The sequence below is a fragment of the Dapis brunnea BLCC-M229 genome (genome assembly GCF_050015995.1).
GTDB lineage: Bacteria > Cyanobacteriota > Cyanobacteriia > Cyanobacteriales > Microcoleaceae > Trichodesmium.
In genome coordinates, this window is the sequence record NZ_JBNHEP010000200.1 from 1 (window position 1) to 44371 (window position 44371).

The 44371-nt window shown below is 36.4% G+C and carries 34 protein-coding genes and 4 pseudogenes; 19 read left to right on the forward strand and 19 right to left on the reverse strand.

Going from position 1 to position 44371, the window contains the following annotated elements; translation table 11 throughout:
- The first annotated feature begins 611 nt into the window (after positions 1-611).
- The gene (locus tag ACP6PM_RS22185; RefSeq protein WP_426588454.1) at positions 612-1049 is read left to right on the forward strand and encodes a hypothetical protein; all 438 of its coding nucleotides are present in this window, start codon (positions 612-614) and stop codon (positions 1047-1049) included.
- 799 nt (positions 1050-1848) lie between these two features.
- Here the strand turns inward: ACP6PM_RS22185 and miaB are convergent.
- The gene (miaB, locus tag ACP6PM_RS22190) at positions 1849-3204 is read right to left on the reverse strand and encodes a tRNA (N6-isopentenyl adenosine(37)-C2)-methylthiotransferase MiaB (protein WP_426588456.1); all 1356 of its coding nucleotides are present in this window, start codon (positions 3202-3204) and stop codon (positions 1849-1851) included.
- Between the two features lie 1001 nt (positions 3205-4205).
- On the opposite strand from miaB, the gene ACP6PM_RS22195 reads away from it, so the two are divergent.
- From ACP6PM_RS22195 to ACP6PM_RS22210, 4 genes and pseudogenes are all read left to right on the forward strand, one after another.
- Positions 4206-5636, forward strand: a complete 1431-nt coding sequence (locus tag ACP6PM_RS22195; RefSeq protein WP_426588458.1) for a form I ribulose bisphosphate carboxylase large subunit — start codon at positions 4206-4208, stop codon at positions 5634-5636.
- 138 nt (positions 5637-5774) lie between these two features.
- Complete coding sequence (gene rcbX, locus ACP6PM_RS22200; RefSeq protein WP_426588460.1) at positions 5775-6155, forward strand: RuBisCO chaperone RbcX; 381 nt, start codon at positions 5775-5777, stop codon at positions 6153-6155.
- A 114-nt stretch (positions 6156-6269) separates the two neighbouring features.
- A complete protein-coding gene (locus tag ACP6PM_RS22205; protein ID WP_426588462.1) occupies positions 6270-6605 on the forward strand; it encodes a ribulose bisphosphate carboxylase small subunit in 336 nt (111 codons plus the stop codon).
- Positions 6606-6766: 161 nt separating this feature from the next.
- A pseudogene (locus ACP6PM_RS22210) lies at positions 6767-6965 on the forward strand (IS1 family transposase); the annotation flags it as partial.
- A 764-nt stretch (positions 6966-7729) separates the two neighbouring features.
- Here the strand turns inward: ACP6PM_RS22210 and ACP6PM_RS22215 are convergent.
- A complete protein-coding gene (locus ACP6PM_RS22215; protein ID WP_426588464.1) occupies positions 7730-8863 on the reverse strand; it encodes a histidinol-phosphate transaminase in 1134 nt (377 codons plus the stop codon).
- 736 nt (positions 8864-9599) lie between these two features.
- On the opposite strand from ACP6PM_RS22215, the gene ACP6PM_RS22220 reads away from it, so the two are divergent.
- Positions 9600-9812, forward strand: a complete 213-nt coding sequence (locus tag ACP6PM_RS22220) for a hypothetical protein (RefSeq protein WP_426588466.1) — start codon at positions 9600-9602, stop codon at positions 9810-9812.
- Positions 9813-10126: 314 nt separating this feature from the next.
- On the opposite strand, the gene ACP6PM_RS22225 is transcribed toward ACP6PM_RS22220, so the two are convergent.
- From ACP6PM_RS22225 to fraC, 5 genes are all read right to left on the reverse strand, one after another.
- Complete coding sequence (locus tag ACP6PM_RS22225) at positions 10127-10321, reverse strand: hypothetical protein (protein ID WP_426588468.1); 195 nt, start codon at positions 10319-10321, stop codon at positions 10127-10129.
- A gap of 439 nt (positions 10322-10760) precedes the next feature.
- Positions 10761-11588: an ATP-dependent sacrificial sulfur transferase LarE gene (larE, locus tag ACP6PM_RS22230; RefSeq protein ID WP_426588470.1), complete on the reverse strand. Its 828-nt coding sequence runs from the start codon at positions 11586-11588 to the stop codon at positions 10761-10763.
- Between the two features lie 746 nt (positions 11589-12334).
- Positions 12335-13108, reverse strand: a complete 774-nt coding sequence (locus ACP6PM_RS22235; RefSeq protein ID WP_426588472.1) for an ABC transporter permease — start codon at positions 13106-13108, stop codon at positions 12335-12337.
- Between the two features lie 197 nt (positions 13109-13305).
- Positions 13306-14346, reverse strand: a complete 1041-nt coding sequence (locus ACP6PM_RS22240; RefSeq protein WP_426588473.1) for a DUF5357 family protein — start codon at positions 14344-14346, stop codon at positions 13306-13308.
- Entirely contained in the window at positions 14343-14846 is a 504-nt protein-coding gene (gene fraC, locus ACP6PM_RS22245) for a filament integrity protein FraC (protein WP_426588475.1), read from the reverse strand. The genes ACP6PM_RS22240 and fraC overlap by 4 nt, the downstream gene beginning before the upstream one ends.
- A gap of 669 nt (positions 14847-15515) precedes the next feature.
- Here fraC and ACP6PM_RS22250 point away from each other — a divergent pair.
- On the forward strand, positions 15516-16649 hold the full coding sequence (locus ACP6PM_RS22250) for a cob(I)yrinic acid a,c-diamide adenosyltransferase (protein WP_426588476.1): 1134 nt from the start codon (positions 15516-15518) through the stop codon (positions 16647-16649).
- Between the two features lie 359 nt (positions 16650-17008).
- Here ACP6PM_RS22250 and ACP6PM_RS22255 read toward each other — a convergent pair whose 3' ends face one another.
- A complete protein-coding gene (locus tag ACP6PM_RS22255) occupies positions 17009-17437 on the reverse strand; it encodes a hypothetical protein (protein WP_426588478.1) in 429 nt (142 codons plus the stop codon).
- A 1430-nt stretch (positions 17438-18867) separates the two neighbouring features.
- Here ACP6PM_RS22255 and ACP6PM_RS22260 point away from each other — a divergent pair.
- Together ACP6PM_RS22260 and ACP6PM_RS22265 are read left to right on the forward strand one after the other, a co-directional pair.
- The gene (locus tag ACP6PM_RS22260) at positions 18868-19599 is read left to right on the forward strand and encodes a 4'-phosphopantetheinyl transferase family protein (RefSeq protein WP_426588480.1); all 732 of its coding nucleotides are present in this window, start codon (positions 18868-18870) and stop codon (positions 19597-19599) included.
- Positions 19600-19753: 154 nt separating this feature from the next.
- On the forward strand, positions 19754-20473 hold the full coding sequence (locus ACP6PM_RS22265; protein ID WP_426588482.1) for a glutathione S-transferase family protein: 720 nt from the start codon (positions 19754-19756) through the stop codon (positions 20471-20473).
- A gap of 535 nt (positions 20474-21008) precedes the next feature.
- On the opposite strand, the gene ACP6PM_RS22270 is transcribed toward ACP6PM_RS22265, so the two are convergent.
- Positions 21009-21515 carry a hypothetical protein gene (locus ACP6PM_RS22270; protein WP_426588484.1) on the reverse strand — a complete coding sequence of 169 codons (507 nt, stop codon included), beginning with the start codon at positions 21513-21515 and terminating at the stop codon, positions 21009-21011.
- A gap of 395 nt (positions 21516-21910) precedes the next feature.
- Between ACP6PM_RS22270 and ACP6PM_RS22275 the strand changes: the two genes are divergently transcribed.
- Positions 21911-22741 (forward strand): hypothetical protein, encoded by an 831-nt coding sequence (locus ACP6PM_RS22275; RefSeq protein WP_426588486.1) that lies wholly within the window; start codon positions 21911-21913, stop codon positions 22739-22741.
- 447 nt (positions 22742-23188) lie between these two features.
- Here ACP6PM_RS22275 and ACP6PM_RS22280 read toward each other — a convergent pair whose 3' ends face one another.
- The 4 genes from ACP6PM_RS22280 to rimI all read right to left on the reverse strand — a co-directional run bounded on the left by ACP6PM_RS22280 (position 23189) and on the right by rimI (position 28230).
- The gene (locus tag ACP6PM_RS22280; RefSeq protein ID WP_426588488.1) at positions 23189-25657 is read right to left on the reverse strand and encodes an ATP-dependent Clp protease ATP-binding subunit; all 2469 of its coding nucleotides are present in this window, start codon (positions 25655-25657) and stop codon (positions 23189-23191) included.
- A 631-nt stretch (positions 25658-26288) separates the two neighbouring features.
- On the reverse strand, positions 26289-27131 hold the full coding sequence (locus ACP6PM_RS22285) for a hypothetical protein (protein ID WP_426588490.1): 843 nt from the start codon (positions 27129-27131) through the stop codon (positions 26289-26291).
- 66 nt (positions 27132-27197) lie between these two features.
- Positions 27198-27557: a hypothetical protein gene (locus ACP6PM_RS22290; RefSeq protein WP_426588492.1), complete on the reverse strand. Its 360-nt coding sequence runs from the start codon at positions 27555-27557 to the stop codon at positions 27198-27200.
- A gap of 85 nt (positions 27558-27642) precedes the next feature.
- Complete coding sequence (gene rimI, locus ACP6PM_RS22295; RefSeq protein WP_426588494.1) at positions 27643-28230, reverse strand: ribosomal protein S18-alanine N-acetyltransferase; 588 nt, start codon at positions 28228-28230, stop codon at positions 27643-27645.
- Positions 28231-28933: 703 nt separating this feature from the next.
- On the opposite strand from rimI, the gene lysA reads away from it, so the two are divergent.
- The 3 genes from lysA (at position 28934) to uppS (ending at position 32117) form a co-directional block, all read left to right on the forward strand.
- Entirely contained in the window at positions 28934-30361 is a 1428-nt protein-coding gene (lysA, locus tag ACP6PM_RS22300; protein WP_426588496.1) for a diaminopimelate decarboxylase, read from the forward strand.
- 95 nt (positions 30362-30456) lie between these two features.
- Positions 30457-31374 carry a diadenylate cyclase CdaA gene (gene cdaA / locus ACP6PM_RS22305; protein WP_426588498.1) on the forward strand — a complete coding sequence of 306 codons (918 nt, stop codon included), beginning with the start codon at positions 30457-30459 and terminating at the stop codon, positions 31372-31374.
- The gene (gene uppS, locus ACP6PM_RS22310) at positions 31371-32117 is read left to right on the forward strand and encodes a polyprenyl diphosphate synthase (protein WP_426588500.1); all 747 of its coding nucleotides are present in this window, start codon (positions 31371-31373) and stop codon (positions 32115-32117) included. Before cdaA ends, uppS begins: the two co-directional genes overlap by 4 nt.
- Positions 32118-32132: 15 nt before the next feature.
- Here uppS and ACP6PM_RS22315 read toward each other — a convergent pair whose 3' ends face one another.
- The 3 genes from ACP6PM_RS22315 to ACP6PM_RS22325 form a co-directional block, all read right to left on the reverse strand.
- Positions 32133-32405 (reverse strand): DUF3143 domain-containing protein, encoded by a 273-nt coding sequence (locus ACP6PM_RS22315; RefSeq protein ID WP_426588502.1) that lies wholly within the window; start codon positions 32403-32405, stop codon positions 32133-32135.
- 843 nt (positions 32406-33248) lie between these two features.
- The gene (locus tag ACP6PM_RS22320; protein WP_426588504.1) at positions 33249-33716 is read right to left on the reverse strand and encodes a J domain-containing protein; all 468 of its coding nucleotides are present in this window, start codon (positions 33714-33716) and stop codon (positions 33249-33251) included.
- Positions 33717-34169: 453 nt separating this feature from the next.
- Positions 34170-34397: a hypothetical protein gene (locus ACP6PM_RS22325; protein WP_426588506.1), complete on the reverse strand. Its 228-nt coding sequence runs from the start codon at positions 34395-34397 to the stop codon at positions 34170-34172.
- 336 nt (positions 34398-34733) lie between these two features.
- Here ACP6PM_RS22325 and lepA point away from each other — a divergent pair, with 336 nt between their 5' ends.
- From lepA to ACP6PM_RS22350, 5 genes and pseudogenes are all read left to right on the forward strand, one after another.
- Complete coding sequence (gene lepA, locus ACP6PM_RS22330; protein ID WP_426588508.1) at positions 34734-36539, forward strand: translation elongation factor 4; 1806 nt, start codon at positions 34734-34736, stop codon at positions 36537-36539.
- 154 nt (positions 36540-36693) lie between these two features.
- A pseudogene (locus ACP6PM_RS22335) lies at positions 36694-37212 on the forward strand (GDP-mannose 4,6-dehydratase); the annotation flags it as partial.
- A pseudogene (locus ACP6PM_RS22340) lies at positions 37213-38475 on the forward strand (GDP-mannose 4,6-dehydratase); the annotation flags it as partial. It lies immediately after the preceding pseudogene.
- A 3-nt stretch (positions 38476-38478) separates the two neighbouring features.
- Positions 38479-38910: pseudogene (locus ACP6PM_RS22345) on the forward strand (GDP-mannose 4,6-dehydratase); the annotation flags it as partial.
- Positions 38911-39005: 95 nt separating this feature from the next.
- The gene (locus ACP6PM_RS22350; protein ID WP_426588510.1) at positions 39006-40373 is read left to right on the forward strand and encodes a UDP-glucose dehydrogenase family protein; all 1368 of its coding nucleotides are present in this window, start codon (positions 39006-39008) and stop codon (positions 40371-40373) included.
- 347 nt (positions 40374-40720) lie between these two features.
- On the opposite strand, the gene ACP6PM_RS22355 is transcribed toward ACP6PM_RS22350, so the two are convergent.
- Positions 40721-40894 (reverse strand): hypothetical protein, encoded by a 174-nt coding sequence (locus tag ACP6PM_RS22355; RefSeq protein WP_426588512.1) that lies wholly within the window; start codon positions 40892-40894, stop codon positions 40721-40723.
- 309 nt (positions 40895-41203) lie between these two features.
- Here ACP6PM_RS22355 and ACP6PM_RS22360 point away from each other — a divergent pair, with 309 nt between their 5' ends.
- Positions 41204-41383, forward strand: coding sequence for a hypothetical protein (locus ACP6PM_RS22360; RefSeq protein ID WP_426588514.1), 180 nt, complete (start codon positions 41204-41206; stop codon positions 41381-41383).
- A 222-nt stretch (positions 41384-41605) separates the two neighbouring features.
- Here ACP6PM_RS22360 and ACP6PM_RS22365 read toward each other — a convergent pair whose 3' ends face one another.
- Both ACP6PM_RS22365 and ACP6PM_RS22370 read right to left on the reverse strand, forming a co-directional pair.
- Positions 41606-42901: a TIGR03118 family protein gene (locus ACP6PM_RS22365; protein WP_426588515.1), complete on the reverse strand. Its 1296-nt coding sequence runs from the start codon at positions 42899-42901 to the stop codon at positions 41606-41608.
- A gap of 421 nt (positions 42902-43322) precedes the next feature.
- On the reverse strand, positions 43323-44051 hold the full coding sequence (locus ACP6PM_RS22370) for a histidine phosphatase family protein (protein WP_426588517.1): 729 nt from the start codon (positions 44049-44051) through the stop codon (positions 43323-43325).
- Positions 44052-44371: the final 320 nt, after the last annotated feature.

Here is a 44371-nt window from a genome sequence, read left to right on the forward strand (position 1 = left end):
TCAGAATTGACTTATATATTTGAATAAATATTTGCTACATATTCTTGTTCCATATTTTTGATTTATTATGATTTATGAATAAAGAATATGTAACATGATTTTATCAATCTAGTATGACAGACTAAATTTTCCTGGTAGTGGTAAACAAGTAATGATAAGTAGTAGAGGATAGCTGAAAAACAGCTCTCGGATCATAACTTCAGCAATAAGAAATAGAGAATACTGGAGTCACTGAATAATTCTGATATTTGTACTATTTCCTGAATAACTGTAACTGCCAAGCAAAAATAGCAAAATTCCGTAATTTCTCGGTAATTTATTAGTAGGTATTGCTGAAGGATATCTAGAATTTTAAACGCTATATTCCCTACCAACAGTAGAGTACAGCTAATTTGAGCTAGTCACTTTATAGGCAATTTGTCTTCAAAAAATTATCTATAAAAGTTCAGTATTTTCTGGGTAGATATTTGATTAGTTTTAGCTGATAATAAGATGAGAAAGTTAAAAAGCAATGAAAAAAACTAATTTTATTCATTGTTACTAATTGTTATAAAACAATAATTTTATTTGTTAAGAACAAGCTGATTTTACGTCTTATTAAGGAGTTTGCTGTGAATTTATCTAAGGTCAATCAAAAACTTTTAAAACTGGGAGCATTTACACTTAGTACATTTGTATTATTAACTTCTTCAGCTAAAGTTTTAGCATCTACTCCTGGAGAAACTAATAACAAATCTATGTTACTTACTCAAGCATCTCGTCAGGAGTGGCGTATTTGTGAGCAAAAAGGAGAAAATTGGTCTGAGGTAAAATACTTTGAATCTAAAAATTATTTTGCCAATATTTGTCGTAATAGTAATGGTCAATTAACTTTAGTAGCTGGCGCGAAATCGAATCCTAATCAACTTTTAGAATTACCTGTCACTGGTGAACAAGGATATTTAGCTATTGATGGAAGTAAAACTTTTATGATTGATAATACTCATTTTAGTATGGCTATAAACGGAATGGTAGTCAGGAAAGAACAAGTAACTTACAGAGGACAGTAGATTTACTAATACTGTTTTTAGAAAAATTTTTACAATTAGCACTTGATTTGATGGCTTTATTTGTAATTTATTAAGACTTAATTTGATAGTTAGATGCTATTGTGCATCAAAAAATTTATTGTTGAATTAAACAAACTGTTTCTGTATCTAAAAAAATTAGCAAATTATCTGGGTGCAACTTATATCATATTTGTCATTGACCAAAAAAATACTAAAAATTACAGCGCTTTTCAATATTGATAAACCATATCGTCACAACCAAAACCCTGTAGAGGCGTTTTGCTCCCTAACATGTTTGCGCAGCATTCCATAGGAAAAAGCGGACCTTTGCGTCAGCAAATGGCCATTCACCCCTACTGTGGTCTTCCGATCCGAAATGAAAACCGCTGTAATAATAAAGAAGATATTGGATAAAATATTAAACATCTGCTTCATAAAACTGATACAAAGCGTCACGTAGCGTGACAAATTGATGTTTACTTCCTGCTTCTTGTGAGGCCGTCGGCGGTTACTCATCCACAGGCATTGACGGTTAAGCCAACCGCATATCTAAAACTCTATACCTAAATTTAAGTCTTTGTCAATAGACATTATTATTCATTTGGTTCTCTTGCCTCTGACTCCTCTGAGTGAGGGTAACGAGCGGGATTTTTGGAGAGGTCTAATAGATAAACACCCCAGAAATGTTTAAGCAGCGATTAGTCCAGAATATACAAATTTCACCCTCGTTACTAATGCGTGAAGATAACTACCGTATTATATCGCTAAATTGCGTAAATTGTTAACTAAGTCAAAACTCCTAGACTTCCACAAATTGCCTGACTTCTCCTGTCAAACTAAACGGACGTACTTCAGTAATTTTCACCTTTACTAACTTGCCTTTCAACTGATTAATATCTCCCTCAAAAAATGTTAGACGGTTGCCACGAGTACGACCCATAACTTGAGTAGCATTTTTAGGGTTTGTGTCTTCAACCAAAATTTCTTCAATACGACCCATATAACGTTGTGATCGCTCTGCTGCTTTAACCCCCACCAAATGATTTAACCGTTGCAGTCTATCTGCTTTAGCTTCCTCACTCACTTGATTTTCCCATAAAGCTGCTGGAGTTCCCGGTCTAGGAGAATAAGCAGCAGTATTCAACTGATCGAACCCAATATCCTCCACCAACTTCAGGGTATTCTCAAATTGTGCCTCAGTTTCTCCAGGAAAACCTACTATTGCGTCAGCACTAATAGAAGCATCTGGCATCAGTTCGCGAATTTTATCAATAATTCGGCGATATTTATCATGGGTGTAACCTCTTGCCATCGCCTTCAATAATTCATTATCTCCAGACTGAAACGGAATATGAAAATGTTCGCAAACCTTGGGCAACTCAGCACAAGCTTTAATTAAACGTTCTGTGAAATAGCGGGGGTGACTGGTGGCAAAGCGAATACGTTCTACACCTGGTACATCATGCACATAGTAAAGTAAATCTGTGAATGTATGTTTCTTGCGCCCTTCTGCTGTCACTCCTGGTAAGTCGCGTCCATAAGCATCAATATTTTGCCCTAACAATGTTATTTCTGGATAACCTTGTCGCCCCAACTCTTCCATTTCAGCACGAATAGCTTCGGGATAACGAGACTGTTCTCTACCTCTGACACTAGGGACAACACAATAGGTGCAATGTTCGTTACAACCATAAATTATATTTACCCAAGCAGTAATTTTACTATCCCGTCTGGGTTTAGTAATATCTTCCACAATGTGAATGGGTTCAGTAGCGACTACTTGGTTACCATTGAATACCTGTTCTAGTAAGTCTTGTAAACGGTTAGCGTGTTGAGGTCCCATAACTAAGTCTAGTTCTGGTACCCGTCGCAGTAGTGCTTCTCCTTCTTGTTGAGCAACACATCCAGCAACAATAAGAGTGAGGTCTGGTTGTTTGTGTTTACGTTTTGCTTGTCTACCCAGATAGGAGTAGACTTTTTGTTCGGCATTGTCGCGAATAGTGCAGGTGTTGTATAGAATGATATTGGCTTCGTTCGGGTCTTCTGAAGAGATGAGGCCCATATTATCTAGGATACCTGCCATGCGTTCGGAGTCAGCTTTGTTCATTTGACAGCCGAAAGTGGTAATGTGATAGCGACGGGGAGTTGTATTCATAATAAACTATTGGAATAAAATGATAGTATACAAGGGTTTAATATTATATCATAATTTGTCTCATTTTTTTGTTTTGGCGATCGCATTAAGCTTTTCCAATAGATAGAGAGATTTCCATTCTACTGAACTTACCCTTTTTTTCAGATACTCTTTAGATAGAAAGAAACTATTTTGACATCCTCCCGACGCTGTTCTACGAGACAGCGCGCGATTTCCTAGCATCACTGGTAGGGGCTTTGTGTTTAATACTACTACTGTCCATCTAATTTGCTTAGTGCAAGTCAAATTAAGGAAATATTTATATAGCAATCCTATTTTATTCCTGTCAAAAATCTTACTGCTTTTTAGGGAACAGGGAACACTTAACTCTTAACTGGTAAGAGTTTCAGTTTTTTTATTTACTTTTTGATTACCCGCAACCTATGCGCGGATTGCTATAGTCAAGAATAATCAGTTTTGCTTATTTTTATTTTTGTTATGAAAAAATGCAGATTAAATGTATACTAACTTAGTATTTTCACAGGATAGTTATTAATAGATAAATCCTAAATAATTAGCCCGCTATGAAAATTAATTTACCGATTTTTTGCTGTATTGGCTGGTAATTTTTTCTAGGAAAAAACGACTATTTTCTTGTAACCATTAGCCATACTTACTACAAAATATCAGAGTATAATTGCTTATACTACTTAATTATTAGAGTCTTGAGTTTTCCCAAGTCTGTAATTTTTTTTTGATCCCCTATAGCTTACTCAATCTGTAATCCTCTTATCAGAAGTTAATTTTTCGTTGCATATCTATGACTTTTTGTCAATGAGCAATTATGCACTTGATTTATTTCCAACTATTACTACGATAAAATTAATAAATGTAACAAAAGGATTAAAAAAAGTTATTAATAAATAAATAATCTTTTAAGTATAAAAGTTCTAATTATTGATATTATCTAAAATAGTCTGTGAAATATACAGAAGAGTAAAGAGATTCTTAGGAAATAAGATATGAGTTACGCTAAAACACAAACTCAGTCTAAGTCTGGGTATCAGGCTGGAGTAAAAGACTATAAACTGACTTATTACACCCCTGATTACATACCAAAAGATACAGATGTTCTAGCAGCCTTCCGTATGACTCCTCAGCCTGGAGTTCCTCCAGAAGAAGCTGGTGCTGCGGTAGCTGCTGAATCTTCTACTGGTACTTGGACAACAGTATGGACTGACTTGCTGACCGACCTCGATCGCTACAAAGGTCGTTGTTATGATATTGAATCTGTTCCCGGTGAAGATAATCAATATATTTGCTATGTAGCTTATCCTCTAGATTTGTTTGAGGAAGGTTCTGTAACTAATATGTTAACCTCCATTGTAGGTAACGTATTTGGTTTTAAAGCACTGCGCGCGCTACGTCTGGAAGATATGCGGATACCAGTTGCTTACCTAAAGACTTTCCAAGGTCCTCCTCACGGTATCACTGTTGAGCGTGACAAATTAAACAAATATGGTCGTCCTTTATTAGGTTGTACTATTAAGCCTAAGTTAGGTCTATCTGCTAAGAACTACGGTAGAGCAGTTTATGAGTGCTTGCGTGGAGGCTTAGACTTTACCAAGGATGACGAAAATATTAACTCTCAACCTTTCATGCGTTGGCGCGATCGCTTCCTGTTCGTTCAAGAAGCTATTGAAAAGGCCCAAGCTGAAACTGGTGAAATTAAAGGCCACTACCTCAATGTAACTGCCCCCACAGTTGAACAAATGATGGAGCGTGCTGAGTTTGCCAAGGAAATTGGCACTCCAATCATCATGCACGACTACCTAACAGGTGGTTTTACTGCCAACACAACTTTGGCAAGATGGTGTCGTAGCAATGGTCTTCTGTTGCACATCCACCGGGCAATGCACGCTGTTATTGACCGTCAGAAAGCTCACGGTATTCACTTCCGCGTTTTGGCTAAGTGCTTGAGAATGTCTGGTGGTGACCACCTCCACTCTGGTACTGTGGTTGGTAAGCTCGAAGGTGAAAAAGGTATTACAATGGGTTTTGTGGACCTAATGCGTGAAGACCACATCGAGCAAGACCGCGATCGTGGTATCTACTTTACTCAAGATTGGGCATCTATGCCTGGTGTAATGCCAGTCGCTTCTGGTGGTATTCACGTTTGGCACATGCCAGCTTTGGTTGAAATCTTTGGTGATGATTCTTGTTTACAATTCGGTGGTGGTACTTTAGGCCACCCTTGGGGTAATGCTCCTGGTGCAACAGCTAACCGTGTAGCTCTAGAAGCTTGTATCCAAGCTCGTAACGAAGGTCGTAACCTCTTCAAGGAAGGTGGCGATGTGATTCGTGAAGCTGCTAAGTGGTCTCCTGACTTGGCCGTTGCTTGCGAACTATGGAAAGAAATCAAGTTCGAATTCGAGGCAATGGATACCCTCTAAGTCTATCTTTAGATATGTGGGATTTTAGATTTTAGATGGCAAGAGATGAATAGATATGTCAAACTTGACTGCTAAGGATTTAATCAATCCTTAATCTAAAATCTAAAGTCTAACCATAGATTCAGGCTAGGGTCAAAAATGGATATAAAAAAAGTTGCTAAAGATACTGCAAAGGTACTGACGAGTTACCTAACCTATCAAGCTGTGCGGACTGTAACAAATCAGTTACGAGAGACGAACCCTCCCTTAGCGATTTGGTTAAGTGGTTTTTCCTCAACAGGCAAAATTCAAGATGGAGAAGCTTACCTACAAGAGCTACTTCAGGAAAATAAAGAATTAGCGTTTAGAGTGATGACCGTTCGAGAGCATTTAGCAGAGGAAGTAGCTGAGTATTTACCAGAGATGCTTCGCAGTGGTATTCAGAAAGATAATATGGAACATCGCCGTCGGTATCTAGAAAAGATAACGCAACTGGAAATAGCAGACCCTAGTCTAGATCCTGAGAAACAAACTGATTAGCCACGAAAATTTCCAATACATTTTTCCCCATGGGTAAATCCGGGGGTTATTGTCCAAAGTCTTTTTGGTTAAAGCTTTGGATAACTTGTACATTGATTAAACAGTAAAAAAAAGATGAGAACATTACCAAAAGAGCGTCGTTATGAAACCCTTTCCTATTTGCCTCCTCTGACTGAGCTCCAAACTCGTAAACAACTTGGGTATATTCTGGAGCAAGGTTTCATTGCTGGTGTAGAATTTAGCGAGTCTTCTGCACCAGAAATGCACTACTGGACTTTGTGGAAGTTACCTCTGTTTCATGCCAAAACAGTTGAAGAAGTTTTAGTAGAAATTGATGCTTGCCGTACCGAAAATCCTGATTGCTTTATTCGCGTGATGGGTTTTGATAATGTGAAGCAATGTCAGGTATTGAGCTTCATCGTACACAAGCCTAGTCAGAGAAGATACTAATAAGACTTACGCACTCCAACCAAGAAACCGGGTTTATGACCCTAATTTAGGGTTTGATATTACAAATTTTAGTTCATAAACCCAGTCTTTGTAAGTCCTGACTAATTTACAATATAGAAAACACTGGGATAGACAATGGTCTATCCCAGTGTTTTTTTGTATTTATTCCTGAGCAAGACCAAATTATCAGTAAGACCTACATGACGAGGGTAGAAGGAGAAAATACTCGTTTACGACACTACTTAGCTCGACTGCACCGCAAAACATTGTGCTATTCCTTGCTCTGTAGAGATGCTGAAGCATTCCATCAGACTTTTAATTCATTATCTCAAGTTTGGAGATGTACCCGTTGCTGCCTGATTCATCTTTGAATTTACCAACGCCTATTTTTTAGTGCGTAAGTCCTGATTATAATTTTGCAGCAGAAAGGATATGTCAACCAAAAACGCTAGCTATTGGATTCAAAAGCTTGGACTTGAAAAACATCCAGAAGGAGGTTGAAGTATTTCAAACTGTAGCTTGGTTTTGCGCGACGGTGAATGATCCACAATCCTATCTTAATCCATAATTTATCAATTATATCATGTCCGGTAGCATCGGAGCGTGCATAGAATTACAGCAGTTTCGGAGTTAGTGAGGTACAAAGTTTTATTGTCCTAGGGAACACTTAACTGGGAACGGGGAACAGAGAATATAAAAGTAGTCTTCTGACTGTACCTCAGCATCCTCAAAAGTGCTGTAAGTGACAATTACAAGAAAACCTTCTGCCTTCTGCCTTCCTTACACCAAAGTATAAGTATTCAAGCGGACATGATATTACTTATCCCTATTGCCCATTGCCTATTCCCTATTCCCTCTTTTCTGGAGATGTTGATTTGGCAAAAGTTAACTGCAAGATTACAAAGGCAATGGACAAACAAACCTTGAAACACATTTACTGTAGACGTGCTAGTGGCTTGAAGAATAGCTTGAAAAGCCTTTCTTAGAGCTATGTCTTTTCGTTCCCTTAAGCAGTGGGAGCATCTTGCTCCCGCGCCAGGTATTGCTTTTTCCCACCTGAACTTCTGCAAGAATTTGGAAACCAAACCCCTACGGACTACTATTCTTGAATATCTACTTTTCCCCTATTTAAAAATACCCTTAATTCTCTCAATTGTGCGCTCATTTTCTTCAGGAGTTCCTACTGTAATTCTTAAGCCTCCACCAGTATTACGAATCAAAGTTCCTTGATTTTTAAGTTGCTGCATTAAACTATTTAAACCTTCATCTTGGGAATTTTTTCCGATTAACTTTAATCCTTCATCCGTCAGTCTGACATAGAAAAAATTAGCAGCACTTTCCCAAACCTTCAAAGCAGGAATTTCTGCAAAAGTAGTAAATAATTTACTTCTTTCTTTCAAAATTTCCGGGATAAAAGATAGTACATCTTGGCTATGATTAAGCACTAACTGAGCAGCAGCTTGAGAAAAACTTGGTAAGTTGTAAGGAAGGCGAACTTTTTCCAAATTAATAATAACTTCTGGGTGAGCTATAGCATACCCTACCCGCAGTGAAGCTAACCTAAAAGCTTTAGAAAAAGTTCTTAAAATTACCCAATTTGGATGTTGATTTAATTCTTCAGCCACAGAAATTTTACTAAACTCAAAATAAGCCTCATCAATTACCACTAAAATATCATCTGGCAGACTTTTTAACCATGCCAATTCTTGAGAAGTTAAAGCATTAGCAGTTGGAGAATTTGGATTAACAACAAATACTACTCTAACAGCAGGATTTTTTGTTTGATTAATAGCATCCTGAGCCGCAGCAATATCTATTTCAAAATTCGATTCCTTTCTCCCCACATTTATTACAGAAACTCCAAGAGTTTTAGCCAGAATAGAATACATAGAAAAAGTAGGAGTTGCCGTCAAAATAGAACCCCCACCCCCTACACAAGTAGCAATTAATAGAGAGCGAATTAATTCATCAGAACCGTTTCCAACAGAAATATTAATAGCAGAAATATTAGCCGAGGGAGTAGCTTCATTTACATATTGAGCTATTGCTTCCTTAAGTTGAAAATGACTCCCATCAGGATAACGGTTTGTTTCAATTAACTCTTGATAATTCTCAGCTAATTTTTGCTTTAAATTATCTGGCAAATCATAAGGACATTCATTAGTATCTAATCTATCCAAAGGAATTTCTGAACTACCACCAGGATGAGGAGTATAAGCTTTCAGGTTATTAAGGTCTGAACGAATAAAAGAGAGCATAACTTAATTGAATAATTTTTGCTAGTTAATTATAGAGTATCATTGATTATAGACTTCACGAGATTATTCAGAAAATTAAACTACAATAAATAATATCAAACTCAGTTGTTATAAGCTGATTATGCAGTGAGTTCAATAATGAATAATTAATAATTACCTCTTCTGTAATAGAAGGATTGGCTAAAAGGAATTTTTTTCTTCTTTCCTTCTATTACTGCCATCTTCGATAATAATGGAACGAAAACCTACGCTAAGGCTGTCGGTTATATATAATGTTTTAGAGTATTGTATTTAAAGTTTTGATATGACAGATTTACAACTTGTATAGCAGAAAATAATAGACAAATTAGAATCAGTGTCTAGAAAGGCATTATTTCAACACTGTGCAAAATTGATCGATTTAGATTTTGACAAAAAGAGAGCAATTATTTTTGTTTAAAAGCCTTTATTATAAGGGTTTGAAAGTCGGTATAGCGAATCATTAAAACAAGCTGTTTCTGAAGCATTAGGAGAAGATTTTAAACCAATTTTAACAGACAATCAAAGCCTACCTTATAAAAATCCTTATGATGAAGATTTAGATTCAGATTCATCTGATTCAGCAAGTTTAACAGTTGAGGATTTTCAACAAAGAAAATTTAAAATTCTACCCCAAATTGAACTTTCAAATAATACTACAAATTTAGAACCATTAAATAACTGTAGATTTAAATATGATCCTATTAAATGGAAAAATTTGAGTTTTCGTTCTCAAGCAGAAGTAAAAATAGCAGAAGAACTTGACAAAAGAAGTATATGTTTTTTCCCAAATAATGCCCTTAGATTGACAACCAAAAAAGGTCGTGAAAATAAAGAACCAGATTTTTTTGTACTATATAATAAAAAATATGCAATACTTGAAGTAGATGGGATATCTCATACACCTAAAAGACGAGTAGAAGAACAATAAAGAGAAAGAGATTTCGAAAGAAATGGCATGAGAATTTTCCGTTTTGATTCAAATAAATCCTATAACAATCCCAGTTTAGTTGTTGATGAATTTTTATAACTTCTGAATAATATTTAAAGTTAAGCTCAACATTATAGCAATCCGCGCATAGGTTGCGGGTAATCAAAAAGTAAATAAAAAAACTTAAACTCTTACCTGTTCTCTATTCCCAGTTAAGTGTTTCCTAAAAAGCAGTAATATTTTTGACACGAATAAAATATGATTGCTATACTTATTCAAGTTTATAAAGCAAATCTAAATACTCAGAATTGGTATTAATAGCTAATAGCTGATGGCTGAATGCTTATCATCTGATTACCTCCTTTTTGAAATTCATAATTTACTTGTCGGATTTCTACTTTATATCCTTTAGTTGATAATTGTTCAATGATTGGCATTACTAATGGAGATATTTCTCCAGAAAGTTTCAGCAGAGGAAAAATTCTTACTTCTTTAGCAACTCGACACATTTGTGAACTGTCCCGACCCTGACGTAAGCGTACAGCGCAGGCTTCCTAGGCTGAAGTTAGGTCAAACATAGAAATATATTCGTCAATATTTCGACCCCAAGGAACTACTTTTTATAGTTTAATTGTCATAGTTGGATGAGAGTGATCGCTATTTTTTAGAAAGAATAAGAAAAAAGATAAATAATATCTACGATTGGAGAAGAGTTGATTCTTAAGTTATGTAATTATGTAATTACCATTGAATCAATATATGTAATTGGCATTGAATCAATATTTTGGAAGAGTAAATGTATTTAATTAGAGGCTTTTCCGTAATTTTGCTTCCTTACTTCCCTACTCCCCATCTCCCTTACTCACCATCTCCCCATCTCCCCATCTCTGCATCTTCTAAATTTTGTATCCACTCAATATGATGGGGTAGGCTCATATTGAGTGGATACTAAATTTTCCCACCCAATACCTCTGGCGACAAAACCTGATTTAACTTCCCACTCCGATATCCTTCTAAATCTAAAGTCACATAAATAAAGCCAAACTCTTTAAACTTTTCCACCAACTTAGGCAAATCTATTGTCAATACAAACTCCTGAATTTTTTCTGGCAAAACTTCAATTCGAGCAGTATCTTTTTCCGAACGTACCCGTAAACTTTTTAATCCCAAATCTCGCAAATATCTTTCCCCACGTCCGACTCTTTGTAACTTTTCTAAAGTAATTTCCTCCCCATAAGGAAACCGCGAACTTAAACAAGGTTGAGCAGGTTTATCCCACCAAGGTAAATCTAAATCTTTGGCAAGTTGTCTAACTTCAAACTTACTAATTCCTACTTCTGCTAAAGGCGACCTTGCACCTCTTTCTTTTGCTGCTTGAATACCCGGACGATAATCTCGTAGATCGTCAGCATTTACTCCATCTACTACATAAGAATAACCTCTTTTTAAAGCCAAAGGTTTGAGAGTATCATGCAATTCACTTTTACAAAAATAGCAGCGGTTTATTGGATTAGAAGTATAATTTTTATTCTCCATTTCATTAGTATTTACCTCCTCATGGGAAATACCAATAACTGCTGCTTGAATTCGAGCATCTTCCAAATCTTCAGGTAATAAAGAAGGAGAAATAGCAGTTATAGCTAGAGCTTTATCGCCCAAAACATCATAAGCAACTTTTGCGACTAAAGTGCTATCTATTCCACCAGAGTAAGCAATTAAAGCTTTCTCCATATCAGTAAATATATTTTTCAGTTCTTGTAGTTTTTTTATCAACATAATTTTTTCTCTTTATTTACTACTATTTTAGCTATTCTGCTAGAAGTAAGGAAGAGGAAAGAAGGAAGAAGGAAGAAGGAGTAAATATTGAAAAAAAACGGGAAAATGATAGAGACCGTTGTCTGAAATGAATCGGAAATGTTTTTACCTTTAATTAACCATTTTTGATATATCTAGGTTTGAGCTATTTTGACTGATTTAAGGTAAGTAGGTAAACAAAATTAATTACACATTTTGTCAGACTGAATCCCTTATAGTTTCTCACTCACATCAAATTAGGGTAGGTAAACAATTTTTTCATGGTGCTTATCTCTCTTTCTAATATAGGGTTTGAAGCCATTTTCAGTCTAAAAAATCTTAAAGTACCCTTAAGGAATACCACTAACTAATCTTCTTCCTTTTTCCTTCTAAGGGAATAGCAGAAAATAAATTATCCCAATTTTTGTACTCTATTTTTGTACTATATCCTGACTGGTTACCGAATAATTAAGGTTTAAAGCCTCTCCTTTAAAGGAGAAACAAGCCGTCGTTTGCGGAGCATGACCTGGTAGATGGGATGGGGAGGGGACCTCGCCATATCCAATCGACCAAGAGAAGAAAAAATTTTCACGCTCCGTGTCAATCCTCTTCCTTTCAGGGAGAGGTAATTATCCATTATCCATTATCCATTAATGAATCCCTACTCCCTACTCCCTTATTTTCATAGCTAATGGGATAATTTTTTATTTAGAAGTCCCTAAAATATCTCAAAATTCTCTCCTAGCAAAGATAGCGATAGTAATGGATAAAACCAACATTATATAGAGCAAAGCATAACCAAAATTAGTAACTAAAATAGCCATACTTGGCAGTAGACCATAAACTGCATCATTTTTCAAATCTAATCTGCTTAAGTCTGGCAATACAACATATAATCCCATCATTAACTTTTTAATTCCAGGGTTATCACTTAAATCTCCCAACTTAACCAAATCTCTACTTAAATTTCCCATTAAATAGATGCCAAATGTAAATAATGTCGCTAATAAGGAACTGGTAAATACACCAAATAGAATTGCTACTGCAGTGAGTAACGACAACTGAATAAATATAAATATTACAGTTACTAAAATGCTACCTATAGGATAAGAAATTTCACTTAAACTAAGAATCAATCCATATATTACAGTCATCGCTGCCAATAAAACACCCAAAACTGCCGATAAACCAATATGCTTACCAACAATTAATTCTGAACGACTCAAAGGTTTAGCAACCAAAATATAAACAGTGCGTTTTTCAATTTCTTTATTCACCAAACCAGTGCCAATAAACACTGTCACAATTAAACCTAAAATACTAATAGCTGCCAACCCCAAATCTAAAATTATTTTATCCTCTGTACCTACAGATAATTCTGGAATTAACCTCACAGCAACTACCATTAAAAAAGCAAAGAAACCGATCAGATAAAGAATACGATCGCGAATTGCTTCCCAAAATACATTCTTAGCAATTTTAATAACTCTTCCTATATTCATAAAATATTTTCTGACCAAAAAATAAGGTTTCAAGCCTCCCCCTAAAAGGGGATGAAAAGAATAAACTTCAGTATTTCAATCCGAATGCTTCAGTCAGAGGTACTCAATTGCGCAGTTCCGACCATAGGAAGCTAACTAATAACTGGTAACTGATAACTGAAATAACTCCCCCATCTCAATTTTCTCTATTTCAAATTTTAAATCTTTTCCTTATTTTCTTGTTGGCTTTCTGGTTTAATAGCTTTCTTTTCTACAGCACCACATTCAACATTACCAACTATAATTGGTACTATTTCATTTTGTCGAGTAGAACCAGAACTTCTTTGCCTAACTTTTTCCTCTATTTTACAACTTTTACTCAGATAATAACTTTCATCTTTTGCTGTAGGTCCCTCCCAAAATAATTGTAACTCCAACTGATATCCAGACTGTTTAGCAACCATTGGTGTTTGTAACTTCCATAAATCATCCTCTTTAACTACAGATATTTCCTTACTCACTTCATCTTTAATATTTTCCAATCTCAACTTCATCTTAGGTACTGACAACCCCAAATTTTGACTGCCCAAATCATTGTTTAACCTTTCCTGCATTAAGTTCAGAATTTTTGCGCCTCGATAATCATTTATTGAAGGCGTTATTAACCTATAAACAAAGGTACTTTGACTTAAATTATCTTCTCCCATTGTTGGGTATTGTTGCACCATACCCTGAATCATAAAATACAATCCAAACCAACAACTCAGCAAAAAATTCAGCAAAATTAAAATTATAAAATTTGGCTTTGATAATCGATCTACCTTTGCTTCTGTTGCTGAATCTGGATAATTTAATACTAAAATTATCGCTGCTATACAAACAGAAATTATCGGCCAACTAACAACAGCCACATACTGAATATTACTTGCCAAATTTTCATATAAAAGAAAGCAAATTAATCCCCCTGTAATCCAAGGACACAAACTTACTTCACCAAAAACAAAAGGTTTTTGATTAGTGCGCCATCCTACAGCAATTGTTAAAGATAGCCAACTCAAACTAGAAATAAAATTAATTGCCTCCTCCTTGTTACTATCAACTTCACTAATAATCATTGAGAGTAACCATAAAACTATCGTCAATAATAAAAATGTCTGCCAATGCCAAAACTTAGGAGGCAAAATAAAATCGAGCGTATCCTTCAGAAAACCAATAATACCCCCGAACAAATCAGTCAGACTTTTCCAAATTTCTTTCATGTTAGTTCAGACCTCTGCAAAAATAAAATAAATCCTATTGCTAAATGGCTACAAGTATGAGCCAGTGTAATTACCATAAACTTTGGTGTCCTTAGTTCTGCCAAAGCTTGAGATATATTAATACCAACACCAGGATTTTTAGAGTTTTCATTCCATAAAGAATCACACAAATTAAAACCCACTAACTTGACAATTAAAGAAATTAAAAAACTCACAAATATAAAAAGTATAAACAGAGGATAAATAGTGCCAATATGACCAAATAAAATATAAGCAACCATTTGTTTTTCCAACATATTAGGCAGTATACTTACAGCATAGAAAAAGAAAACCCATCCTACACAAGTAGAAATTAAATTCATTACAGTTGCATATTCAACACTAACTTTTGGTATCATGTTAAGTCTGAGCTGAAAAAAACATGATTCGATGGCAATTACTATCAACAATATTAAAGATTCAGAAACAATCGCCCTCAAAGGCAAAATAGTTAAATTCATAGTTAATTTTCCCAGACAAAGGAACTAAAATTTGCTTCAGTTTATCTAACTTTTGATATCCACATAAGTGGCTGGATATAAATTCTGATAAATCTATGAAAAAATACCAGCTTGAAGGAAAAGCTAATTGTCTAGGTATTAGCTGTTACACCAAATTCCAAAAAATAGTTACAGTAAAATCCTCTGCAAAACTATTAAGGTATTTCTGCTCCTCCTAACACCTAATATCATCTCTCTTTGAATACCCAACAATAAAAAAAATTAGGGAATTAAGGAACAGGGAGAAGTTTGAAAAATATTCTTCTCTTGAGAGAGAGAATATTTTTATTATGGCTAATTAATTAGACTTGATCTAACACCTAATACCTACCACCTATCACCTAATAAAAAACTGAATGTAGCAGCATTTTATTAAATTGGTGTTAGATTTTAGGTTTTAGGTAAACTTTTCTCATTGACAACCTGCCACCTGCCTCCCACAACCTACAACCCAAGTACTAGGACAAAATTAATTACACACTCATTAAACCTAAAACCCCTATCCAGTTTAGATACTCATCTCTAAATATTTTTGTCCAATTACTCATAACCTACAACCTACCAGCTACGACCTAAAACCTTATTATGTAGATAGCCAAGAAAAAAATCACACACTCAAAAAAACTACTTATGAGAAGAAACGGCATTGGTATACGCACCGCACAACTCATGTCAGAAAGAATTGTGGGGCAAATTCATGTTTACGATGGAGCAAGTAAAGGTAAATCCCAAGCAGCCTTGGGAGTAGTTTTACGTTCCATTGGCCTTGGCATACATTCTGACTCTCCTACTAGAGTATTACTACTGAGATTTCTTAAAGGTCCTGACCGCTCTTATGATGAAGATGCTGCTATAGAAGCACTACAAAAAGGCTTTCCTCATCTCATAGACCAAGTACGCACAGGTCGCTCCGAGTATTTTGGCCCGGATAAAATTATTAAATTTGACCATCAAGAAGCACAACGTGGTTGGGATGTGGCCAAAGGAGCGATCGCCTCCGATCTATACTCAGTAGTTGTACTGGACGAACTCAACCCAGTATTGGACCTAGGTTTATTACCATTGGATGAAGTCATCCACACTATCAAGAATAAACCAGAACAATTAGAAATTATCGCTACAGGTCGTGCAGCTCCCCAAGCTTTGTTGGACATCGCTGACTTACATTCAGAAATGAAACCTCATCAACATCCCACCGCTATATCTGCTGGTATAACAGGGATTGAAATTTATACTGGTGCCGGCAAAGGCAAATCTACCAGTGCTTTAGGAAAAGCATTACAGGCAATTGGTCGGGGTATTAGTCAAGACCAGTCTCATCGAGTCTTGATTATACAATGGCTCAAAGGAGGTATTGGTTATACGGAAGATGCAGCGATCGCCGCTTTGCGCCAAAGTTATCCTAATTTAGTAGACCATCAGCGTTGTGGTGGGGATGCTATTGTTTGGCGTGGGCAACAAAAAGAAATAGATTTTGTTGAGGCAGAAAGAGGTTGGGAAATTGCTAGAGCTGCTATAGCTTCTGGTTTGTATAAAACTATTATTTTAGATGAGCTTAATCCTACTGTAGATTTAGAGTTATTGCCAGTTGATCCAATAGTTGAAGCTTTATTACGCAAGCCAAAAGATACAGAGGTGATTATTACTGGTCGTTGTCTTAATCCACCTGACTATTTTGATTTGGCTGCCGTTCATTCAGAGGTTTTCTGTCATAAGCATTATGCTAATCATGGGGTGGAGTTAAAACGTGGAGTGGATTTTTGAATTAAGGAAGGAAAATAAGCAATAACCAGGAAGGTAGATAGGGAAGTAGGAAATAGAAGGTTGGCTAACTACTGAATATTTTCTTGTTTCAACCATTCCAAAAATCAAATCTTCAACATTTTACAAAGCACTCTCGAAAATAGTTGCGCGGAGAAAGAGATCGAGTTGCATCTAGGAATCACTTGTGGTAATCTAAAAATGTTATGGTAGTTACTTGGCTATGCGCATGATTTTTTATTCAACACAAGAAAACTAAATGAGATCCTAAAAGCATAGCAACTGCTAGAAAAGTTAGGAAATTCTCACGCCTCTCAAATTTAGTCCGTAGTGCGAATTTAACTTCTGACTTTTGAATCGTACTATTTTCTAGTATAAATTGGATTAAAAGAACTTAAAAATTTAACTAGGTCGGCATTGTTAAAGACCTTTACATAACATTCCACGGGAAATTTTATCTCTTCTGTCAAATAAGCAATAATTTTTTCATTTTTACCTTGTGAAGAGTACTCCAAAAAAGAGTAATAAGGACTCACTGCCAAAAGATAAGCTGGCATTTCTGGAAAATATTGTACTACCCTTTTCACAAAATAAGCTTTTCTAATATCTCCCTGATTAGCAAGTTGCCCTTGCAAACTTTCTATAAATTCAAGAGGTAAATCATGGTCTGTAAATTTGTCATTTTGAGTAATTGAAGAACGTTCTTGTTCTGCTAATGCTAATAACTGATTATGATGTTTAGCTCTCTGAATATATTGACTAGCTTCTTTTTCTTTTCCTTCAGACTTCAAAAAATTGTAAATTAACTGACATACAGATATAAAAGACCATAGTATTATAAGTTTAATGTATAAATAATTTAGGTAAATTTATAAAAATTTACTATAAATAAATAAATAGAAATTACCGAATAATTAATAATTAATAGTTAATAATTAATTATTAATAGTTGATAGTCAATTAATTATTCATTCAACAATTCACGCCTTGAAGCCCCCCTTGGATAGGCAGGGCTGTTTCATTCTTGGTTAAGACAGAGGGGGAGCAGGGAGCAGGGGAGAATTTTTCACGCTTTACCCAAGATTATCCCCAAATTTCTATCGATCTATTTTGGTTATTCCATGGATTTTTCAGAAATTCCTTTGATTTCACCAAGATTGTTCGGGAATCTTTCCGATCCTCAGACTCTGAAAATCGCCCCTTTTTGCGACTTTAATCCCCAAATTCCCCTCTGGATGTGCACAACTTCCCTTAAGCGATTATTTATTTGACTTTGAAACAGCCCTGCCCTTGGATAGGGGATAAATCAAAAATTTTCCTTTTAGTCAATCCTATCCGTTTTAAGAAGGGGTAATTATTAATTATTAATTGCTGAATATTTGCCTATTCCACAACTGTAATTGATTTAAGTAATTAAGAAAAAATCGAGGAGGAGCGAGTCATAATTTAGAATTGAATTCTTTAATAAGTAGTCGTGCAAAATAAATTTCCTAGTGGAGAGAGGGAACAGGGAACAGGAAATCAATAGGATGTGTAATTAATTTTGCATAGGAACTTAGAATTAGATCTAGCAACCTTGCTAGTAGAGGTTCTAATGTCTGGATAAAAGGGCGATCGAAAAATCTTATCTCTTTGAAGATTTATTTTCTTTCTGCCTTGTTTTATCCAAATAGCAATCCTAAATGATTTGTGAGAATTTTTCTAATAGTTAATATTAACGGAAAACCTTGAAAATTCTGTACGTCGCCAATCCGACGGCTCTCCTACCTGACTCCTGAGGACTGACTCCTAACTACCACCAAAATATTACAACTGAAATAGGATTCCTAAGAGACTGTTTGTACTCTAAGTATTAAGAGAGATGCGTAGTAACTAAAATCTAAAAGGTGTAGTACTTAAAGAGATTGAAATTTGGTAGATACCAGAGGTGGAAAGGTACATATATTCCTAGATTTTTAACTGACAAGTAGTTGTCTTGATTTTTTCCTCCCTCCATACCTGTTAAGTGTTAAGTGTTCCCTATCTCCTTTTTATATTTCCTGATACATTCAGTCTCTAAAGTATAAGATTCAACAGGACATAATTAAGACTTCCACTAAACTAAGATTTAGCAGTCTACAAATACTGGAAGGTTTGAATTTCCCATTAATTGATTCTGACTCCTGATTCCTTCTGCAAGAAAATCTAGCACTACTCAAAATATCTGAAAAATAAGTAATAAATGTTTGTTTATCCACCCGAAAAAAAATTAGAATTATCAGAAAATAACGCTCATATTTGGAGTACAAACCTAAAATTAGCCTCCTCTCAAATTGAGGAACTATCAACAATATTATCGCCAGACGAAATAGAAAGAGCCAACAGATTTTACTTTGAAAGAGACAAAAATCGCTTTATCATTGCCAGAGGAACACTCAGAAAAATTATCAGCCGTTACTTAAATATCGAACCCAAAAAACTACAATTTAGCTATAGCGATCATGGTAAACCCTACTTAAAAAATACATCAATACTATTTAACTTATCTCACTCTCAGGACTTAGCCTTATATGCCGTTACCAAAGTTAATTTAATAGGTATCGACTTAGAATATATTCGCCCAATGAATGACGCTGAAAGTTTAGCCAAACGTTTTTTTTCTGCCCAAGAATACAACCTTATTAGTCAACTTCCTCCTCAAAAACAGCAAGAAACATTCTTCAAACTATGGACTTGTAAAGAAGCTTATTTAAAAGCAACAGGAGATGGATTAGCAGGTGGTTTAGAAAAAGTAGAAATTAGTTTAATCCCAGAAAAACCAGTAGATTTTTTTAGTATTAATGGAAATATGGAAGAAGCATCCCATTGGTACTTACATCAATTTATTCCTCAACCTAATTATATAGCTGCTGTAGCAGTAGCAGGGAAAAATCAAAACTTGAGTTTTTGGCAGATAAATAAAACTAATATCTAGTCTCATTAATTAACGTTCATTAATTGATAATAGATATAGTCATAATTAAAGTTCGTAGTAGGGCTAAAACCCTAAATTATAGATAGGGCTAGAGCAATACTACAAACAAACAACAACTTTTGGATCGTTGATTATCCGAATTAAAGGAGGCATAATGGCAACACAACCTAATATTCATCTTTATACAGCATCCACAATGAACGGTTGGAAGCCTTTAATTTTTCTAGAAGAGGCAGAAGTCGAATATGAGCTAACAGCTATCGACTTTAGCAAAAAGGAGCAGAAATCTGAGTGGTATATTAAACTCAATCCCAATGGGCGCATTCCAACTATTGTCGATCATGGTAATGATAATTTTGTCGTTTTCGAGTCGGGTGCAATTCTTTGGTATCTAGCCGAAAAGTATGGAAAGTTCCTTCCCAAAGAGGAAAAATCCCGCTCCCAAGCACTTCAGTGGCTGATGTTTCAGATGAGTGGCGTTGGCCCAATAATGGGTCAGGCTATGTACTTCCAAAGGATTGCTGAACCTCAAGGACATCGTGATGAATTTGCAATTAAGCGATATGTCGAAGAGTCACGCAGACTACTAGAAGTTTTGGATAAGCAACTTGAAGGTAAAACCTATTTGCTTGGAGATGAGTTTAGCATTGCAGACATAGCCACTTACCCTTGGGCACGCTCCTACTACTGGGCTAAAGTATCAGTGGATGGCCTCAACAACCTTCAAGCTTGGTTTGACCGTATTGATAGCCGACCTGCAACCCAACGGGCACTTGAAATCCCTAAGCCTTTTCCTGCATTTTTTGGCAAGGGAGATGTGGCGACTGCCGAAAGTGCTAATGCTGACCGTTTTAAAAGTGATGTTAAACGTTGATCGGTAAGTAGGCGTTAAAATTATCAACTTTTTGAGCAAATACTAAAACTCTTGTGGTGCGAGCATCTTGCTCGCTAAATCTCTACCGGAGAAAGTGCTGTATATTAGAGTTGTTGGGAAATAAAAATTGAACAATGCTCAAAAGCTTACTCTATAAGGTTTTCACAATTTTTGGACTGAAAAACGCTATAAACTTTGAATAATAAGGGTTTGAGCCATTTTTTTAGCTTAATTCCCAACAACTCTATTTAGTGGCTAAAAAATCATACTGATTCCTGACTCCTAAAAAATTCCCTAGCTATTTGTAGCAAACATCGATCGTGTTTGGTATTACCTACAGTTACTTGCATAACAATCTACAATGCCAGCCTCAAAGTTAAACAAGCCGACACCACTATATATAGTCATTTAACTTTAGATTGAGACAAAGCTTTATTGCCTGGAGGGAGTTTCAGATGAAAAAACGTCTCATCTTTAAGTTAAACTACTATATTTATAGATAAACATTAGTTGAATTTAAAAATCAGATTCTAAATTAACTAGAACCTTGAGCTTGATTTTCGTCTAGTTCCATATCTCGGAAAAATTTGCGAATAATTTCAACTTCAGGCTCTACTTCAATCCACAGGCGTGCACCACCTGCTTGACTCCTATTAGGTTTATGAGGGCGATACACGATTTTGCAGTTTCCCAGAATTTCTACTTCGTGGCAGCGATCGTTTCTGTCTCCTTGTTTAACAGAAATGGCTGGAAGAGAGGTGCTGTGGTCTCGGTTATAGTCAATTTCTCTTCGCAGCACATGGATAAAAGTATTGCCTGTACGGAATCCTTTATTCCAAGTTCCTTGAGGACCTCGACGACCAGGAGTAATTTCTGGCATTCCTCTACTGTTCAAAGGAATTACCCAGAAGCGTTTGACTTTTTTAGCTCCTTTCAGACGACCTTGCCTCAAAAGTAACCTGAGTCTAGCGGTAGAAATATTTAAAAGAAATGCTGCTTCTGTTGTACCAACTTTATCTGTTTCAGTATTTGTATTTTTCATAAACTGTTTCGGAACATATAAAAGATAAACATTATAATTATCTTTCATCAGACCACAAAGGATTTAACCTGTCAATAATTTTTGATTTTTAAGTTGTGCTTATTTCAGTGGATAGCCTCTACACTTAGTAAAGGCAAAGAAAAGTTCAATAAATTCCTGAAAAGTGCTTAAGTCTATCGTAATAGCTAGAATTTAGAGATAAATGTAGGATTTATTTGTAATGCCTAAAGTGCTTATTCTTCCACACTATCAGTATGAAAATGAGTTTACTAACTTTTTGGAGCAGGCAAATTCAACTCAGGCAGATTTCAAATTTTATCTTCTGCCACCAGAAAGTCAACATACCTCCCCATTAAAAAAAAGCTCATGCTGATTATCTTGAGATTCTAGAATTTTTGGATAGACAAAAAAGGCACTTATCGCTACACAAAGAAGACCTTCTAATATCTTTCTATGACGGTGTGATTACTGCTGTAGATCGTGGATTTGTAAACCTGTTCATCGCTGCAGCTAATATAGAAGATTTATATCCATGTACTGCCGCTGTTTCTTTGCAATTTATCTCTTGGGGACTTCTTGAGCAGAAATATGATTATAAGCTTCAGCGCCATGCACTTTTTCATCTCGTGATATGTTGTTTGATTGGTGGCTATACTAAACTTGTCGCTCATCATCAGACTTATGGATGTCTTCTTGACTTTAATAACGAGCTTGTAAGCTTTAATCGTAAGCTTCAGGTGGGCTACTACCTATGTTCTAGTAGTCAGAGTGGTTGTTATGATGCCATGAAATCTGAACTTTATGGAAATTCAATTATCAGTCTGTGCAGAGTTCTAAAAAATGGTATTGACCATAAAAAATTGCAGGTTATTATTCAGGAGTTGATCGTGGAAAATTCAATTAATCAATATGGTTTAGGCGATAACATCGCAGGTGATAAAGTTATGGGAGATAAAATTGACACTCAAATTAATAATTCTCAAGATTTAGTCCAAGCTTCAAAAGATATCAAAGATTTATTGAACCAGCTATCGACAGATTATCCAAATGATAGTCTCAGAGTTTTAGGAGCAAAGGCTGTGGATCAAGTTGAGCATAATCCAGAGCTAAAATCCCGAATTTTGAGAGGAGTTAAAGCTGGTAGTTTTGCAGCGCTAGAAAAAATGGTCGATCATCCTGTTGCACAATTCTTTATTGAAGGTGCAAAAGAAGTCTTGAAGCCCTAAATAGGATTAATACTAAATCTGGTTTAGACAAAACCAATATTTACTAAGGAATGATAATTAAATAATATCCAAAGTTTTTGTCTAGAAGTATTGCACTGAAATACTTCTGTGTAGGAAATCTGGAAGTTAATAAATCCTTATTCCTAATTAGGGCTTGCTGATTAAATTTAAAAGCATTTACAGATAAAGGTTTGAGCTTTTTTAGGTCTTGAAAAAGTACCTAGTTTTCAGCTATTTATACTCAAAAAGGAGCGCATTTTGGGCAAGAGTTGAGACAAAAAAATTACTCCCCTACTCCCCTACTCCCCTACTCCTTAAAAAAAGACTTTTTCAGCAAACCCTAATTAGGCAGAGGGCAAAAGTTTTAGAGAGGAAACGGCAGAAAGCTCAAACTCTCCGCCGTCTTACCATTAAATATTCACTTCTTTTCCCTGAAGAAACTAAATCCTATTCAGCAACTTGAGGCACCAACTCTCGTTTTTCACCTTTAGACACGGTAATCTGACCATCATCTCCAACATCAACTACAGCAGTATCGCCTTCACCGATCTTGCCAGCCAGAATTTCCTCAGCCAAACTATCCTCAAGCAAACGCATAATTGCCCGACGCAAAGGTCTTGCTCCATAACTAGGATTATAACCTTCCTCAACCAACCGCTCCTGGAAGCGATCGGTAATTTCCAACGTAATACCTTTTTCAGTCAAGCGACCAAAGACCTCTTTCAGCAGAATAACAGAAATTTCCTTCACCTCATCCTTAGTCAACTGACGGAACACAATAATCTCATCCAGACGGTTGAGGAATTCTGGACGGAAATACTGTTTAAGTTCTTCATTAACCAAATTGCGAATCCGGTTATACTGAGCATCAGCCTCATTTTCTGAGAACTCGAAGCCGAGACCACCGCCTCCTTTCTCGATTACCTTAGAACCGATATTAGAAGTCATAATAATCAAGGTATTCTTAAAGTCAACAGTCCGACCCTTTGCATCAGTCAAGCGACCATCTTCCAAAATTTGGAGTAACATATTGAATACGTCAGGGTGCGCCTTTTCAATTTCATCAAATAGCACCACAGTGTAAGGACGACGACGAACTGCCTCAGTTAACTGACCGCCCTCGTTATAACCCACATAACCAGGAGGAGAACCAATCAACTTAGAAACAGTATGACGTTCCATATATTCCGACATATCCAACCGGATCATCGCTTCCTCAGAACCAAAGAAATATGCAGCTAAAGCCTTAGTCAATTCTGTCTTACCAACCCCAGTCGGTCCTGAGAAAACAAAGCTAGCAATAGGTCGGTTGGGGTTTTTCAATCCCACTCTTGCTCGACGAATAGCACGAGACACTGCCTTGACTGCTTCCTCCTGACCAATCAAACGTTGGTGTAGAGTATCTTCCATGTGCAGCAGTTTCTCAGACTCAGACTCAGTTAACTTATTCACTGGAACACCAGTCCAACTTGCCACAATATGAGCAATATCCTCCTCAGTCACCATTGGAGAATCATCTTCGGTAGTGGAATCAAGCTTTTTATTTTGAGCAAGAGAACGAATTTCAGATTTGATTTCCATTTCCCGATCGCGCAACTCTCCCGCCTTATCAAAATCTTGAGAACGTACCGCCTCATCCTTTTCTTTCAGAAGTTGACGTAATTCTTTATCCAATTCCTTGGCTGCGGGGGGGAGTTGAGAATTAATCAACCGGACACGGGAACCAGCTTCATCTATCAAGTCAATAGCTTTATCTGGTAAATAGCGATCGCTAATATAACGGTCTGATAACTTAGCAGCAGCTTCCAAAGCTGTATCCAAAATTTTTAATTTATGGTGTTGCTCGTAACGTTCCCTTAAACCGTATAATATCTCAATAGTTTCATCAACAGAAGGTTCACCCACCATTACTGGTTGGAAACGACGTTCCAGAGCTGCATCTCTTTCAATATGTTTCCGATATTCATCTAGGGTAGTCGCCCCTATACACTGTAACTCCCCACGAGCCAAAGCAGGCTTCAAAATATTAGCAGCATCAATAGCCCCTTCAGCAGCACCAGCTCCAATCAGAGTATGAACCTCATCAATAACCAGGATGACATTACCCGCAGAGCGAATTTCATCCATAATTTTCTTGAGACGTTCCTCAAACTCACCCCGGTATTTAGTACCCGCCACCAATAGACCAATGTCCAGAGTAACCACCCGCTTTTCTTCGAGAATATCTGGTATATCATTATTAGCAATGCGTTGTGCCAGACCCTCAGCAATCGCCGTTTTTCCCACACCAGGTTCCCCAATTAAGACTGGATTATTCTTAGTTCTACGACCTAAAATCTGAATTACCCGTTCAATTTCCTTTTGTCTTCCCACTACTGGGTCTAACTTCCCTTCAGATGCCATTTGAGTCAGATTTGAACCAAACTCATCAAGAGTGGGAGTTTTTGTACGTCCACCACCACCACCAGCAGTTACTTCTGCTGTTTCACCCAACATCCGAATCACTTGGGTACGGACTTTAGACAGGTCTACTCCTAAATTTTCCAGAACTCTTGCAGCTACTCCTTCTCCTTCTCGAATTAAACCTAATAGTAGATGCTCTGTGCCAATATAGTTATGCCCTAATTGCCGTGCTTCCTCCAAAGATAATTCTAAAACCCTTTTAGCTCTAGGAGTAAAAGGGATTTCTACTGCCACAAATCCTGAACCACGGCCAATTATTTTTTCTACTTCAATCCGAGCATCTTTGAGATTAACACCCATAGATTTCAGAACTTTAGCTGCTACTCCTGTTCCTTCTCCAATTAAACCCAGAAGGATTTGTTCTGTCCCCACAAAGTTATGTCCCAAGCGGCGAGCCTCTTCTTGGGCCAACATTATCACTTTGATTGCTTTTTCCGTGAAGCGTTCAAACATAATTTATTCCTATCTCTATAATTGCCCTTAAGCTTATTCTAGCCTGACATTTCTACTAAAGCTGTTTCCCACTTCTGGATCTTGAGACCAAAGATACTTGTCAAAATGTAAATTGATTTTGCGATAGTAATCTTTCTAGTCCTATGATAAAGTTTTGTGTGGGTAACTGTTTTTACCAAACAACTCAAAAACAAAATAGTCTTATTAGTTTATTTAGAGTTGGTATCTAGAAAGTTTAGCTCAATAAACCAATAATTCAGGTAGGGAAATCCCCTATCTGACATTTTTCTCTATTGCTTTCTCCTATCTACCAATGGTATTGAAAGTTACTTTTTTTTAGCCAACAATTTAATTTTGGTTTCTAAAGTATAGCTCAGGTTTTTATAGTATATAATGATTAAACTATCTATTTATTTTAAAAAAATATAAAGTTTTCTGATTCAACATCATTCATTTCAGCGAAGCAAATATTTTTTTTATTCAAATAACAGTCTTCTACCTAGTTATATAGAAAATATACAACATGGGTAATAGTTTCAAATTTTTAACCAAAAAATACTGTCACCCTATTAGCCTAAGTTTTTGTACCAAAACTATACCAAAACTACTTATAGCCCTATAACAGCTATTTTTATTCTCCTGTTTTCGGCTTTTGATGAGGAGCAAAAGGATTAACAACTTTAAGAAAATTCTTCGGAGGAGAAACAACAGCCTGAGAAGAAGGTGCAGGTTGAGTGGGGCGAGCATTACCCATGCCTAAATCTCCTTTCTTTAATGTTCCTACTACCAGAGAGCCAATATAATCAGCACTGGTATAAGTCATCTCAATACATTGACTGATATTTTCTAGACCTTTGTCGTCAATAATACCGTTACTGGTAGCTTTGTAAAACTGCACGGTAATACGGATGGGATAGCGATCATCCCGTTCTAGTTTGTAACTGCCCAACTCTATATGTTCGCCTTCATCCTCCCCATGTCCAATGACAGCATCTTCCATATCGCACCAGTCTGTTGCTCTTGCACTGTCCTTCAAGTCAAGAGTTCCACTACCAGAACAGGTATAACAATGATATTCTATATTTCCTTGATATTCTCTTTCCTTATGTTTGAGTGGCACTTGAACAATCATTACCATATTCACATCTTGAGCAATCGCTACTTGCTCGCGAGCTGCTTCAAGAGAAATACCTTGTCGGGTTGCCAGATCGGTTGCTAAATTTTCTTTATAATCGCTCAAACGTTCACCAGTCAAGCAAGCTTTCTGGCCATTGTTGTTGAAATAAATATTTTGTCCCCATTCTGCTAAATCCTCACCATTATCAATAACTGTCACACTGCTGCCTTCGGTAGAAATCAAAATAGCTAGAACCGCAGGGTTTCCTGATTCTGATTGATAATTAAATAATACTGGATTAAAACTACATTTGCCTTGATTGGGAATAGGTAAAAAACAAGCTTGAGCGCTTACCAAGACATGGGTATCTTTTTTTGTGAGTAGAGATTGACTTTCTGGATAAAATTTACTAGGATAACTGATTTACTGCTGTAAATTAGCCAGGTATTCCTCCAAACTCACTACTTCTAATTCTTTTCCTTTTTCATTCCCTACTTTAATTTTGACAAGCTCTAGAGGAACGTCACCTGTTCTATCTGTAAAGTTGGGATAGCGAATAACGGGTAAGAGTTCTCTACGACCTGGTTCTTCTGGATGGCGAACTTGAAGAGTCATATCACTGATATTAGGTCCCCAAACTGAACCAGGCGTTCGAGCAGTGTCTTCCCACATAACATTTACAACATTCAATCCCAGTTTTTTTACACGAGAGCATAGTTTTCTATCGTCGGTCATATTCACGACCCGATTCATTGCAGTATTAAATGAGTTATTAACTGTCATAAAAAGTATCCAAAAAATAGATAAAAATACTATACTATTTTGTTTGGGGAATACTAACCCATCCCCCAATTATTTATTATATTTATTAACCATTAATACGAGCAACAACTTGTCTATGCCATTCAGACAAAGTTTGCTCAAATTCTAGGTCATGCAGATGACCACGCCAGAGAATTAGAGCATCTTCCCCACTTTTCTGGTAATATCCTCGACGACGACCTACATCTTGAAAACCAAACTTATAGTATAAAGACAATGCAGAAATATTTGAAGCTGCAACTTCTAAGGTAGCTCGCTCTAACCCTCTTTCCCAAGCAGACCTCATTAAAGTGTATAGTAGTAGTTGACCAAAACCCAAGCGTTGGTATTGAGGATCGATTCCTAAAATAGTAATGTGTGCTTCCTCTAAGATAGCCCACAAACAACATACACCGATTATAGACTGATGATTATAGGTAATCTGTGATTGAAAGTTAGAGGATTTAAAGACAACTTCCTCATTTCTATCTTCAGTATTTTGGCTAATCACTAAAATCAGCATATCGCTATTAGGACTTTCTAACTCTCGCTGATAACCTTGAGCATTCCAGAGTCCACCAAAGCAAAGTAAATCCAATTCAACCACACTAGAAATATGCTCATGCCTCATTTTTTGAATTGTAATAATGGCCATAACTATGACACTCTAAATTTTAGATAAAAAATCAATCAAAAATTGACAAAATACAATAACTTCTACTTATTATATTTAGCTGAATCGTCGATAAGCCTCACACCATAGTTTTCAATCAATTTAGTATGAGATGAATCGATCGTAAATGAATGGGACATTGAGTCACATTCATTTACAAAAACTACTTTTGGCCTCAATAGTAAAAATTCATGTTATTCTAACAACAATAAAGTTAGTTTGTCCATGATGCGGACTGCTTATTAGTACAAGCTAAAGCCTAATCAAGAACAAGTTGCCACCATAGAATTGTAGCTAGATATGCTGGATGGGAACAGTTCCTATCTATTCTGAGTGTCAAAGCCTCCTTACCGTTAGGTCATCCGCAGGACTTAAATGCTAGAGCTGAAAACTATAGTTGTGAATCCCCAACACACTAGCCAAGATTGTTCAAATTGTGCCGAAAAAATCAAGAAACAACTATATAGATATAATTCATTCTTACCCGCATTGCGGCATAGTAATAGACCGGGATGTGAATAGGGCCATAAATATCAAAAATAGGGCGACAGGGCATTCCGTCCTTAAAGCTCTCTCTTGTCCGACGGGATACCGGGACGAGGAAACGAGAAGCCCACGCCATACTGTAAAGTAGACGTGGTAGTATGTAAAATATATCACTAAAGTATAACTCCGTAAAGCACTCATGGTATCAACCCAATCTGTAATAACCACCAACTCTGGACTTCAGTATTTGCCAAAATTAACAGAATCAGTTCAAGAAAGTTCACCCAATCAAGAACTTTTACCACTCACTGCTAAAGTTAACAATTTAGACCATTTAGAAATCGGAAGCTGGGATGTACCAGCATTAGTCGAGAAATTTGGCTCACCTCTGTATATTGTAGACGAATACACTCTCCGAACAGCTTGTCGTCAATATCGAGATGCACTTAAACAGTATTATCCTGGAGAATCTTTGGTACTTTATGCTTCCAAAGCATGGAGTAGTCTGGCAATATGTGCCTTATGTGGTTCTGAAGGTTTAGGTATAGATGTTGTATCTGGAGGAGAATTATATACAGCTATCCAAGCAGGTGTTAAACCTGACAAAATATACTTTCATGGCAATAACAAATCTCAGGCAGAATTAACTTTTGCCATCGAAACAGATTGTATAATTGTTGTTGATAACTGGCTAGAATTAGAAACATTAGCAGCTTTAAAGAAGGAACAAAAAGAGCAGCTACAGAATCCAATAAAAATAATGATTAGGTTTACACCTGGTATTGAATGTCATACCCACGAATACATTCGTACAGGTCATCTAGATAGCAAATTTGGATTTGACCCCAATCAACTAAATGATGTCTTTGCCTTCATAAGTAAAGAAGAATTATTATTACTTATTGGTATTCACGCTCATATAGGTTCCCAGATTTTTGAAGTTCAACCCCATCAAGATTTAGCAGATGTAATGGTAGATGGAATAACAACTGCTATGGCACATAATTTGCCAATCAAAGAAATTAATATCGGTGGTGGTTTAGGAATCCGTTATACTGAAGCAGATGACCCCCCTAGTATTGAAACTTGGGTTCATAAGGTTAGTACAGCAATGGTAAATGCTTGTCAAGCTAAACAGTTACCATTACCTAAACTATTATGTGAACCAGGACGCTCAATAATTGGACCTGCCTGTGTAACAGCTTATACTTTAGGGTCTCAAAAACAAATTCCAGACATTAGAACCTATATATCTGTAGATGGGGGAATGTCAGATAATCCTCGCCCAATAACTTATCAATCAGTCTATCGAGCAGTTATAGCTAACAGATTATCTGAAGCAACTACAGAAACAGTTACTATTGCTGGTAAACATTGTGAGTCTGGTGACATTCTCATCAAGAACGCTACCTTACCAGTAACTCAAGCAGGAGATTGTTTAGTAGTTATGGCTACAGGTGCTTATAACTACAGTATGGCTTCTAACTATAATCGTTTGCCAAGACCAGCAGCAGTTTTAGTAGGCAATAAGGAAGTTAATGTAATTTTACAAAGGGAAACTTATCAGGATTTGCTCAGTAAAGATACTTTACCAGAGCGAATAGCTATCAATGATAATAGTATTTGATTGGTAACAGAAAGCTAAAAGAATAGCAACTAATATGTTACCAATATAAAAGAGACCAAATTCAAAGTTGACACTAGATTAATAATTAAAGTTCAATGAAATCGGGTCTTAGTAATGACCCAGGCTTGATGCACTCCTTATTAATACATAGTATTGATATAGGACTGGTTCTAGCCCTGATATATATGGTGCTGGTCATCATAGGGGAACGTCGTACATTATGGATGGTAAGAGGCTTTATAGTCTTAATGTTGGCTTCGGCTTTAAGTCATTGGGCCGGATTAAGACTATTAAGTTTTGCCCTCAACAGCCTAGTGATTGGTTCTGCTGTCTCAATGGCAGTGATATTACAATCAGAATTCCGTAGGTTTCTCGAACAGTTGGGACAGGGAGAAATTCTCCAAATGTTTGGACACGATCGCCGAGTTCTACCTGAATCAGATAACATGATTGATGTAATAGTAGAAGCGATTAAACAACTGTCCCAAAATCGTATAGGTGCTTTGTTAATTATAGAAACAAATGGACCTATTGATGAAAGAGATTTTTCTGTACCTGGTGTAAAGTTAAATGCTGAACTTTCTAAGGAGCTATTACAAACTATATTTCAGCCAAAAACTTTATTACATGATGGAGCAGTTCTAATTAGAGAACGCAAGATTATGTCGGCTGGTGTGATTCTACCACTGTCTGAGAGAATAGCTTCCAGGCAATTAGGGACTCGTCATAGAGCGGCAATGGGAATTACAGAACAAGTGGAAAAATGCCTTTGTATAGTGGTATCTGAAGAAACGGGTTCTATTTCCCTGGCCGAAAAAGGAACTTTGAATCGGCCTTTAACAGGTAATAAACTAAAGGAGTTATTAGAGGAACGTCTATTTCTATCAGGTAGTGAAAAAAGTACAAATTCAATCCCTATACTTAGTCTTGGACGTCAAATAGGATCAAAAGGAACGAAATTAATTTCATGGGTACTTCGTCAAAGTCCATCAGCTACTGGAAAGAAAAGATGAATCAAGGAACTTGTTTACAAGATTTACCTGTTGATTTGAAACCAGAAAGGTTGCCTCATCATGTAGCTGTGATTATGGATGGCAATGGTCGTTGGGCAAAAGCTCGTGGTTTGCCTCGCATTATGGGTCATAGGCGTGGAGTAGAGGCCCTCAAGGATCTGCTACGATGCTGTAGAGACTGGGGTATAGAAGCTTTAACTGCTTACGCTTTTTCTAGTGAAAATTGGGGCCGACCTCTAGAGGAAGTTAATTTTTTAATGACTTTGTTTGAAAGAGTTCTGCGTCAAGAGCTACGAGAGATGATGGCAGAAGATGTTCAAATTAGATTTGTTGGTAATTTAAGTTCTTTGCCTCTATCTTTACAAGCTGAGATTAAACACTCAATGGAAATGACTAGGGAAAATCAGGGGATTAAGTTTACTGTAGCTACTAATTATGGGGGACGTCAGGAAATTATACAAGCTTGTCAAGCGATCGCCTCTCAAGTACAAAAAGGTATGCTCAAACCTGAAGAAATTAATGAAGCAATTTTTGAGCAATATCTTTATACTTTTGGCATTTCTCATCCAGATTTATTAATTCGTACCAGTGGGGAAATGCGAATTAGTAATTTTTTACTCTGGCAAATTGCTTATTCAGAAATTTATGTGACTGAGACATTTTGGCCTGACTTTAATCGTCCTGAATTTCATCGTGCTTTATACGCTTATCAGCAACGTGAACGCAGATTTGGAAAAATCTGATTGGTTCAGGTTAAACTAAGGTCCGGAAAAGATGACTGCTTCAAGATCCTGCCGAGTTAAGGAATATTTAAAAGATCGTTGAATGTCAGTACCATCAACACCTGCATCTATATAACGTACAGTAAGTTGATCGATATCAAGCAATAATTCTGCTTTCCAAGCTGGTCTTTCAACCCACCAACAGTGCAATTTTTCCAAATTTTGTTGGCAGCCATTTTCCTGAAGCCATTGCTCAATTTTTGGTAGAGGATGATTATATAAAGGAGTATCTGGGGTAGGAAGATTCATTTCTTTTATTTCTACAAAAAATATTTAGATTTTTTTGACGCTTTTCTATTATATAGCGCTTCTGGAATAGGTGAACCACACAATCAAAACAATAACCCTTCTAGGAAGGTTCCATGAAGCCTCCCTTATTTGGTCTAATAATTATGAAAACTTATCTAATTAAAGTTGTCGCTAATTATCGATTAGATGGAAAAAAATAGATCAAATTAAGACACAGGAGTAATTCGAGGTGTTTTATTCCAGGGATAGCTGAAATTCTTACATGACAATAGTTTTCCAGTTTTTTATATCATGTTCGGTATAAAAGTTATAATTAGGCTCGTAGTTGTGCTTTAGCCCTAATAATAACTATTCCAAGGACTAAAGCACAACTACAAACAAAAACTTTATTATAAGTAATTATCCGAACATGATATTAGTTATAAAGTGACAAGTCTAATATTTAATTTAATAGGAGATTTTGGTTTCTCTCACCTTCTAAAAATCTAGACAATCCTAGAAACGCTTCCCATATGTGACTGAAAGCAATTTTTGACTAACCTGTCCATAAACCTACTGGCACGCGAAGGTTAATTTTCCACTAAATTACCTTGAGTGAGGACTCCCTCTGGGGTTTTCATGAAAAGCGAAAAGTAGAGTCCAACTGCACTCCATTATTAATGCCAAAATCCTGTGATTCAAATATCCTTCTCAAGTATTAATCTAAAAAGCTCCATCTAACAACCTGGACATTCTGTAGATATTTGTCTAGAATTGTCTGAAAATTTAGACTTTAGAAAGCAGCAGATCATCTCTGAATTTGATAAAGTTAAAAAATTATGATGAGGATACTAGATATATAACTTAAATTCCTGGTGGTTCGATAGGTTGGATCGTGAATTCTGGACGTATGAGACCGATAATAATAGCTATTACCAAACAACCAATAAGAGCAAGGCCCATAATCAAAAGGGCAAATAACTCACCTGCAGATAATGGTCTATCTGTACTGTCTAAGTAGCTAGATAAATTTCTCCATTTTGAACGGGAGACATGAGTGCTCAAGTTAACTCTTTGCTCAAAATCATTTAGATACAAATGCCTGATCTTTTGATCGTACTCTAATCTTCTCTCGGAGTCCACTAAAGTAGCATAAGCTTCATTAATTTGCTGAAATTTAGCAGTAGCGATCGCTCGTGGCATATCTGTAGTATCTGGATGATAATGCTTACTTAATTCCCGATATGCTTTTCTAATTTCTTGATTAGATGCTTTTGGATGGAGTCCAAGTAAAGAATAATAGCTCACATCCAAAGGAGTATATTTTGACATTCTTCAAATTCTTGTAACTTTATCCCACTAAATTGATTTTTGCCAATAGTTATCTTTTTATTTACTGATTTCTGTTGACAGAATAGCAACTATAATTATTTAGTATTGAACAATCACGAACTGGAGAGTACAAAGTTCTTCTAAAAAACGATTTGCTTATCTGACTGAAAGTCTTACTGGAAAGGGCTTACAGCACCTACAGGTATGAATGGATAGTTTCTAAGCTTGAGTTGCTAAAAGCCTTAGCTAGCAATAGTTATTCAAAGAACTTCGCACTGTCTAGTCACGAAAGATTATTTTTTTTTCAATTATCTACGAGATTGAGTGAATTAATCCCAAGATTTAGATAGTTTTTAATGTTCTAAATCAGTCTCATCCCACTCAACTTTTCAAATAATCAATCAATACCGATCGTAATGATTACAGACTAGAAAACTTGGAAAAGCTTAAATTTCAATCATTCCATTCCCCTCTTGGTGGGAGAGGGGGGTTTCTCTGAAGGGTTAGAGCTAACTCATCTTCTGGGAGTCCTCCTCTCAACCACTGACGAAGCGCACTTTCAATCACTTTGCTAGGGTCATTTGTTAAATGCTTAACTTGATCTAATAACCCAGGATCTATATTTATAGATAATTCCACTTTCTCCAGAGACTTTTGCCGATCAACTTTAGGCTCATTCATAACAAGACAATCCTAAATTTAGAAAAGTTATATAATATACTAATATCTAGCAACTAATTTAACTATTTTACTAACAAATATGATGAATTTGTATATTTATATAGTCCACTTTTAAAACTACATTTTATATATCTATCACATTAGGATTTATTTGTCAAACCATAAAATAAATATCTGAGTAAATGATGTTTACCAGTAATATATTTGATTTTTAACAGTGACTGGAACAGAAATAAGGCAAGGCCAAAAATTTAAGAATTAAAATATGTTAAGAAAATAGATAGATTTTACTGAGACCATAACAAAAACACGGCAGCTCAAATTATTAAAAAAAATATGACAAAAGTTCCTGTATCTCACATTCGTAATTTTTCCATTATTGCCCATATAGACCATGGAAAATCAACCCTAGCAGATCGCCTCCTACAAGCAACTGGCACAGTGGCAGACCGTGAAATGAAAGAGCAATTTTTAGACACAATGGACTTAGAAAGGGAGCGTGGCATCACAATTAAACTACAAGCTGCCCGCATGAATTATAGTGCTAAAGATGGGAAAGAGTATGTATTAAATCTAATAGACACACCTGGTCATGTAGATTTTTCCTATGAAGTATCGCGGTCTCTAGCAGCTTGTGAAGGTGCTTTATTAGTAGTAGATGCTTCCCAAGGAGTAGAAGCTCAGACCTTAGCTAATGTCTACCTAGCTTTGGAGCATGACCTAGAAATTATTCCAGTATTAAATAAAATTGACCTTCCAGGGGCAGAACCAGAACGGGTAAAACAGGAAATAGAAGAAATAATTGGCTTAGACTGTTCGGGGGCAATTTTAGCATCTGCCAAAGAAGGAATAGGAATTGCTGAAATTCTAGAATCAATTGTCCAATTAGTACCATCACCACAAGATACTATTGATGAACAATTACGCGCCCTAATATTCGATAGTTATTATGACCCATATCGAGGGGTAATTGTATATTTCAGAGTTATGGATGGGACTATTGCCAAAGGCGATCGCGTCCGACTCATGGCATCAGGAAAAGAATATGACGTAGATGATCTAGGAGTTCTATCTCCCACCCAACAACCAGTAAAAGAACTCCATGCAGGAGAAGTTGGTTATTTCGCAGCAGCTATTAAAGCAGTGGAAGATGCAAGAGTTGGAGATACAATTACTCTAGCCAAAAAACAAGCCAAAGCTCCTTTACCTGGTTACACTGAAGCTAAACCTATGGTATTTTGTGGGTTATTTCCTACCGATGCTGACCAGTTCCCAGATTTACGAGAAGCACTAGACAAACTGAAACTTAATGATGCGGCTTTGTCTTATGAAGCAGAAACATCAAGTGCCATGGGTTTTGGATTTCGGTGTGGATTTTTAGGATTGCTCCACATGGAAATTGTCCAGGAAAGATTAGAGCGAGAATATAGCTTAGATTTGATTGTTACTTCTCCATCAGTAGTTTACCAAGTAACTACTAGTACAGAAGAAGTTATTCTGGTTGATAACCCAAACTTATTACCAGATCCTAATCACCGAGAAAAAATCGAAGAACCTTATGTACGAGTAGAAATGATTACTCCAGAAGAATATGTAGGGACATTAATGGAGTTGGGTCAATCAAGACGGGGTGTATTTAAGGATATGAAGTATCTGGCTCAAGGCAGAACTACTTTAATATATGAGATACCTTTGGCAGAAGTAGTCACAGACTTTTTCGACCAAATGAAATCTCGGTCTCGTGGTTATGCTAGTATGGAATATCATCTTATAGGCTATCGTGAGAATCCTTTGGTTAAGTTAGATATTATGATTAATGCTGAACCAGTGGATGCTTTAGCTGTAATCGTACATAAAGATAAAGCTTATGGAGTAGGTCGTGCTTTGGCAGAAAAGCTGAAAGAATTAATTCCCCGCCATCAGTTTAAAGTACCAATTCAAGCATCTATCGGTTCCAAAGTTATTGCCAGCGAACATATTCCCGCTTTACGGAAAGATGTTTTGGCTAAATGTTATGGTGGGGATATTAGTCGTAAGAAAAAATTACTACAAAAACAAGCTAAAGGTAAAAAGCGGATGAAGTCTTTGGGTACAGTAGATGTCCCACAAGAAGCTTTTATGGCAGTTTTGCGATTAGATTAATAATCAAAGAAGGTAGTTTTTTAAAGATTTGATAAGCTTTCTCTACCGAGGTATTTCAGACCCACACTTTGTTAGTGTATGATGGAATTTGATGTGGTTCTTCAATTATCCATTGAAAACCACAACAAATTACAATCCTCGTTCTTTGGAAATAATGAGAATATTAGTAACAGGTGGCGCGGGTTTTCTTGGTTCTCATCTCATCGATAGATTAATGGAACAAGGCCATGAAGTCCTCTGTCTCGATAATTTTTACACAGGAACTAAACGCAATATTTATAAGTGGTTGAATCATCCTTACTTTGAATTAATTCGCCATGATATTACAGAACCCATCAGATTAGAAGCAGATCAAATTTATCATCTAGCTTGTCCTGCTAGTCCTATACATTATCAGTACAACCCTGTCAAGACAATTAAAACAAATGTGATGGGGACATTGAATATGTTGGGGTTAGCTAAAAGAGTAAAAGCAAGATTCTTTTTAGCTTCTACATCTGAGGTATATGGAGACCCAGATGTACATCCTCAAACAGAAGAGTATAGAGGTAATGTTAATTGTATTGGCATTAGATCATGTTACGATGAAGGGAAGCGAGTAGCAGAAACTTTAGCATTTGATTACCATCGCCAAAATAAAGTTGACATTAGAGTAGTCAGAATTTTTAACAGTTTGACTGGAGACCAAAAGGTACTTTATTACATTGGTGAAAATCTCTATTATGAAACTTTTGCTGAATGTTATGACAGGATTAATGGAGATATATCTAATGTATCAGTACCTTGTTTTGATGAAAATTCTCAAACAGTAATTAAACCAATTTCTGCAATTTGGAAACATCATGTCAAGAAGAAAGGTTTTAATATAAAAACTACTTGGGGTAAGCAGATAAAAATTACAGAAGACCATAGTTTATTTACTAGAGATGAAAATAATAAACCTCAAGCAGCTTTTGGAAATGACCTAAAGGTGGGAGATGAAATTGGAGTTCCCAGTTATATCAGCTTTTTGGAACAACCTTTAGAACCATTCCACATTACAGACAAGATTTCAAGCAAAGAAGAAATATCTGTAGAAAGTGAGGAGATAATTTCCTATCTAGAAAAATATGGAGATAAAATTCGGGAGTATTTATTGGCAAAAGGTTTAAATCCTAGTCAACTTTATTCCACACTGAAAAACTACGAAGCAAAAAATCAAATTCCTAAGCATCTATGGGAATATTTAGAACTTCCTCTATCCGAAAAAGAAAAAATTTGCTACTCATCTACAAAAGCAGTTAAAAATTGGATAGAAAATGTAGAAGAATTTTTATGGTTATTAGGGTTTTATGTAACTCAAGGAAGTTTGATACAAGATAAATTATTGCTCAAAGGAGAAGCTAAAAAACTAGCAAAAGTAATAGAAATAATAGAAAGAATATTTGACTATAAGTCAGAAATTGATGAAGCAGGATATATAAGTATTGAGTCAAAAATCCTGGTTGATTTAATCGCAGATGGATTGAATTTTGGTAAGAAAGAAAAAGATATTCCTAATTGGATTTTACAACTTCCTCCAGAACAATTAACTAGCTTTTTACAGGGATTTGCTGAAGGGAACGATATAGAAAATCAACTAAATTCAAAGCTGGAATTTAAGATTGATAGTCAGTTAGTCACAGAAAAATTAGTATTAATTCTAGCTAAGTTTGGTTTAGTAGCAGATGTCTCAGAAACAGAAGAACAAATTTACCGGATAATAGTAAAGGGATTAGAAGATAACAATATCCAGAATTTATCTAACGTTCAGCAGAAAATATCAGCCAAAACTACAGGTGATATTATCTGGGCAAAAATAGAAAGTATTGAAGAATTTGAAATAGATGATTATGTCTACGATTTCTCAGTACCAAATTATGAGAACTTTATAGGGGGAAGCTACAGCATTTTTGCTCATAATACTTATGGACCTAGAATGTTAGAAAATGATGGTCGAGTTGTTAGCAACTTTATCGCACAAGCCTTAAAAGGAATACCACTAACAGTCTATGGCGATGGCTCCCAAACCAGAAGTTTCTGTTATGTTTCAGACTTGGTAGAAGGGTTTATCAGGTTAATGAATCAAGATTTTATCGGACCAGTTAATATAGGGAACCCTGGAGAGTATACAATACTAGAATTAGCTCAGAAAATTCAAGAAATGGTTAATCCAGATGCAGAGATAACATATAAGCCTCTGCCACAAGATGACCCAAAACAGCGACAACCAGATATTACTCGTGCAAAAAAATATTTGGGTTGGGAACCTACTGTTCCTCTCGAAGAAGGGTTAAAATTGACTATAGAAGATTTTCGAGAGCGGCTCAAAAATGAACCGCCAAAAAGCTAAAAGGGTGCGGGGATGAGCGGAAATAAATCGTAACAACTTAATCCCCACGAAAAATTTTTGTGTTTTTTCCTGTTAAAAATTTTGAGGATATAAATATGCGTGTTTGCGTTATTGGTACTGGTTACGTTGGTTTAGTTACAGGAGTTTGTCTTTCTCATACAGGACATCATGTAATTTGCGTAGACAACAACGAAGAAAAAGTCAAGTTGCTAAAATCAGGACAGTCTCCAATTTACGAACCAGGACTCTCGGAACTAATGCAGGGTTGCACTAAAGCAGGGTTGCTAGAGTTTACATCTGACTTGAAAGCAGGGGTAGATCACGGAGATATTTTATTTATCGCTGTTGGTACTCCCCCACTACCTACCGGGGAAAGTGACACTCGCTATGTTGAAGCAGTAGCTAAGGGGATCGGCGCTCATTTGACTACAGGTTATAAAGTGATTGTCAATAAATCAACTGTACCTATTGGATCTGGTGACTGGGTAAGGCGGATAGTTTTAGATGGGGTTGAGGAACGTAAAAAAGAAGAAGGGGGAACTGGTACCGATATTGAAGCAGAATTTGATGTAGTTAGTAACCCAGAGTTTTTGCGCGAAGGTTCCGCTATATTCGATACTTTTAACCCAGACAGAATTGTATTGGGTAGTAACAGTCAAAAGGCGCTAGACATGATGCAGGAGCTTTATGCACCTCTGGTTGAACGAAAATTTGCTGACGATCCTTCGCTCCCACAAGTGCCAGTTGTAATGACAGATTTGAGTTCCGCAGAGATGATTAAATATGCTGCTAACTCTTTCTTGGCAACAAAGATTAGTTTTGTGAATGAGGTTGCTAATATTTGCGATCGCGTCGGTGCAGATGTGACTCAGGTTGCTAAGGGTATCGGGTTAGACTCTCGCATTGGTAATAAGTTTTTACAAGCTGGTATCGGTTGGGGTGGTTCCTGTTTCCCTAAAGATGTTTCTGCTTTAGTTCATACTGCTGATGACTATGGTTGTGAAGCAAATTTATTGAAAGCAGCAGTTGAGGTGAATAAGCGTCAACGGATGATAGCAATAGATAAGTTACAGCAGGCGCTGAAAATTCTCAAGGGTAAGACTATTGGGTTATTGGGTTTGACGTTTAAACCTGATACTGATGATATGCGGGATGCACCTTCTCTAGATTTGATTCAAGAGTTGAACAGGTTGGGTGCGAAGGTGAAAGCTTACGATCCAATTATTTCTCAGTCTGGTATGCGTCATGGTTTAACAGGTGTGGTAGTTGAGACTGACCCAGAAAGACTTGCTGATGGTTGTGATGCTTTGGTATTGGTGACAGACTGGAAACAGTTTGAGAAATTAGATTATGCTAAGATGGCAAAGTCGATGGAGCATAATTTGTTTGTTGATGGTCGTAATTTCTGCGATCGTAAAGAGTTGGAAGCTGCTGGTTTTCAGTATGTAGGAATAGGTCATTAAAAATCTTTTAGCAGTTAGCTTTTAGGTTTCAGCAAGCATAGAAATATATTGAAAAATCATGTAGGGACGTTCCATGGAACGTCCCTACTGTTTGACATGATATTAGACTTGTCGCTTTATAAGCTTAAAAATTCCCGAAAGCCTTGTCCTGTAAGGATTATAACCATTAGCAAGTAAAAACGCCTTAAATTTTTGCTCTGTCTAGGTTTGAGCAATTTTTCCCCTCTATTTAGCGACAACTCTATTATATAAAGTCTTTCAATTCCTCTTATTATTTAGAACATTATTTTTTAACAATGGTATTACTTTTGATTTTTAACTTTTGAATGCATGATTTCCCTAAACAATTAATCAACTTGAAAGAAAAGAATAATATCTCCTTTGATTTCAGTTTCTGCAGTCGTAAAGTGAGCTTGTGCTAAGAGAATAGTATGAGCAGAAGAAGATATCATATTGTCTAAAAGATGATCGAGAGTATTTTCTAAATATTTAGGAACAGCATATTCTAGGCTTTTTGTCATGGCATTATATAGAATCCGGTTATATAATATATGTTGATAATTCTATAAATTACTTCAATATTGAATAGAACCACCTCCCCATCTCCCCATCTCCCCCAACCATATAATAAGTATTCAACCGGATTTGATATTACTCATAGTTCCCATAACAGTATTTAAAACCACTACGACAAATTAATGAAACAGCGATCGCTCCCAAACAGGTCTCACTTATTTTTGTTGGTGGCCTACTGATAATTTATCAAGGGCTTGAAGAGTAGCGTTCGCGGTAGCGTTGCGTAGCAGTATCGCTCAGATTTTACACAAACGATGCTACCGGACATAATATTAAGACCTGCTGTGCGTACCGAATACTATATTAAAACTCGCTTAGTCATTTTAGGAGCAGAAATTCTATTTAGTCGCATTGTCGAATTCAGACCCTATGGTTTAGCGATCGCCTGGGGGGTTACGCCAGGGCAAACACATCTAATTTTTTTTGACAAATGACCAAGAAGATAAATTCAAATATCAAAAAAATTGGGTCGCGCAACCCCGCTTTGATCGGCGAAATGTTTTTGGAGCCTTGCTCAAATCTCCCTTACAAAAACAACTTCTGACTTCTGACTTAGTTAAAATTGGGCTCGTAGTTGGGCTTAAGGAAAAAGATAAGTATTTCATGGGCTAAAGCCCAACTACAAGCAACTAAGCATTCTTGCTTATAAAGATACTCTAAAAACGGCGACATTTGCTTATTAAGCCTAAACCTGTAACTCCGAGTAAAGCTAAAACGCTAGTTGGTTCGGGAATAGAACTCGACTCTGCAACTTGTAACTTACCAAACAAACCATCAGCTTCGTCATTAGGACCTGCTGCAAAGTAGAGATGATTTGTCTCACCCAAGCTAGCACCATTGCCAAAAATTAGTCCCCATAGTCCCTCTATTTCAATAGGATTACCTGATTCATCAGTTAAAAAACCAATTTGTTCGCGGGAAGTGCGGTCGTAACCAACAATTCTTCCATCTCCAAAGTTAGCAACTAACAAACTATTACTAAATTCGCCAAAATCATCTGGTGCGATCGCTACACCCCAAGGTGCATTTAATAGATTTTCGTTAGCATCATCGGTATCTGGCCCCCATATATTGAGTAAATTGCCCTCAATATCATATTCAGCTAGTCGTCCTAAACCTGCTGCGGCTAGTTCTTCACCTGGTTCATCACTCAATTTTGCATAGGCAACATAAAGCGTACCATCGAGATTTTGAATATTGAAAGGAGCATATTCTTCACCAAAAGGATTCTCAAATAAAAAATTAGATGTAATATCATTGAATTTTTTATCCCAAACATCTATCCCTGGGGATGTTGGACTAAAATCAGCAGCAAACAGGAGATTATTCTCTTCCTGGATAGTCCCTGCCATACCTTTATAGATTGCAAAATTATCGTTATCTGGATTACTATCAGTATTTTGGGGTGCAAATTCAGAATTGTCTGCAACTACTAGATATTCAACAGGTCTGAGTATACCTTCATCTGTAGGTACTTCTGTCCAAGCTGAGAGAGTTCCGCCCTCTTCTACTGCAAAAAATCGACCAGGTCCAGTAATTGTTCCTAAGTCTGGATTGTTTGGATCGAGTAACATTGTTACCTCAAAATCCGACGGATGGGAACTAAAAAATTGCCCAGTTGGAGCACCTGCAATTCCTGCGGGAGCATTGGGCGATGTAGGGATGGTGACAAATTTTAGATCGTCTTGAAATAAGGGTGTTCCACCAACATCTCCAACATAAGTAGTCACAGTTCCAGAATCAGCATTAGTCACCCAAAAGTGTCCGCCAAATCCAGCAGGACGGATGGCTAAACCCCAAGCATTGACAACTAATGGATCGAGGATCTGGGGATCGAAGTCTGGATTGTTTGAGACAAGATTTGTCTGAAAGTATGCTCCAAATGCTGGAGTTGTTCCACTACTTATAACCAGAGTAATAAGAGTTGTTTTTAATAGATTGAAAAATTTCATCCAAAAGTTCCTCAGATTTTAAGGTTTATTTAATTTCAAAAATTAGTCTTAATAGAAAAGACTTTTAATAAGTTATCATAAAAATTTTAAAAGTCATCTAAAATTTTTATAAATTATTGTTAGTAATGACGATTATCCCAAGAATATTCTGATAGTCAGAACGGTAGAAAATGAGCAACCCGTAGCAACTTTTTCCCTTGATACGGAGTTAATAGGTTATATTGTTAGTCCAGATGGTCTAACTATTGTCGCGGGACCTGCTGGGTAAACTATATTTTCTGCGCTTAGAAGTAGATTAATTTCAAGTTATATGATGTCCGGATAATAATTGATAAAAAAGTTTTTGTTTGTAGTAGGACTTGAGCAACATCTATACTTCTTGCTCAAGCTCTACTACGAGCTTTCTCAAGGCAAAAGATTTCTAAGTTCCGCCTAATTTTAACCATTCATCAGGAAGCACATTGGCAACTAAATCGAAATTACCACTACCATCTGGTTTAATAACATAAGCCATACCCTGTGGATCGGGATAAATACCTGTTGAAGCTTCAAATAGATCGTCGTGACCAACAATCACAGTATTTGTTCCTTGTAGAGGGACTGCTGTTAACATTGGGTCTAACCTTGCTTTCATGTCAACTATTTGTTGATCGCTGTAGTCTTCAGCTTTAGGAAAGTTGAGGTCGCCATTTTTCTCGTATTTACCAAAGGCTAAATCTGCTGTTTGCCAAGCGCGACAATACTGACTAGAAATCACTTTATCAAAGGGAATAGCATTTTTGCGAAACCCTTCCCCAATACTTTTAGCTTGTTTCCATCCTACCTCACTGAGCGTTCTTTGAGTCGCACAGTTGCCCATAACTGCTGTTACTTGATCGGCATAATCTTTCTCAGTTTGAGCGTGACAAATGTAAATGACATAACCTCCTTGTTTTAAGGCATTAAGAAGAGCTGTGCCACTGAGCTTATCCTTAAAGTTAGCATTGGCTATTTCTCCCTCAGTCATAGTTTGAGCAGTGGCTTCGCCTGGATTTGTTGTATCATTTGCTGTATCGCTGGAAGGAGAGCTACATCCAGTCAAAACCATTGTAGTAGCTAAAGTTGTGGCACTGATAAGACAGAGAAATTGATTTTGTAACAATTTAGGCATCTTACACTTTTTAATTGAGAATTTATATCATATAATAGCTTAATACAATTACCTAATATTTATTAATATATAACTTTGGTTTTTTGATAACCTGCTTATCCAAAAAATGAGTTCAAAGAAGTCAGAAGTTGTTTTTGTAATATCATATCTGGTTGAATAGTTATATCAAATCCGGTGAAACAGTTATAGAAAGGTTTAAGTGGTAATTGAGTCAACCCACCCCTAACCCCTCCTGGGAGGCAGGGCTGTTTCATTCTCACTAAGCGTGTAGAATTATAGAGTAAGGAGCAGATTCTGACCCAGATTTTGGCCAATATTAG

What these genes read in the sequence shown, in the direction of transcription:
- miaB (WP_426588456.1), bottom strand. Translation starts at nt 3,204, where the DNA reads ATGAATACAACTCCCCGTCGCTATCACATTACCACTTTCGGCTGTCAA.
- ACP6PM_RS22195 (WP_426588458.1), top strand. Translation starts at nt 4,206, where the DNA reads ATGAGTTACGCTAAAACACAAACTCAGTCTAAGTCTGGGTATCAGGCT.
- rcbX (WP_426588460.1), top strand. Translation starts at nt 5,775, where the DNA reads ATGGATATAAAAAAAGTTGCTAAAGATACTGCAAAGGTACTGACGAGT.
- ACP6PM_RS22205 (WP_426588462.1), top strand. Translation starts at nt 6,270, where the DNA reads ATGAGAACATTACCAAAAGAGCGTCGTTATGAAACCCTTTCCTATTTG.
- ACP6PM_RS22215 (WP_426588464.1), bottom strand. Translation starts at nt 8,863, where the DNA reads ATGCTCTCTTTTATTCGTTCAGACCTTAATAACCTGAAAGCTTATACT.
- ACP6PM_RS22225 (WP_426588468.1), bottom strand. Translation starts at nt 10,321, where the DNA reads ATGTGTCGAGTTGCTAAAGAAGTAAGAATTTTTCCTCTGCTGAAACTT.
- larE (WP_426588470.1), bottom strand. Translation starts at nt 11,588, where the DNA reads ATGTTGATAAAAAAACTACAAGAACTGAAAAATATATTTACTGATATG.
- ACP6PM_RS22235 (WP_426588472.1), bottom strand. Translation starts at nt 13,108, where the DNA reads ATGAATATAGGAAGAGTTATTAAAATTGCTAAGAATGTATTTTGGGAA.
- ACP6PM_RS22240 (WP_426588473.1), bottom strand. Translation starts at nt 14,346, where the DNA reads ATGAAAGAAATTTGGAAAAGTCTGACTGATTTGTTCGGGGGTATTATT.
- fraC (WP_426588475.1), bottom strand. Translation starts at nt 14,846, where the DNA reads ATGAATTTAACTATTTTGCCTTTGAGGGCGATTGTTTCTGAATCTTTA.
- ACP6PM_RS22250 (WP_426588476.1), top strand. Translation starts at nt 15,516, where the DNA reads ATGAGAAGAAACGGCATTGGTATACGCACCGCACAACTCATGTCAGAA.
- ACP6PM_RS22260 (WP_426588480.1), top strand. Translation starts at nt 18,868, where the DNA reads ATGTTTGTTTATCCACCCGAAAAAAAATTAGAATTATCAGAAAATAAC.
- ACP6PM_RS22265 (WP_426588482.1), top strand. Translation starts at nt 19,754, where the DNA reads ATGGCAACACAACCTAATATTCATCTTTATACAGCATCCACAATGAAC.
- ACP6PM_RS22270 (WP_426588484.1), bottom strand. Translation starts at nt 21,515, where the DNA reads ATGAAAAATACAAATACTGAAACAGATAAAGTTGGTACAACAGAAGCA.
- ACP6PM_RS22280 (WP_426588488.1), bottom strand. Translation starts at nt 25,657, where the DNA reads ATGTTTGAACGCTTCACGGAAAAAGCAATCAAAGTGATAATGTTGGCC.
- ACP6PM_RS22290 (WP_426588492.1), bottom strand. Translation starts at nt 27,557, where the DNA reads ATGACAGTTAATAACTCATTTAATACTGCAATGAATCGGGTCGTGAAT.
- rimI (WP_426588494.1), bottom strand. Translation starts at nt 28,230, where the DNA reads ATGGCCATTATTACAATTCAAAAAATGAGGCATGAGCATATTTCTAGT.
- lysA (WP_426588496.1), top strand. Translation starts at nt 28,934, where the DNA reads ATGGTATCAACCCAATCTGTAATAACCACCAACTCTGGACTTCAGTAT.
- cdaA (WP_426588498.1), top strand. Translation starts at nt 30,457, where the DNA reads ATGAAATCGGGTCTTAGTAATGACCCAGGCTTGATGCACTCCTTATTA.
- uppS (WP_426588500.1), top strand. Translation starts at nt 31,371, where the DNA reads ATGAATCAAGGAACTTGTTTACAAGATTTACCTGTTGATTTGAAACCA.
- ACP6PM_RS22315 (WP_426588502.1), bottom strand. Translation starts at nt 32,405, where the DNA reads ATGAATCTTCCTACCCCAGATACTCCTTTATATAATCATCCTCTACCA.
- ACP6PM_RS22320 (WP_426588504.1), bottom strand. Translation starts at nt 33,716, where the DNA reads ATGTCAAAATATACTCCTTTGGATGTGAGCTATTATTCTTTACTTGGA.
- ACP6PM_RS22325 (WP_426588506.1), bottom strand. Translation starts at nt 34,397, where the DNA reads ATGAATGAGCCTAAAGTTGATCGGCAAAAGTCTCTGGAGAAAGTGGAA.
- lepA (WP_426588508.1), top strand. Translation starts at nt 34,734, where the DNA reads ATGACAAAAGTTCCTGTATCTCACATTCGTAATTTTTCCATTATTGCC.
- ACP6PM_RS22350 (WP_426588510.1), top strand. Translation starts at nt 39,006, where the DNA reads ATGCGTGTTTGCGTTATTGGTACTGGTTACGTTGGTTTAGTTACAGGA.
- ACP6PM_RS22355 (WP_426588512.1), bottom strand. Translation starts at nt 40,894, where the DNA reads ATGACAAAAAGCCTAGAATATGCTGTTCCTAAATATTTAGAAAATACT.
- ACP6PM_RS22360 (WP_426588514.1), top strand. Translation starts at nt 41,204, where the DNA reads ATGCTACCGGACATAATATTAAGACCTGCTGTGCGTACCGAATACTAT.
- ACP6PM_RS22365 (WP_426588515.1), bottom strand. Translation starts at nt 42,901, where the DNA reads ATGAAATTTTTCAATCTATTAAAAACAACTCTTATTACTCTGGTTATA.
- ACP6PM_RS22370 (WP_426588517.1), bottom strand. Translation starts at nt 44,051, where the DNA reads ATGCCTAAATTGTTACAAAATCAATTTCTCTGTCTTATCAGTGCCACA.